This window comes from Bacillus sp. SD127 (assembly GCF_058566445.1).
Map to the genome: position 1 here is coordinate 2238948 of NZ_CP191226.1, position 57671 is coordinate 2296618.

At 46.2% G+C, this 57671-nt stretch carries 23 protein-coding genes and 2 pseudogenes (1 of these 25 only partly in view); 20 read left to right on the forward strand and 5 right to left on the reverse strand.

Going from position 1 to position 57671, the window contains the following annotated elements:
- The 16 genes from fenC to ACQVGS_RS12095 all read left to right on the forward strand — a co-directional run.
- Nucleotides 1–5716: the 3' portion of a fengycin non-ribosomal peptide synthetase FenC gene (gene fenC, locus ACQVGS_RS12020; RefSeq protein WP_491830265.1), read on the forward strand. It extends 1967 nt beyond the left edge of the window; the window shows 5716 of its 7683 coding nt (coding positions 1968–7683); its start codon lies off the left edge, out of view; its stop codon occupies nucleotides 5714–5716.
- Between the two features lie 25 nt (nucleotides 5717–5741).
- Nucleotides 5742–13457 (forward strand): fengycin non-ribosomal peptide synthetase FenD, encoded by a 7716-nt coding sequence (gene fenD, locus ACQVGS_RS12025; RefSeq protein ID WP_263463805.1) that lies wholly within the window; start codon nucleotides 5742–5744, stop codon nucleotides 13455–13457.
- 16 nt (nucleotides 13458–13473) lie between these two features.
- The gene (gene fenE / locus ACQVGS_RS12030) at nucleotides 13474–21138 is read left to right on the forward strand and encodes a fengycin non-ribosomal peptide synthetase FenE (protein ID WP_491830266.1); all 7665 of its coding nucleotides are present in this window, start codon (nucleotides 13474–13476) and stop codon (nucleotides 21136–21138) included.
- 25 nt (nucleotides 21139–21163) lie between these two features.
- Nucleotides 21164–31960 (forward strand): fengycin non-ribosomal peptide synthetase FenA, encoded by a 10797-nt coding sequence (fenA, locus tag ACQVGS_RS12035; RefSeq protein WP_491830267.1) that lies wholly within the window; start codon nucleotides 21164–21166, stop codon nucleotides 31958–31960.
- 28 nt (nucleotides 31961–31988) lie between these two features.
- Nucleotides 31989–35813: a fengycin non-ribosomal peptide synthetase FenB gene (gene fenB, locus ACQVGS_RS12040; protein ID WP_188323782.1), complete on the forward strand. Its 3825-nt coding sequence runs from the start codon at nucleotides 31989–31991 to the stop codon at nucleotides 35811–35813.
- Between the two features lie 123 nt (nucleotides 35814–35936).
- Nucleotides 35937–36329: a DUF1360 domain-containing protein gene (locus ACQVGS_RS12045; RefSeq protein WP_188323781.1), complete on the forward strand. Its 393-nt coding sequence runs from the start codon at nucleotides 35937–35939 to the stop codon at nucleotides 36327–36329.
- Nucleotides 36330–36473: 144 nt separating this feature from the next.
- Complete coding sequence (locus ACQVGS_RS12050) at nucleotides 36474–38009, forward strand: glycoside hydrolase family 10-like protein (RefSeq protein ID WP_106022102.1); 1536 nt, start codon at nucleotides 36474–36476, stop codon at nucleotides 38007–38009.
- 299 nt (nucleotides 38010–38308) lie between these two features.
- The gene (locus tag ACQVGS_RS12055) at nucleotides 38309–38539 is read left to right on the forward strand and encodes a TetR/AcrR family transcriptional regulator (RefSeq protein WP_049809933.1); all 231 of its coding nucleotides are present in this window, start codon (nucleotides 38309–38311) and stop codon (nucleotides 38537–38539) included.
- A gap of 79 nt (nucleotides 38540–38618) precedes the next feature.
- On the forward strand, nucleotides 38619–39761 hold the full coding sequence (locus tag ACQVGS_RS12060) for an acyl-CoA dehydrogenase family protein (protein WP_188323780.1): 1143 nt from the start codon (nucleotides 38619–38621) through the stop codon (nucleotides 39759–39761).
- A gap of 41 nt (nucleotides 39762–39802) precedes the next feature.
- A complete protein-coding gene (locus ACQVGS_RS12065; RefSeq protein WP_188323779.1) occupies nucleotides 39803–41452 on the forward strand; it encodes an AMP-binding protein in 1650 nt (549 codons plus the stop codon).
- A gap of 13 nt (nucleotides 41453–41465) precedes the next feature.
- A complete protein-coding gene (locus tag ACQVGS_RS12070) occupies nucleotides 41466–42800 on the forward strand; it encodes an acetyl-CoA carboxylase biotin carboxylase subunit (protein WP_106022100.1) in 1335 nt (444 codons plus the stop codon).
- Nucleotides 42801–42813: 13 nt separating this feature from the next.
- On the forward strand, nucleotides 42814–43035 hold the full coding sequence (locus ACQVGS_RS12075) for an acetyl-CoA carboxylase biotin carboxyl carrier protein subunit (RefSeq protein ID WP_069486614.1): 222 nt from the start codon (nucleotides 42814–42816) through the stop codon (nucleotides 43033–43035).
- A gap of 15 nt (nucleotides 43036–43050) precedes the next feature.
- Nucleotides 43051–43953, forward strand: a complete 903-nt coding sequence (ldeG, locus tag ACQVGS_RS12080) for a hydroxymethylglutaryl-CoA lyase (protein WP_106022099.1) — start codon at nucleotides 43051–43053, stop codon at nucleotides 43951–43953.
- A gap of 16 nt (nucleotides 43954–43969) precedes the next feature.
- Nucleotides 43970–44752: an enoyl-CoA hydratase gene (locus tag ACQVGS_RS12085; RefSeq protein ID WP_103671513.1), complete on the forward strand. Its 783-nt coding sequence runs from the start codon at nucleotides 43970–43972 to the stop codon at nucleotides 44750–44752.
- A 19-nt stretch (nucleotides 44753–44771) separates the two neighbouring features.
- On the forward strand, nucleotides 44772–46301 hold the full coding sequence (locus ACQVGS_RS12090) for an acyl-CoA carboxylase subunit beta (RefSeq protein WP_127695102.1): 1530 nt from the start codon (nucleotides 44772–44774) through the stop codon (nucleotides 46299–46301).
- Nucleotides 46302–46467: 166 nt separating this feature from the next.
- On the forward strand, nucleotides 46468–47667 hold the full coding sequence (locus ACQVGS_RS12095) for a DHH family phosphoesterase (RefSeq protein WP_106021635.1): 1200 nt from the start codon (nucleotides 46468–46470) through the stop codon (nucleotides 47665–47667).
- A gap of 47 nt (nucleotides 47668–47714) precedes the next feature.
- Here the strand turns inward: ACQVGS_RS12095 and uptA are convergent, their stop codons facing one another.
- The 3 genes and pseudogenes from uptA to ACQVGS_RS12110 all read right to left on the reverse strand — a co-directional run bounded on the left by uptA (nucleotide 47715) and on the right by ACQVGS_RS12110 (nucleotide 49743).
- Nucleotides 47715–48311 carry an undecaprenyl phosphate transporter UptA gene (gene uptA, locus ACQVGS_RS12100; protein ID WP_106021636.1) on the reverse strand — a complete coding sequence of 199 codons (597 nt, stop codon included), beginning with the start codon at nucleotides 48309–48311 and terminating at the stop codon, nucleotides 47715–47717.
- A 73-nt stretch (nucleotides 48312–48384) separates the two neighbouring features.
- Nucleotides 48385–49278: pseudogene (galU, locus tag ACQVGS_RS12105) on the reverse strand (UTP--glucose-1-phosphate uridylyltransferase GalU).
- 6 nt (nucleotides 49279–49284) lie between these two features.
- Nucleotides 49285–49743, reverse strand: a complete 459-nt coding sequence (locus ACQVGS_RS12110; RefSeq protein ID WP_127695106.1) for a GtrA family protein — start codon at nucleotides 49741–49743, stop codon at nucleotides 49285–49287.
- Between the two features lie 222 nt (nucleotides 49744–49965).
- On the opposite strand from ACQVGS_RS12110, the pseudogene ACQVGS_RS12115 reads away from it, so the two are divergent.
- From ACQVGS_RS12115 to ACQVGS_RS12130, 4 genes and pseudogenes are all read left to right on the forward strand, one after another.
- A pseudogene (locus ACQVGS_RS12115) lies at nucleotides 49966–50115 on the forward strand (6-carboxyhexanoate--CoA ligase); the annotation flags it as partial.
- A gap of 525 nt (nucleotides 50116–50640) precedes the next feature.
- On the forward strand, nucleotides 50641–52179 hold the full coding sequence (xynD, locus tag ACQVGS_RS12120; RefSeq protein WP_188323778.1) for an alpha-L-arabinofuranosidase: 1539 nt from the start codon (nucleotides 50641–50643) through the stop codon (nucleotides 52177–52179).
- A 173-nt stretch (nucleotides 52180–52352) separates the two neighbouring features.
- Nucleotides 52353–53624, forward strand: coding sequence for a glucuronoarabinoxylan endo-1,4-beta-xylanase XynC (gene xynC, locus ACQVGS_RS12125; RefSeq protein WP_491830268.1), 1272 nt, complete (start codon nucleotides 52353–52355; stop codon nucleotides 53622–53624).
- A gap of 531 nt (nucleotides 53625–54155) precedes the next feature.
- Nucleotides 54156–55301, forward strand: coding sequence for an alpha/beta hydrolase (locus ACQVGS_RS12130; RefSeq protein ID WP_106021640.1), 1146 nt, complete (start codon nucleotides 54156–54158; stop codon nucleotides 55299–55301).
- A gap of 398 nt (nucleotides 55302–55699) precedes the next feature.
- Here ACQVGS_RS12130 and ACQVGS_RS12135 read toward each other — a convergent pair whose 3' ends face one another.
- Together ACQVGS_RS12135 and ACQVGS_RS12140 are read right to left on the reverse strand one after the other, a co-directional pair.
- Entirely contained in the window at nucleotides 55700–55960 is a 261-nt protein-coding gene (locus tag ACQVGS_RS12135; RefSeq protein WP_103671509.1) for a YnfE family protein, read from the reverse strand.
- A gap of 76 nt (nucleotides 55961–56036) precedes the next feature.
- Complete coding sequence (locus tag ACQVGS_RS12140; protein WP_491830269.1) at nucleotides 56037–57536, reverse strand: cellulase family glycosylhydrolase; 1500 nt, start codon at nucleotides 57534–57536, stop codon at nucleotides 56037–56039.
- Nucleotides 57537–57671 lie beyond the last annotated feature (135 nt).

The window sequence follows — 57671 nt, forward strand, 5'->3', positions numbered from 1 at the left end:
CTGGCAGCTGTTTTGGTGGACGCTTTCAGGTGCTTCGGCCTATCTGCTTCCGTCCGAATGGGAGAAAGATCCGGCATTGATGGTAAAAGCCATTCGAGAGGAAGGCGTTACAATTGCCCATTTTATCCCGGCCATGCTGAACAGCTTTTTGGATCAAGCAGAAATAGAGGCACCGAGAAGCCTGAAGCGCGTATTCGCCGGAGGTGAACCGCTGGCACCCCATACGGCAGCCCGTTTCGCTTCTTTGCTGCCGGAGACATCACTGGTCCACGGCTACGGGCCGACAGAAGCAACCGTTGATGCGGCATTTTACTCGTGTAATCCTGAGCTGGACAAGGATCGCTTGCGCCTTCCGATCGGAAAACCCGTGCCTGGCGCGCGTCTGTATGTGTTAGATCCTCATTTAGCCGTACAGCCTGTCGGCGTAGCGGGAGAATTGTATATCGCCGGAGCCGGCGTCGCCAGAGGCTACTTGAATCGTCCGGAATTAACAGAAGAACGTTTTCTTGATGATCCATTTTATCCGGGTGAACGCATGTACAAAACGGGTGATTTGGCGCGCTGGCTGCCAGACGGACAGGTTGAATTCCTTGGCCGTCTGGATGACCAGGTGAAAATCCGCGGCTACCGGATTGAGCCGGGAGAAATCGAAGCGGCGCTCAGAAGCATAGAAGGCGTGCGGGAAGCGGCTGTAACCGTTCGTACAGAAAGCGGCGAGGCGGAATTATGTGCGTATGCGGAAGGGCTCGGAAGAAATGAAGTGCGCAAGCAGCTTGAGACATTGCTGCCGGGCTATATGATTCCTGCTCATATCATTGAGATGGAACAATGGCCGGTTACCCCGAGCGGAAAGCTCGACCGAAAAGCGCTGCCTGCTCCTGACGGAGCGGCAGATCGGGAAATCTACACAGCGCCGAGAAATCTGACAGAGATGAAGCTTTCCCAGCTGTGGGAGGAAGTGCTGAAAAGCGGCCCTGTCGGCATTCACGACAACTTTTTTGACCGGGGCGGCCATTCCTTAAAAGCCACCGCGCTTGTCTCCCGGATCGCCAAGGAACTCGGCGTCCAAGTGCCGCTGAAGGATGTGTTTGCCCATCCGACGGTAGAAGGTTTGGCTTCTGTCATCAGCGAAGGAACGGAAAGTCCGTATGAAGCCATTAAGCCGGCTGAAAAACGCGAGACCTACCCGGTTTCCTCCGCCCAAAAGCGGATGTATGTGCTCCAGCAGCTGGAGGATGGAGGCACAGGCTACAATATGCCGGCAGTCTTGGAGCTGGAAGGAAAGCTGGATCTTACAAGAATGGATGCCGTATTCAAAAAGCTGATCAAACGCCACGAGTCACTGCGCACGTCCTTTACAACGGACACAGGCGGCGAGCCGGTTCAGCGCATCCATGACGAAGTGCCGTTTACATTCCACACCTCTGTGCTCGGCGGACAAACTGAACAGGAAGCCGCGGCAGCTTTTATCCAGCCGTTTGACCTCAGCCAAGCTCCGCTGTTCCGGGCGGGAATCGTCAAGGTATCAGACGGGCGGCATCTATTACTGGTCGATATGCATCACATTATTTCAGACGGTGTGTCAGTCAATACGCTCATTCGGGAATTCGGGGAGCTGTACGCCAATCAGGAGCTTCCTCCGCTTCACATTCAATATAAAGACTATGCCGTATGGCAGGAGGCCTTTAAAAAAGGAGACACGTACAAGACGCAGGAGGCATACTGGCTGAAGCAGCTCGAAGGCGAGCTGCCCGTACTGGACCTGCCGGCTGATTACGCCCGGCCGCCGGTGCGAAGCTTCGCGGGTGATCAAGTCTCATTTACGCTCGATCAAGAACTCACAGCCGGGCTTCACAAGCTCGCACGCGAGAACGGAAGCACCCTGTACATGGTGCTCCTGGCAGCTTACACAGCGTTATTGGCGCGCTTAAGCGGACAGGAAGACATCATCGTCGGGTCACCAATTGCCGGACGTCCTCACAAAGATCTTGAGTCGATACTTGGAATGTTCGTCAACACCCTGGCGCTTCGGGCACGCCCGGAGGGCGGGAAGCCATTTGCGCAATTTTTGCAGGAAGTGCGTGAGACCGCATTGGAAGCTTACGAACATCAGGATTATCCGTTCGAAGAGCTTGTCGATAAGCTCGGCGTGACAAGGGATATGAGCCGAAATCCAGTGTTTGATGCGATGTTTATTCTTCAAAATATGGACAAACAAGACATTAATCTTGGAGACATAAAAGCACGGCCTGCAAATGTCATTCATCAAATTTCTGTATTTGACATGACGTTGATTGCGGTTGAATCAGATGGAGTCATCAAATGTGACATGGAATTTAGTACCGACGTATTTATGAGAACGACAATTGAACGCTGGACGGCTCATTTTACCGAATTTTTGCGTGCTGCCACGTCAGATCCTAATACAACTCTCTCACAAGTGAATATACTCAGCGAAAAAGAAAAACAAAAGATTTTGATAGAACTCAACAAAACCCACGTTGAATGTTCTCAAACTGATACCGTTTTTCATCGCATGTTTGAAAAGAGGGCTGAAGAGACACCGGAGCATATTGCTGTTATGGACGGTGAAAAACAGATCAGCTATCGCCATCTCAACGAAAAAGCCAATCGTCTGGCGCGCACACTGCAAGAAAAAGGAAAAGAGACGCAGCCAATCGTTGCTGTTTTAGCAGAGCGATCCATTGATGCTATTGTTGGTATTTTAGCCGTTATGAAAGCCGGCGGCGTGTATATTCCGATAGATTCTCATTATCCAAAAGCCCGGATTGAATACCTTCTCAAAGACAGCGGGGCTGAAATTCTTCTTTTACAGAATGAAGTAAAGCATTTGATTGCAGGCTCAGATATAGGTGATATTTCTCGCATCTGTCTTGATGATGAAAGTTTCTATGAAGCAAAAAGATGCAACCTTGCTTCATCTCCTGCCCCGGAGGACTCGGCATACATCATTTATACGTCAGGAACAACCGGTGCGCCTAAAGGCGTTATCGTTACGCACCGCAACTTTGCTCATGCTGTTCTTGCATGGCGCAGCATATATCAGCTCGATCAAATGCCTGTCAGGCTGCTTCAAATGGCGAGTTTTTCCTTTGATGTCTTTTCAGGAGACTTGGCGAGAACATTGGCCAACGGAGGGACTCTAGTCATATGCCCTGATGAAACAAGGCTTGAGCCTGCTGAATTATATGCATTGATGAACCGCCAGCGTATCACGATCATGGAGTCAACACCGGCACTCATTGTCCCATTTATGGAATATGTTTACCGCAACAAGCTCAGTCTTCCTGACTTAGACATCCTTATTCTTGGTTCGGATATGGTGAAAGCCCATGATTTCAAAACATTGGCGGACCGTTTCGGAAACAAAATGCGCTTAATCAATAGTTACGGGGTCACAGAGGCCACGATTGATTCAAGTTACTATGAAATGAATATGGGTGAAGAGTATTCGGGAGACAGCGTACCGATCGGCATCCCGCTTCCCAATGTAAAACTGTATGTACTCAGCCAGACTGACCAAATACAGCCGATCGGTATTGCCGGCGAGCTTTGTATCGGCGGAGCCGGCGTTGCCAAGGGCTATCACGGAAAATTTGAATTAACGGAAAAGAAATTTACAAAAAATCCATTTGTATCCGGAGAAAGACTCTACAGAACAGGGGATCTGGCTTGCTGGCTTCCAAACGGCACTCTCAGGCTTCTTGGCCGGATAGATCATCAAGTAAAAATAAACGGGTACAGGATCGAAACAGAAGAAATTGAAAGTGTGCTTCTCCAAACCGGACTTGTCAATGAAGCGGTTGTAGCGGTTCAAAGTGATACGAATGGACAGGCTCGTTTGGCAGCGTATATTCTGCCTTCAGATGCCGATACAACGGTTCTCCGCGGTGCTTTATCGAAAATGCTGCCGGCATATATGATCCCTGCGCATATCATTCCTTTGGAAACTATGCCGCTGACATTAAACGGGAAGCTGGACAGAAAAGCCTTACCGGTACCAAATGAAGCTTTCTCGCGGCCGTATACTGCACCGGTCAACGAATTGCAGGGAATGACAGCGCAGATTTGGGAGGACGTGCTGAGCGTGTCTCGAGTTGGCATTCACGACTCCTTTTTTGAGCTTGGAGGAGACTCTATTAAAGCACTGCAAGTGTCCGCCCGGCTGGCAGCTGAAGGCTGGAGCATGACTATACAAGATTTATTCCGTTATCCAACAGTTCATGAGCTGAGCAGCCACATCACTCCATTGATATCTCAGGCAGAACAGAGGCCTATCGAAGGTGAAGCGGATCTCACACCGATTCAGAGCAAATTTTTCGATCAGCGTCATGCTTTTCGTGATCATTACAACCAATCGGTCATGCTTTTCAGCGAAAAGGGGTTTCATGCTGACGCGCTTCGCCAAGCGCTGCGCAAATTGACTGAGCATCATGACGCGCTTCGCATGGTGTTTACACAGGATCATACCGGGCGTGTCGTTCAGTACAATCGCGGTATTCAGATTACTGAAAATGAACTGTTCGGATTTCATCTAGCGGATTGGACAAAGGAACAGGCAAAAGGCACACTCTTGGAAGAAAAATTTGCCGCTGAGGAAATCGTGATTCAAAGCAATATGAATGTAAAAGAAGGACCTTTGCTGCAAGCAGGATTGTTTAAAACGACAGAGGGAGACCATTTGCTGATTACGATCCACCATCTCGCTGTAGATGGCGTTTCTTGGAGGATTCTGCTTGAAGATTTAGCTGCAGCCTACCAACAGTCTTTGGAGCAAACAGAGATCAAACTGCCGCCGAAAAGCGATTCTTATTTATCATATGCCAGCGGTCTGGCACAGATAGCCGGGAGCCGGCAATTGTTATCAGAAATAACATATTGGCAAACGATTTTAGATGCCCATAATGTTTTTCTGCCTAAGGACATAGCTGAGTCGGACAGGCATCAAAGCAGTGCTGAAACAGCTGCGTTTGTATTAGCCAGTGACTGGACTAAAAAACTGCTGTTTGAAACGCAGCAAGCCTATGGTACTGATGCCAACGAACTTTTGCTGACTGCTTTAGGAATGGCGCTTTATGAATGGAGCGGACACGAACAAATTGTGATCAGCGCTGAGGGCCATGGAAGAGAAGGACATGTTCCGAATATTGATATTTCACGAACAGTAGGTTGGTTCACTTCTATATATCCTATCCTTCTGGACATGAGTGCACCGCATTCATCTGAAGATCAGCTCGGTTACAGAATCAAAGCGACAAAGGACAGGCTGAGAAGAGTGCCACACAAGGGAACGGGCTACGGCTTATTAGTACAAAAGGGAGCCATACAGCATAAAGAGCCTGAGATCAGCTTCAATTATCTTGGACAATTCAGCGAAGGTGAGGGTTCTGATTTGTTTCAACTGTCTTCTTATCAGCCTCGTTACGAAATAGCGGGGGAGAGAGAAAGAGAGTACGAGCTCGATATTAATGCTTTGATAACAGACGGACGCCTGCAAGTCAAAGCAGTATACACCCGGGTGTTCCGCGAAAACACAATTCAGTGTTTGATGGACAGCTTTCACAGTCATCTTATCGAGATCATTGAGCATTGTACAAAGAAAAAAGAACGAGAAAAAACGCTGAGCGATTTCAGCAACAAAGAACTAACGCCATCCGCATTATCTAGCATCGAAAATCTCGTTAAAGATCTTTAACTTTTGGAAAAGGTGTGTGGAATTGATGACGCAAGCAACGCAGATCCAAGATATTTATCCGTTATCGTACATGCAGGAAGGGATGCTGTTTCATTCACTGCTTGATTTCAGCTCTAAAGCCTATGTGGAACAAACCTCGTTTACCATTACAGGCAGCCTGTGTATCGATTCGTTTCAAAAGAGCTTAAATCTTCTTGTTTCCCGATACGATATTTTCAGAACCATATTCCTTAAGGAGGTTCCAGACCTCACTGGGCCGCAGCAAGTTGTGCTGACAAACCGTGAATTGACCGTACAAAGGGAAGATCTTTCTCACCTGAAACATGATGAGCAGCTTGCTCTGATAGAAGACTTTATGCAGCAGGACCGGGAAAAAGGGTTTCACTTGCAAAAAGATCCGTTAATGCGGCTCACGCTTTTTGATAGAGGAGACAGCACATATACATGTGTCTGGACGCATCACCATATCATCATGGATGGCTGGTGCCTGGGCATCATCCTCAAAGAATTCTTCAGCATGTATAACTCACTTAAAAATAACAGGCCTGTACAGCTCGGCAGCACGGTGCCGTACAGCCGTTATATTGAATGGCTCGGAGAACAAGATAAAGAAGAAACCGCTGCATACTGGAGAGATTACCTGCAGGAGTACGGCAATACCGCTTCTATTCCTAAACTAAAAAGCCGCTCAGCGAATGGGGAATATGAAGCCGCAAATATCCGTTTTTCTTTAGAGCCGGCTATCGTTCAGAAATTGACAGCAGCTGCCCAAAATTGGGGAGTTACATTAAACACTTTATTTATGAGTCTATGGGGTGTTCTTCTCCATCGTTACAACGGTACGGATGACGCGGTCTTCGGCTCTGTTGTTTCCGGACGTCCGTCAGCGATTGACGGGATCGAGTCAATGGTCGGCTTGTTTATTAACACTGTTCCGGTGCGTATTCGATCTGCAGAGAAAATGGCATTTTCTACGCTTGTCAAATCCGTGCAGGAGGATACTTTACGTTCTGAGCAGCATGGTTATTATCCGCTTTATGAGATTCAAAACCGCAGTGCTTTGAAGCAAGGATTGATCGATCATATTCTTGTCTTTGAAAATTATCCTGTACAGCTTCAGCAGGCAGTCAATAGGCAAAGCGAAAATGACGAAAACGCATTGAAGCTAGATGACATTTCTATGTCAGAACAAACCAGCTATGACCTTAATGTTGTCATCGTTCCAGGTGAATCATTTTATATTAAATTCAGCTACAATGCCGCCGTTTATGAACGTGAAGAGGTGCTTCGGATTCAGGGGCACCTCATGCAGGCAATGGATTGTATTTTGTCAAATCCCGATATTGCTGTCGACAGCATCAACATTGTGCCTCCTGAAGAACGTAAGCTCATTCAATCGTTTAACGAAACGGAGCGCCATTATCCAAGCAAAACGCTATCCCAATTGTTTGAGGAACAGGCTCTCAAAACACCTGACGCGGCTGCTTTGAGAATGGGAGATGAGTGCCGGACATATCGGCAATTAGATGAAAGAGCCAATCAGATTGCACACGCCCTGATAGAAAAGGGAGCTGGATCTGGCGGGATTGTCGCTGTGATGATGGAACGGTCAATGGACATGGCTGCTGCCCTGCTTGGAATTTGGAAAGCCGGAGGCGCTTATCTGCCTCTTGATCCAAGTTATCCGAAAGAGCGGCTTTCTTTTCTGCTGCATGACAGTCAAGCAGCTCTCTTACTGACAGAAGAAGAACTTATTTCATCCATCCCGTCAGGCTATAAAGGCAGAATTGTGACATCAGGACATACAACACATTACAGAACGGACTCTCCTGATGCATCGATTGGTGAGCTTGCCTACCTGATCTATACGTCAGGAACGACAGGACGGCCAAAAGGAGTGCTCGTTGACCATCAAGGAATTGCAAATACCTTGCAGTGGAGACGGGAAGAGTACGGCATGAGCGAAGGGGATACAGCACTTCATCTGTTTTCCTATGTTTTCGACGGCTGCGTGACGAGCTTGTTTACTCCGCTTCTGTCCGGCGCATGCGTGCTGCTGACAACAGATAACGAAGCGAAGGACGTGCTCGCCCTTAGACGGAAAATAGCTCAATACAAGGTTAGTCATATGCTTATTGTTCCTTCCTTGTACCGGGTGTTATTAGAAGTGCTGACTGCTGAAGATGCACAAAGTCTTCGTATCGTGACATTTGCGGGCGAGGCAGTGACTCCTGACCTGCTTGAGACTAGCAGAAAGATTTGTCCCTCCGCTGAACTTGCAAATGAATATGGACCGACAGAAAACAGCGTGGCAACAACAATCCTTCGTCATCTAAACGAAGAAGAGAGAATCACGATCGGACACCCGATCGCCAATACAAAAGTATATATTTTACAAGGAGAGCAACTGCAGCCGATAGGCGCGGCGGGTGAACTGTGTATTTCCGGCGCGGGTCTCGCACAAGGGTACTATAAGCGCACAGAGCTAACAGAGAAAGCATTCACAGACCATCCATTCCTCAAAGGGGAACGCTTATATCGAACCGGAGATGCAGGGCGCTTCCTGCCTGATGGCACGATTGAATATATTGGACGTTTTGATGATCAGGTAAAAATCAGGGGATATCGCATTGAATTAAGTGAGATTGAAACTGTTCTTCGGCAAGCATCTGGAGTGAAGGAAGCTGCAGTGCTGGCCCGTGATGTTTCTGATGAGGAAAAGGAACTCGTTGCTTATATCGTTCCGGAAAAAGGAAACGGCCTTCCGAATCTGCACCAGCATCTTGCCGGTACATTGCCGTCCTATATGATTCCCGCAAGCATCATCAAAATCACTCAAATGCCGTTAACATCCAGCGGGAAGCTCGACCGTTCCGCACTTCCGGAACCAGAAAACACTACTAGCTTAACGTACATGCCGCCACAAACCTTAATGGAAACTGAACTGGCACGCATTTGGGAAGAGGTGCTGAACAAAAATCAAATCGGTATACGCGATGATTTCTTTCAATTAGGCGGACAGTCCTTAAAAGCAGCCACACTCGTATCAAGAATACATAAACGGCTGAATATCGAGCTGCCGCTCAGTGACGTTTTTTCTTATCCGACCGTGGAAAGTATGGCAGCCAAACTGATGAGTTTACGTGAGCATGCTTTTACGCAGATTGAACCTGCGGATTTTAGAGATGTTTATCCGCTGTCTTTCTCGCAAAAAAGATTATACGCTCTTTACCAGTTGGCAGATGACAGCACAGGCTACAACATGCCGGCGGTACTGGAACTGCGAGGACATTTGGATCGCGGGAGATTGAGAAAAGTACTCACAGAGCTTGTGAATCGGCATGAATCATTGCGTACGGCATTTGAACTGAACAACGGAGAGCCAGTGCAAAAGATTCATCCGGCGCTGGCAGCTGATCTGAAAGAGCTTGAAATTGAATCAGAGCAAATGCTGCAGTCTGTGATCTCGTCCTTTATCAAACCGTTTGATCTTACCGCGGGACCGCTTTTTAGAGCAAGCTTGATATCTCTCGAAAAAGAAAGAGCCTATTTGTTGCTTGATATGCATCACATCATTGCTGACGGAATCTCTATGAGTACACTCGTCCAAGAATTCACTGATCTTTATTGCGGAAAAGAGCTTCCAGCTTTAAACCTGCATTATAAGGATTTTGCGGTTTGGCAGCAAGAGAAGTTTCCGAAAACGCATTACAGCAAACAGGAGGCCTACTGGCTGAAGCAGCTTGGCGGCAGCCTTCCAGTATTGGATTTGCCACTTGATAAAACGAGGCCGCTTCTGCCTGATTTCAGCGGCGGAACATTTGAAGTAAACATTGATAAAAGAACGGCGGAAGAACTGCACCGCTTGATGTTTGAAACGGGAACGACGATGTATATGCTCCTTCTGTCTGTCTATTCCATCATGCTTTCCAAACTGAGCGGGCAGGAGGATATCGTTGTCGGCTCGCCTGCTGCCGGGAGACCGCACGCTGATCTGGAGCGAGTTATCGGGATGTTTGTCAATACATTAGCTATGCGATGCCAGCCTGAGGGCCGCAAAACGTTCAGCTCTTATTTGCAGGAAATTCGCGAACTTGCTCTGACTGCATACGAGCATCAGGATTATCCTTTTGAAGAGCTCGTCAATAAGCTTGAAACGAAACGGGAGGTAAATCGCAATCCACTGTTTGACGCGATGCTCGTGCTCCAAAACAGCGAAGATTTCCGGTTTGAAGTGCCTGGTTTGTCTATCTCGTCTGTAACCCCGTCACACAATGTATCTAAATTCGATTTGACATTACACGCTGAGGAGCATTCCGATGGCATTCGCTGCCGCTTCGAATACAGTACCGCACTGTTTGAAGAAGAGACCATTGCAAGATGGGCTTCCCATTTTATTGAGCTGGTGAAAGGAATAACGTCTGATATCCATATGAAGCTTTCGGAAATGCAATTGCTTTCTGCTCCAGCGCGCGAATTGCTTCTTGAAACGATGGGTCAGTATGCTGACTATCCAAGAGATGAAAGCATCGTTCGTCTATTTGAAAAACAAGCAGCTGAACATCCCGAACATACTGCAGTGATATGCGATCATATACGGATGACTTATCGTGACCTGAATGAAAAAGCAGAACGGACAGCGGCTATGCTGATGAAACAAGGAGTCCGATCCGGGGATATCATCGGTTTATTGTTTGATCGATCGCCTGATATGGTGATTGGCGTTTTATCTATTCTAAAGGCCGGAGGGGCATACTTGCCGATTGACCCTGAATATCCTCAAGAACGCATCAGCTTTATGCTGAATGACAGCGGGGCAAGAATTCTCCTGACAGAGCACGGACACAACAAGCCGGCGGATTACCATGGGCAAATTTTATACCTGAATGACGCCGAAAACGAATTGATTTCGCCTGATTTGAAAGCGCAAGAAACATTAGCAGACCAGCCAGCTTATGTGATTTATACATCTGGAACCACTGGGCAGCCAAAGGGCGTCGTTGTCGAGCATCGCAATGTGATTAGTCTATTGAAGCATCAGGACCTGCCTTTTGATTTTGGCAGTGAGGACGTTTGGACTTTATTTCATTCATATTGCTTTGATTTCTCAGTATGGGAAATGTTCGGAGCATTGCTGAATGGAAGTACGCTGGTTCTTGTCTCCAGAGAAACAGCCCGCGATCCAAACGCATTCCGCTTATTGTTAAAAAACGAAGGCGTCACAGTACTCAATCAGACTCCAACTGCTTTTTACGGACTCATTCATGAAGAAGAAAACCATACGGACCGATTACATGTGCGATATGTTATTTTCGGCGGAGAAGCTTTACAGCCCGGCATGCTTGTAACCTGGAACGAGAAATACCCTGATACTGATCTGATCAATATGTACGGCATTACTGAAACAACTGTACATGTGACATATAAGAAATTGTCCTCAGCTGATATAGAAAAAAATAAGAGCAATATCGGAAAACCGCTGGCAACTCTTCAGGCTTATGTGATGGATGCTCATATGAATCTTCAGCCTACAGGAGTTCCAGGAGAGCTGTATATTGGCGGAGAAGGGGTAGCCCGGGGATATTTGAACAGAGATGATCTGACCGCGGCCCGATTTGTACCTAATCCTTATCTTCCGGGAGACAGATTATACCGAACCGGAGACCTTGCAAAGCGTCTGGCAAGTGGAGATCTGGAATATATGGGCCGCATTGATGATCAAGTAAAGGTGAGAGGACACCGCATCGAGCTCGGCGAAATCCAGGCGTCTCTGCTTCAGCTTCCAATAATCAAAGAGGCTGCTGTCATCACAAGAGATGATGAACAAGGCCAATCCGCTGTATATGCTTACTTGGTTGCGGAAGATGGACAGGTCGTAAATGAAGCAGATATCAGGGCTGCCCTGAGAGCCGTTCTGCCTGATTTTATGGTGCCTGCCCGCTTGATCCAGATTGACAGCATCCCGCTGACGGTTAACGGCAAGCTCGACCAGAAAGCCCTGCCGGAACCAGATAAGCGCGCTCAAACTGAGAATGATATCAGCCCTAGAAATGAGATTGAAAAGGCGATGGCTGACATTTGGGAGGAACTGCTCGAAGCGGAGGAGATAGGTGTCAGCGCGAATTTCTTTGAGCTTGGAGGGGATTCAATAAAAGCGTTGCAGGTGTGTGCACGGCTGAAGCAGCGAGGCTATGAAACGACAGTGCGTGAGATGTTTGAGCATCAGACGCTTGGTGAACTGTCCGCCCGCGTTCGAAAAGCCGTACGCGTAATTGACCAAACGCCAGTCGAAGGCGAGCTGCCTTGGACACCTGTACAGCAATGGTTTTTTTCACAATCATTGGAAGCCCATCATTTTAATCAATCTGTCATGCTCTACCGGGCTGAACGATTTGATGACATTGCACTCAGAAATGTGCTGAGAAGCTTGGTGACTCATCATGACGCACTGAGAATCATATGCCGTTACAAAGATGGCAAGCCTGTACAGGTTAACAGAGGAGCAGATCTTCCGGATGAGGAGCTATATGCCTTCGATCTGTTTGATATAAGAGATCATCGTTCAAATACAGCCGGAAATGCACAGGGCTTGTCAGCCGAAGCACACAAACAGATTGAAGAAATGGCAAACCAAATTCAGCAAACCATTCGATTGGAGACTGGCCCTTTGCTTCATGCTGGTTTGTTTAAAGCCGATGATGGAGACCATTTGTTTCTGACGATCCATCACTTAGTCATTGATGCCGTTTCATGGCGCATTTTATTTGAGGATTTTTCAATTGCTTACGAACAGGCAGTCTCAGGAAAACCCATCGTACTGCCGGAAAAAACGGATTCATATTTCACTTATGCACAAACATTGGCTGACTATTCAAAAAGCCGTCGTCTGCAGCGTGAAATCGCGTATTGGAATGAGCGGGAGGACCGGCATATTGAGCGTATTCCCAAAGATCATTCGATCACATCGAACTCATTCAAAGATACAGAAGTAATTGATTTCGAGCTGTCTCGTGAAGATACAGAATTGCTGTTAACTGCTGCAAACAATGCATACAACACGGAAACGAATGATATCCTTCTGACTGCTTTAGGTCTAGCTTTGCAGGAATGGACGGGACTTGACCATTTCAAAATCAGTATGGAGGGCCACGGCAGAGAAGATTATCTTGACAATATTGACATAAACAGAACAGTAGGCTGGTTTACTTCAATTTATCCTGTATGGCTTGATATGAGTGATTCTGACCATACGGATGAAGGTGAGCGGCTAGGGCGACACATTAAGCAGACAAAAGACATGCTGCACCGCATACCGCATAAAGGCGCAGGCTATGGAGTGCTGAAATATATCAATAAGATATGGGATTCTGAGTACAGCGACCCGGAAATCAGCTTTAATTACTTAGGCCAGTTTGATCAGGATGTTCAATCAAAAGCTTTTGAGATTTCTGATATTAAGACAGGGAATGAAATCAGCCCGGATTGGGAGCGGCCTTATGTGTTAGATATCAGCGGAGCCGTTTCATCAGGATGCCTGCACATGCACATTATTTATAACCGTCTTCAGTTTAAGAAACAAACCATACAAGCATTAGCCGATCATCTTAAACATGCGCTTGAAAACATGATTCAGCATTGCGCGGGCAAAGAAAACCGCGAATGGAGTGCCGCTGATTTTACTGATGAGGATTTAACGCTGGAGGATTTAAGTGAGATTATGGGGGCCGTCAACAAATTATAGGAGAGGAGATTCATTGATGCCGCAGCAACCCGAAATACAGGATATATATCCCTTGTCTTTTATGCAGGAGGGGATGCTTTTTCATTCGCTGTATGATGAACAGTCGAGAGCTTATTTTGAACAGGCGTCTTTTACAATCAATGGGCAGCTTGACTTAGACCGTTTCCAGAAAAGTATGGACGCTGTTTTTGACAGGTATGAAATCTTTCGAACGACTTTTATCTACAAAAATGTAGCCAAACCTCGTCAGGTGGTGCTTAAAAACCGTCCTTGCCATGTTCATTTTGAAGATATTTCTCATCTTAATGAGAGAGAGAAAGAACATTGTACAGAAGCATTCAAGGAACAAGATAAAAAAAGGGGCTTTGATCTTCAGTCGGATGTACTGATGAGAATATCCGTTTTAAAATGGGCGCCTGAGCGTTACGTGTGCATCTGGAGCCATCACCATATTTTAATGGACGGATGGTGCTTAGGCATCATCATCAAAGACTTTCTCCACATTTATCAAGCGCTGGGAGAAGGGCGGCTTCCATATTTGCAGCCAGTTCAGCCGTACGGAACGTATATTAAATGGCTGATGCAGCAGGATCGTGAAGAGGCAGCTGCATATTGGAAAAAGCGGCTGCAGCATTTCGAGAAAGCTTCTTCTTTGCCAAAAAGAAACCAGCAAGTATCAGAAGGTGAATTACAGCAGGTCACGTTTACCATCTCTGAAAAAGAAACGTCCGATTTGCAGAAAATCGCAGCAGCATCCGGTGCAACGCTTAACACCGTTTTCCAAGCTTTGTGGGGGATTTTGCTGCAAAAATTCAATCGGTGTGACGATGCCGTGTTCGGATCAGTCGTCTCAGGCAGGCCCTCTGGGCTGGAGGATGTAGAAAATATAGTCGGCCTTTTTATCAATACCATTCCCATCCGGGTCCAAAGCAAAGCTCTTTCTTTCTCTGGCCTGGTCAGCCGGATACAAAAGGAAATGACTGAAGCAGAAGCATACAGTTATTTCCCTCTATATGACATTCAAGCACAGAGTGCTCTTAAACAAGAGCTCATTGATCATATTATCGTGTTTGAAAACGTGCCGACCCAGCAAGAAATTGAAGGACTAAACCAGACTGGATCGTTCGGTTTCTCAGTGGAAAACTTTGCGATGGCGGAGGAGACTAATTATGGATGCAGCGTCAAAGTGATTCCAGGCCGCACATTGTTCGTGCGCATCAATTTTCATACAGGTTTATATGAGCCTGGCTTAATGGCTGAGATAAAAGATTATTTACAGCATATGATTTCAGCTGTCATCTCTGATCCTTCTCTTCCTGTTTCAAAGATGACGTTACTAGATAAAGACAAAACACAGAAAATGGTTGCTGAATATAATACGACGGGAGCTGTTTCAGCGTTAGCTCCGACGCTGCACGGGCTGTTTGAACGTCAGGCGGCTTTGACGCCGGATCGGACGGCTTTGCGCTTTTCTGGCGGTTCGCTGACTTACGCGCAGCTTGACATGTACGCCAACAGGCTGGCAGCGCGCCTTACGGCGCATGGTGTTACGAAGGAAAGCATTGTCGGTGTTCTAAGCGAGCGTTCGCCGGACATGCTGACAGCCGTTCTAGCCGTTTTAAAGGCAGGCGGAGCTTATGTGCCTCTTGATCCTGCATATCCAGAGGAACGGCTGAGCTATATGCTGAAAGACAGCGGGGCAGCATTGTTGCTGACGCAGCCGGGATTAAAGGCACCTGATTTTTCCAAGAAGACACTTGAAGTGGATATGACGGTTCTTGCGAATGAAGAATCCGAATATCACTCTCTTCATCAAGCGGACAGCGATTCTCTCGCCTATGTGATCTATACGTCGGGCTCCACTGGACGGCCGAAAGGGGTCGCCGTTGAGCAACGCCAGGCTGTTTCCTTTCTGACCGGCATGCAGATGCAGTTTCCTTTAGAGGAAGACGACATCATTATGATGAAAACGTCTTTTTCCTTTGATGCATCTGTCTGGCAGCTGTTTTGGTGGACGCTTTCAGGTGCTTCGGCCTATCTGCTTCCGTCCGGCTGGGAAAAAGACCCGGCATTGATGGTAAAAGCCATTCGGGAGGAAGGCGTTACAACGGCCCATTTTATTCCGGCCATGCTGAACAGCTTTTTGGATCAAGCGGAAATAGAGGCACCGAGAAGCCTGAAGCGCGTATTCGCCGGAGGTGAACCGCTGGCACCCCATACGGCAGCCCGTTTCGCTTCTTTGCTGCCGGAGACATCGCTGGTTCACGGCTACGGGCCGACAGAAGCAACCGTTGATGCGGCATTTTACGCGTGTGATCCTGAGCTGGACAAGGATCGCTTGCGCCTTCCGATCGGAAAACCCGTGCCTGGCGCGCGTCTGTATGTATTAGATCCTCATTTAGCCGTACAGCCTGTCGGCGTAGCGGGAGAATTGTATATCGCCGGAGCCGGCGTCGCCAGAGGCTACTTGAATCGTCCGGAATTAACAGAAGAACGTTTTCTTGATGATCCATTTTATCCGGGTGAACGCATGTACAAAACGGGTGATTTGGCGCGCTGGCTGCCAGACGGACAGGTTGAATTCCTCGGCCGTCTGGATGACCAGGTGAAAATCCGCGGCTATCGTATTGAGCCGGGAGAAATCGAAGCGGCACTCAGAAGCATTGAAGGCGTGCGGGAAGCGGCTGTAACTGTTCGTACAGAAAGCGGCGAGGCGGAATTATGTGCGTATGCGGAAGGACTCGGCAGAAATGAAGTGCGCAAGCAGCTTGATACTTTGCTTCCGGGCTACATGATCCCTGCTCATATCATTGAGATGGAACAATGGCCGGTTACCCCGAGCGGAAAGCTCGACCGAAAAGCGCTGCCTGCTCCTGACGGAGCGGCAGATCGGGAAACCTACACAGCGCCGACAAACCTGACAGAGATGAAGCTTTCCCAGCTGTGGGAGGAAGTGCTGAAAAGCGGACCTGTCGGCATTCACGACAACTTTTTTGACCGGGGCGGCCATTCCTTAAAAGCCACCGCGCTTGTCTCCCGGATCGCCAAGGAATTCGGCGTCCAAGTGCCGCTGAAGGATGTGTTTGCCCATCCGACGGTAGAAGGTTTGGCTTCTGTCATCAGCGAAGGAACGGAAAGTCCGTATGAAGCCATGAAGCCGGCTGAAAAACGCGAGACCTACCCGGTTTCCTCCGCCCAAAAGCGGATGTATGTGCTCCAGCAGCTGGAGGATGGAGGCACAGGCTACAATATGCCGGCAGTCTTGGAGCTGGAAGGAAAGCTGGATCTTACAAGAATGGATGCCGTATTCAAAAAGCTGATCAAACGCCACGAGTCACTGCGCACGTCCTTTACAACGGACACAGACGGCGAACCGGTTCAGCGCATCCATGACGAAGTGCCGTTTACATTCCACACCTCTGTGCTCGGCGGACAAACTGAACAGGAAGCCGCGGCAGCGTTTATCCAGCCGTTTGACCTCAGCCAAGCTCCGCTGTTTCGAGTGGGGATCGTCAAGGTACCAGACGGGCGGCATCTATTACTGGTCGATATGCATCACATTATTTCAGACGGTGTGTCAGTCAATACGCTCATTCGGGAATTCGGGGAGCTGTACGCCAATCAGGAGCTTCCTCCGCTTCACATTCAATATAAAGACTATGCCGTATGGCAGGAGGCCTTTAAAAAAGGAGACACGTACAAGACGCAGGAGGCGTACTGGCTGAAGCAGCTCGAAGGCGAGCTGCCCGTACTGGACCTGCCGGCTGATTACGCCCGGCCGCCGGTGCGAAGCTTCGCGGGTGATCAAGTCTCATTTACGCTCGATCAAGAACTCACAGCCGGACTTCACAAGCTCGCACGCGAGAACGGAAGCACCCTGTACATGGTGCTCCTGGCAGCTTACACAGCGTTATTGTCGCGCTTAAGCGGACAGGAAGACATCATCGTCGGGTCACCAATTGCCGGACGTCCTCACAAAGATCTTGAGCCGATACTTGGAATGTTCGTCAACACCCTGGCGCTTCGGGCACGCCCGGAGGGCGGGAAGCCATTTGCGCAATTTTTGCAGGAAGTGCGCGAGACCGCATTGGAAGCTTACGAACATCAGGATTATCCGTTCGAAGAGCTTGTCGACAAGCTCGGCATGACGAGGGATATGAGCCGAAATCCGCTGTTTGATGTGATGTTTGTGCTTCAGAATATGGACCAAGAATCCATGCAGCTGAAGGACCTGTGTCTCCGGCCCGCAACAAATGTGGAACATCAAGTATCAAAGTTCGATTTAACCCTGTATGCGTACGAGGGAGCTAATGGATCTATGATGTTTCAAATGGAATATAGCACTGATCTCTATCAGAAAAATACGATTGAAATGTGGCTTCAATATTTAATGAATATGCTACGCGCCATCATCCAAGACAGCGAAGCAGCACTTGGAACAATACATGTATTGGACGAGAATGAAACCCATTTCCTTATCCATGAACTCAACTGCACAAAAAGAGAGTATCCGAGACATGAAACCATCAGCAGGCTGTTTGAGTTACAGGCTGCACAAACGCCTGATGCCATAGCTGTGGCCGGCGATGAACAAACATTAACGTATAAGGAGCTGAACATCCGGGCAAACAGGATTGCTGCTGTTCTTCGGAGAAAAGGAGTCGGACCTGAAACTGTAGTTGCATTATTGACAACACGAACTCCAGAACTTGCAGCAGGAATGCTCGGCATTTTGAAAGCTGGAGGAGCCTATTTGCCTATCGCTAAGGATCTTCCTCCTGACCGAATATCATATATGCTGTCAGACAGCGGTGCAAAAATACTTCTTCAATCTGAAAAAGCAAACAATCAACGATTAGACTTAGAGCTTACATGTGAGCAAATCGTCATCGAAGAGATTCAAGGACAAGGAGAAACGAAGAACTTTGAATCTCAAGCAGGGCCACATTCACTCGCTTATATCATCTATACCTCAGGTTCAACCGGCAAACCGAAGGGTGTCATGATTGAGCAGCGAAGTGTGATCCGTCTTGTCAAAAACAGCAATTACATTGAATTTACACCTGGAGACCGGCTTCTGCTGACTTCTTCACTCGGTTTTGATGTCGTTACATTTGAAATACTCGGGCCGCTGCTAAATGGCGCTGCTTTGCATCTCACAGATAAAGAAACATTTCTGGATTCCCATCAGCTTAAGAGATACATAGAACAAAACGGAATCACCACAATGTGGCTGACTGCATCTCTTTTCAACCATTTAACAGAACAGAATGAGAAAATATTTTCCCGGCTCATAAATCTGATTATTGGCGGAGAAGCTCTGTCAGCCAGTCATGTCAATCGAATCAAGCAAGCATGCCCGGAATTGTCAATCTGGAACGGATATGGGCCGACTGAGAATACAACATTTTCAACTTGTTTTCACATTGAAAAACTGTATGAACATTCCATTCCGATCGGCCGGCCGATTGGTAATTCAACCGCATTTATCTTAAATAAATGGGGGATGCTGCAGCCGATCGGAGCTGTCGGTGAACTGTGTGTCGGCGGAGATGGTGTGGCAAGAGGCTATCTTGGTCGACCAGACCTGACGAAAGAGAAATTTGTGCCAAATCCATTTGCGCCCGGCGAACAAATGTACCGTACCGGTGATCTGGCACGCTGGCTGCCGGACGGCACAATTGAATATGTAGGCCGTGTCGATGATCAGGTAAAAATAAGGGGGTACCGGGTTGAGCTCGGTGAGATTGAATCAGCGCTTCGTCATATAGACGGTGTCAAAGAAGCAGCTGTATTGGCGCGAACAGGACAATTAGGCAGCAAGGAGCTTTACGCCTATATAAGCGTAAAAGAGGGTACAGATGCTGAACAAGTGCGTACTCACCTTTCTCAAATGCTGCCAGGCTATATGATGCCGGCCTATGTGATAGAAATGGATGCTCTCCCGCTCACTGCCAACGGAAAATTGAACCGAAAAGCACTGCCTGAACCAGATATTACATCTAAACAAACGTACGTCCCGCCTCGAAATGACCTTGAAGAACAGCTTGCGATCATATGGCAGGAGGTTCTCGGGACACAGAGGATCGGAATAGAAGATTCGTTTTTTGAACTAGGCGGAGATTCAATTAAGGCTCTTCAAGTATCCGCGCGCCTCGGACGTTATGGGTGGAGCTTGCATGCAAGCGATTTATTCCGCCATCCGAACATAAAAGATTTATCAGCAGTCATCCGGAAGACAGAAAGAGTAATAGACCAAGGATCTGTTCAGGGAGCTGTCCCATGGACACCTATTCAGCATTGGTTCCTCTCTCAGGATATAGAAGATAGACACCATTTTAACCAGTCTGTCATGCTGTTTAGTCCTGATTGTTTGTCGGAAAATGCACTGCGCGCATCATTAAAAAAACTGGCAGAGCATCATGATGCCCTGCGGATGATTTATCGGGATGATAGCGGACAACAGATGCAAATCAACCAAGATATTCATGAATCCAAACTGTACAGCTTAAGGATTTCTGATTTTTCAGATCCGGGAATCGATTGGGAAACGAGCATTAAAGAAGAAGTGGCAAATCTTCAGCAAAGTATCAATCTCCAACAAGGACCATTACTGCATGCCGCTTGGTTTAAAACGCTGTCCGGAGATTATTTATTTCTCACGATTCATCATTTGGTCGTTGATGGGGTATCATGGAGAATTTTACTGGAGGACCTGTCAGCGGCATATCATCAAGCAGCTTCAGGACAGGCTATACAGCTTCCGCCTAAAACAGATTCCTATCAGGAATACGCACGGCGAATTCAAGATTATGCCCAAAGCAGCAAGCTGATTCGCGAGGAAACGTACTGGCGGACGGTTGAAGAGGAAAAAGCAGCGGAACTGCCATACGAAATGCCTTATATGGAGAATATGAACAGCAGTGTAAGGGAAACATTGCGCTTTTCACTCACTGAAGCAGACACCGCGGTCTTGCTGCAAAAGGTAAACCACGCTTATGGCACAGATACACAAGATATTCTATTGACGGCGGCTTCCTTAGCGATTTGTGACTGGACAGGGGGCAGCAAGCTCCGTATGGCAATGGAGGGACACGGGAGAGAACACATTCTGCCGGATTTAGACATCAGCCGGACGGTTGGCTGGTTTACATCCATTTACCCCGTCCTTATTGACTTTGAAAATCAAGCGGATGAGCTTGGAACCGCAGTTAAAACCGTGAAAGATACATTGGGCCGGATACCGAACAAAGGGGTAGGGTACGGCATGTTGAAATATCTTACACATCCCGAACATAAAAGCATGGTGTTTTCAAAAACACCTGAAATCGGCTTTAACTATTTAGGGCAGTTCAACGACAGAGAAAGTCAAGACCGTTTCCGCCCATCCGGTCTTGGGAGCGGTAAGGACATCACTCCTACTTGGAAGCGGGAGCAGCTTATTGAGATGAGTGCGATGGCAGCAGAAAATCAGCTTCATTTTCAGCTCAGCTATCCGCCGGCACGGTTTCACAGGGTTACAATGGAGCGGCTCATCAACATGATTGAATGCTATTTGCGGGATATTATGAAACACTGTGCTGAAAAACAGAACACAGAAAAGACGCTGAGCGATTTCAGCAGCCAATCATTAACGGCAGAGGATTTGGACAGTATATCCAGCTTGGTGGAAGACTTGTAGAAAATCGTGACAGGGAGATATGAACATGACAAAAGCGAATTCAATACAGGATATTTATCCGCTGTCTTATATGCAGGAAGGAATGCTTTTTCATTCCCTCCTGCAAAAAGATTCACGGGCATATGTTGAACAAGCCTCTTTTACAATAGAGGGAGAAGTCAATTTGCAGTTTTTCCAAGAGAGCATCAATGCTTTAGTAGCAAGACATGACATTTTCAGAACGATTTTCATCAGCCAAAATGTCTCTTCACCTCAGCAGGTTGTCCTGAGGGAACGGACTGTCAGTGTACTGGAGGAGGACATTGCTCATTTAGATGAAGCGGGCCAATCTGCGTTTGTCGAACAAATAAAAGAAAAGGACCGCGCCAAAGGGTTTCATCTGCAAAAAGATATGCTCATGCGCATCACACTTATTCGAACCGGAAAGCGGCAATATACTTGTATTTGGACCTTTCATCACATCATGATGGACGGCTGGTGCCTCGGCATTGTACTAAAAGAATTCCTTCAGATTTATGCATCAAAAACAAAAGGGGCTCCATTATCATTGGAGCCCGTTCAGCCATACGGAACTTATATCAATTGGCTGATGGAGCAAGATAAAGAGAAAGCTGTTTCCTATTGGGACAATTATCTTTCCGGCATTAAGCAGCAAACCTTGCTCCCGAAGCAGAAAAAAACAAAGAGCACAAGCAGGCAGGAGCAAATTACATTTTCATTTTCAAAAGAAGACAGCAGCAGGCTGTCAGAGCTTGCCGTAAGAGAAGAAGTCACACTCAGTACAATTTTCCATACCCTATGGGGAATTCTTCTTCAAAAATATAACAATAGTGATGACGCGGTATTCGGTTCTGTCATTTCAGGAAGGCCCTCAGACATTGAAGGAATTGAACAAATGGTCGGGCTTTTCATCAACACGATTCCCATACGGCTGCATGGATCAAAAACGCCATTTTTACAGCTCGTAAAAGACATGCAAAAGGATCGCCTTGCTGCAGAAGCATACAGCTACCATCCTCTATACGAGATACAGTCCCGTTCAGCAGTCAAGCAAGGTTTGATTGATCACATTCTTGTATTCGAAAACTATCCGGTGCAGAAAGAAATAGAAATGCTGAACAGCCAGGAGCCTGATTCAGATCTTTTTCAGATTCATAACTTTACGGTAGCGGATGAAACCAATTACAGCTTTTATCTTATGGTGGCGCCAGCGGAAGAAATCCATATAAAAATGAGCTATGATGCAGCACTGCATGACCGATCCTTTGTGCTTTCTGTTAAGGAGCATCTTTTGAACACTGTTTCCCAAATCTTAGATCATCCGCATCTCTCACCCGAAGACATCGATATCACAACAGACACTGAAAAGCTGCAGCTGATTGGGGAAATCAAAGATCACAAACCAGTTTATGAAACCATCCATGCCATGTTTGAAAAACAGGCAGAAAGGACGCCTGACGCGCGGGCTGTGATTGATCAAGCGCATTCTCTGACCTATAAAGAATTGAACGAATCCGCCAACAGATTGGCACGGCATTTGCGGAAAAAAGGCGTTATGAGGCAGGAACCTGTCGCAATCATGATGGAACGCTCAACTGAGTTCATTACAGGTATTCTCGGTATATTGAAGGCTGGAGGCGCCATTGTTCCAATCGATCCCCATTATCCGTCTGACAGAATAAATTATATTCTAAATGACTGCGGCTGCTCTCATGTCGTTTCACAAGCGCATTTTGCACCTTTGCTTGAGACTGGCCTGAATGTTACCTATATAGAAGATACTCAAATCGAAGACGGCAGCTGCTTACATTCAGTGAATAGTGCGGACGATCTGCTCTATATGATTTACACATCAGGCACAACGGGAAAACCAAAAGGCGTTCAATTTGAACATCGAAATATGGCTAACTTGCTGCAGTTCGAATTCACTCGCTCTGGCATTGACTTTGAAAATGATGTTTTGCAATTTGCAACTCCTGCCTTTGACGTCTGCTATCAAGAAATATTTTCAACATTGCTGGGAGGCGGCACACTTCATATCGTGCCTGAAGCTATAAAAAGAGACGTGCCTCAGCTGTTTGCATTTATAAAAGAGCATCAGATGACTATTGTGTTTCTCCCAACGGCTTTTATCAAAATGATTTTCAGCGAACAGGAATTTGCGAACGCGTTTCCTCATGATGTAAAACACCTGATTACAGCCGGTGAGCAATTAATCGTTTCCAGTCTCCTCAAAGATGTTTTGTGTCAGCGCAGCATGTACTTGCACAATCATTATGGACCTTCAGAAACTCATGTAGTGTCGGCATATACCATACATCCGGGTGACCAAATTCCGGAGTTTCCTCCGATCGGAAAACCGATTGATTGTACTGATCTGTATATTTTAAATCGCCAAAAACAGCTGCAGCCTCGGGGAGTATCAGGAGAACTTTATATTTCCGGTTCAAGTGTGGCCAGAGGTTATATCAATAACGATAAACTGACGCGAGAGAAATTTTTACCCGATCCTTTCAGGCCCGGAGCGGTCATGTACCGAACGGGAGATGTAGCGAGAATTCGTGAAGACGGCAGCTTTGAATATATCGGTCGAGCCGACGATCAAGTGAAAATCAGAGGTTATCGAATCGAGCCGCAAGAAATAGAAATCGCGTTAATGAAGCATCCAGAGGTCAAAGAAGCTGCTATTCTTATCCGGCAAAATCAAGGTGAAGAACATGAGTTATGCGCTTATTATTGCAGTATGCACAGGCTGGATTCCTCGGCTTTGCGACAATATCTGGCAAATGAGCTCCCAGAATATATGATTCCGGCCAAATGGGTCTGGGTTGACAGCATTCCTTTGACGCCGAACGGAAAAGTCGATCAATCAGCTCTTCCAGAACCGGAAGCTTCAATCAGCAGTAATACATACGCTGCTCCGCGGAACCTGTTAGAGGTAAAGCTTTCGCAGCTGTTTGAAGATGTGCTGAAGGAAGCCCCGATCGGCATTCACGACAACTTTTTTGACCGCGGCGGACACTCGTTAAAAGCAACGGTGCTTGTGTCGCGAATCGCCAAGGAATTTCATGTTCAAGTCCCGCTGAAGGACGTATTTGCCCATCCGACAGTGGAAGGATTGGCTCTCATTATTCGACATGCAGAGGAAAATCCCTTTGCATCGGTTGCACAGGCAAAAGAACAACCGACGTACCCAGTATCATCAGCTCAAAAGCGGATGTACGTGCTCCAGCATCTAGATAATGGCGGTGTCGGCTACAACATGCCGGCAGTTTTAGAACTGGAAGGGAAGCTTGATCGCGAAAAACTGGCTGCTGTATTCAAGGAACTGATCAGCCGGCATGAGCCGCTTCGAACGTCCTTTGTGCCGGGAGAAGATGCCGAGCCCGTACAGCGTATTCACAGTGAGGTTCCGTTTACGTTAAGTGAAGAAGCCTCTGCTGCTGGATTTGTCCGTCCATTTGACCTCAGTCAAGCGCCGTTATTCAGAGCTGGCCTTGTGAAACTGGCGAACGAGAAGCATTTGTTGCTGGTGGACATGCATCATATCATTTCCGATGGTGTATCCGTTCAGCTTTTAATCCGCGAATTCACTGAGCGCTATGCAGATCGGGCGCTTAAGCCGTTACGAATCCAATATAAAGATTACGCCGTTTGGCAGCAGGAATTTCAAAAGGGAGACACATACAAAAAGCAGGAGACTTACTGGCTGAGACAGTTTAGCGGTGAGCTGCCGGTGCTCGAGCTCCCAACAGACAAGCGCCGACCGGCAGAACGGAATTTTACAGGCGGCAAAGTTTTATTTCAAATGAATGAAGAAATCACGTCCCGTCTGAAGCAGCTAGCCCGCAAAAATGAGAGCACGCTGTACATGACGCTACTCGCATTGTATTCAGCTTTTTTGTCGCGGTTAAGCGGTCAGGAAGACATCGTGATCGGTTCGCCTATTGCCGGACGCCCGCATGCCGATCTTGAATCGGTCCTTGGCATGTTCGTCAATACATTAGCGCTCCGGACGCACCCAGCCGGCAATAAGACATTTACAAATTTTCTCAAGGAAGTCAAGCAGACTGCACTGGAAGCCTATGAGCATCAGGATTATCCGTTTGAAGAGCTGGTTGATCAACTCGGTGTGCAGCGGGAAATGAGCCGGAATCCGCTGTTTGATACAACACTTGTGCTGCAAAATATGGAAAAGCAAACGCTGAAAATGAATGATTTGCTGCTTAGATGGAACGATTTGCAGCATCCGATATCTAAGTTCGATATTTCCCTGTATGTCACAGAGCATGAGGCTGAGCTGTACTGTCAGTTTGAATACAGTACCGCTTTGTTTGAAAAAGATACCGTTCAAAGATGGGCCGACCTTTTTATGACACTTGTGGAAAACACAGCTTCCAGTCCTGACATGGAATTGGACAATATCCCGATCCTGACAATAGAAGAAGAAAGGTCTTTCATTGACTCGTGCCATCCGCTTGAGGAGACAGGCTATCCGTTGAAACAGACCCTGCACCATGCACTCGAACAGCAAGCGGCAAAAACACCTGACCAACCGGCCGTGATCGTTGAAGACGGAGAGATAACCTACAAGGAATTGAACGAACAGGCTAACCGTGTAGCCTGGGAGCTGATCGACCGCGGAGTAAAAGCCGAAACGACTGTTGCCATTATGGGTAGGCGTTCCCCTGAAATGCTGATCGGGATTTATGCGATTCTAAAAGCAGGCGGCGCTTATCTTCCTATTGACCCGGATTATCCAGAGGAACGGATCCGCTTTTTGCTGAAGGACAGCGATTCTGGCATTCTCCTTATTCAATCTGACAATCTAGACATTCCAGCTTTTGATGGAGAAATCGTTCATCTCAGTCAATTAAACAGCGGGCTGAAACGTCGTCTGTCCAATCCAAATGTTGAAGTCTATCCGGATTCTTTAGCCTATGTGATTTATACATCCGGCTCTACTGGAAGACCTAAGGGTGTACAGGTTGAACATCAATCTGCAGTGAATTTTTTAAATTCCCTTCAGTTCCGCTATCCTTTGAACCAATCGGACGTCATTTTGCATAAAACGTCGTATTCCTTCGATGCTTCGATATGGGAGCTGTTTTGGTGGCCGTATGCTGGCGCCTCTGTTTATCTGCTTCCTCAAGGAGGCGAAAAAGAACCGGACATGATATTGAAGGTCATAGAAGAACAGCAGATTACAGCGATGCATTTTGTGCCTTCTATGCTTCATGCGTTTTTAGAATATCTAAAAAATGGCCCTGTACCGATCAAAACGAACAGGCTGAAGAGGGTGTTTTCTGGAGGCGAACAGCTGGGGGCACATCTTGTCTCTCGGTTCTGTGAATTGCTGCCAGATGTTACATTAACCAATTCCTATGGGCCTACCGAAGCTACTGTAGAAGCGGCATTCTTTGATTGCCCGCTGGATGAAAAACTTGACCGCATTCCCATTGGCAAACCTATTCATCATGTCAGATTGTATATTCTGAACCAGAAGCAGAGGATGCTGCCTGCTGGATGTATCGGAGAATTGTATATCGCCGGAGCCGGCGTCGCCAGAGGCTACTTGAATCGTCCGGAATTAACAGAAGAACGTTTTCTTGATGATCCATTTTATCCGGGAGAGCGCATGTACAAAACGGGTGATCTGGCGCGCTGGCTCCCAGACGGACAGGTTGAATTCCTCGGCCGTCTGGATGACCAGGTGAAAATCCGCGGCTACCGGATTGAGCCGGGAGAAATCGAAGCGGCGCTCAGAAGCATAGAAGGCGTGCGGGAAGCGGCTGTGACTGTTCGTACAGAATTCGGCGAGGCGGAATTATGTGCGTATGCGGAAGGGCTCGGGAGAAATGAAGTGCGCAAGCAGCTTGAGACATTGCTTCCGGGCTATATGATTCCTGCTCATATCATTGAGATGGAACAATGGCCGGTTACCCCGAGCGGAAAGCTCGACCGAAAAGCGCTGCCTGCTCCTGACGGAGCGGCAGATCGGGAAACCTACACAGCGCCGAGAAACCTGACAGAGATGAAGCTTTCCCAGCTGTGGGAGGAAGTGCTGAAAAGCGGACCTGTCGGCATTCACGACAACTTTTTTGACCGGGGCGGCCATTCCTTAAAAGCCACCGCGCTTGTCTCCCGGATCGCCAAGGAACTCGGCGTCCAAGTGCCGCTGAAGGATGTGTTTGCCCATCCGACGGTAGAAGGTTTGGCTTCTGTCATCAGCGAAGGAACGGAAAGTCCGTATGAAGCCATTAAGCCGGCTGAAAAACGCGAGACCTACCCGGTTTCCTCCGCCCAAAAGCGGATGTATGTGCTCCAGCAGCTGGAGGATGGAGGCACAGGCTACAATATGCCGGCAGTCTTGGAGCTGGAAGGAAAGCTGGATCTTACAAGAATGGATGCCGTATTCAAAAAGCTGATCAAACGCCACGAGTCACTGCGGACGTCCTTTACAACGGACACAGGCGGCGAGCCGGTTCAGCGCATCCATGACGAAGTGCCGTTTACATTCCACACCTCTGTGCTCGGCGGACAAACTGAACAGGAAGCCGCGGCAGCGTTTATCCAGCCGTTTGAGCTCAGCCAAGCTCCGCTGTTCCGAGCGGGGATCGTCAAGGTATCAGACGGGCGGCATCTATTACTGGTCGATATGCATCACATTATTTCAGACGGTGTGTCAGTCAATACGCTCATTCGGGAATTCGGGGAGCTGTACGCCAATCAGGAGCTACCTGCGCTTCACATTCAATATAAAGACTATGCCGTATGGCAGGAGGCCTTTAAAAAAGGAGACACGTACAAGACGCAGGAGGCATACTGGCTGAAGCAGCTCGAAGGCGAGCTGCCCGTACTGGACCTGCCGGCTGATCACGCCCGACCGCCGGTGCGAAGCTTCGCAGGTGATCAAGTTTCATTTACGCTCGATCAAGAACTCACAGCCGGGCTTCACAAACTCGCACGCGAGAACGGAAGCACCCTGTACATGGTGCTCCTGGCAGCTTACACAGCGTTATTGTCGCGCTTAAGCGGACAGGAAGACATCATCGTCGGGTCACCAATTGCCGGACGTCCTCACAAAGATCTTGAGCCGATACTTGGAATGTTCGTCAACACGCTGGCGCTTCGGGCACGCCCGGAGGGCGGGAAGCCCTTTGCGCAATTTTTGCAGGAAGTGCGTGAGACCGCATTGGAAGCTTACGAACATCAGGATTATCCGTTCGAAGAGCTTGTCGACAAGCTCAGCGTGACAAGGGATATGAGCCGAAATCCAGTGTTTGATGCCATGTTAGTCGTTCAAAATACAGAGCAACAGACTTTGGAGCTGGCTGACATACAACTCCAGCCGGCCGGCGTTTCTCATCATGTTTCTAAGTTTGATATCACATTGCAGGCTTCTGAGGGTGACGAGCAAATTCATTTGCAATTTGAATATTCGACTGCACTTTTTCAAGAAGCAACGATAAAACAATGGACATATCACCTGACAAATTTGCTGAGTCATATTGTCAAAAATCCGAACACACTTCTTAACAATATCGACATTCTGACTCATGAAGAGCGAAACAAACTGCTGAATGAGTTTAACAGCGGGCAAGAAAATGAACATAAAGTGCAAACAATCGATCAGCTGTTTGAAAAACAAGCAACGCTGACTCCGAATGCTCCTGCACTCGTCAGCAAAGAAAACACGCTCACCTATCAGGAACTGGACGAATGGTCCAATGGCATTGCATGGGCCCTGCGAGACCGCGGGGTTAAGCCGGACACACCAGTCGGAATTATGATGCCTCGTTCATTCAGCATGATTGCAGCCATTCTGGGCGTTTGGAAAGCCGGCGGCTGTTATGTCCCGATTGATCCGGAATACCCGGCGGAACGGAAACGCTATATACTCGACGACAGCCGAACCAAACTGCTCATCACTTTACCTGCTGCGGAGCAAGAAGCACTTGAAGATTTTGAAGGTGAGATATTCGCTATAGAGACCGCGGAGACATACGACGGATCACCGCTTCCGCAAGTGTCACGCCCTCAGCATTTGGCTTATATCATTTATACTTCAGGAACGACAGGCCAGCCAAAAGGCGTGATGGTCGAGCATAAAGGAATAGCCAACACCCTGCAGTGGCGGCGAAATGCTTATGCTTTGAATGAGACAGACACAGTCCTTCAGCTCTTTTCTTTTTCGTTTGACGGCTTTTTAACAAGTATGTTCACACCGCTTTTGTCAGGTGCAAAGACAGTGCTGCCTGATGAAAACGAAGCGAAAGATATTTTGTCCATTAAGCATGATCTATCTCATCATCGGATTACACATATGATTATCGTCCCTGTTTTATATCGGGCACTTTTGGACGTCATACAGCCGGAAGATGCGAAGACGCTTAGAGTAGTCACGCTTGCAGGAGAAGCAGCTGACCGGGAATTGATAGACCGCAGCATGGAAATATGCCCGAATACAGAGCTAGCAAATGAATATGGGCCGACAGAAAACAGTGTGGCAACCACAGCCATGAGACATATGGAACGGCAGAAAAACGTATGCATCGGCCGGCCGATCGACAATACTGAAGTGCTGATTTTAAACGGGGATCAGCTTCAGCCAATCGGCGTTGCCGGCGAGCTTTGTATAGCAGGAACAGGGCTTGCGAGAGGGTACGTCAATCTTCCGGAACTGACAGCAAAAACATTCGTTCAGCACCCATTCCAGCCCGAAAAACAGATGTATCGAACAGGTGACGCAGCCAGATGGATGGCAGACGGTACAATCGAATACTTAGGACGAATGGACGATCAAGTCAAAATCAGAGGCCACCGTGTAGAAACGAAAGAAATTGAATCAGTTATCCGCCGTATAAACGGAGTAAAAGAGGCTGTTGTCCTTGCTCGCGAAACAGCGCCTGCTCAAACCGAATTGTGTGCTTACATTGTGGCAGAGCAAGACTTTAATACAGAAATGTTGCGTGCCGAATTAAAAAAACAGCTGCCTTTGTATATGATGCCGGCGTTTATTCAAACGCTGGACTCGCTTCCTTTGTCACCAAATGGCAAGCTGGATCGCCGGGCACTTCCAGAACCGGCATTCAATCAAGTACGTACATTTCATGCACCGAACAGCGAGATGGAACAAAAACTGGCAGATATATGGGGTGAAGTGCTCGGTGCAGAGAAAATCGGAATTGATGATTCGTTCTTTGAGCTCGGAGGAGATTCCATTAAAGCGTTACAGGTGTCAGCACGGCTTCATCGAATCGGGAAACAAATGTCGGTTAAAGATTTATTCAGTCATCCGACAATTAAAGAACTGGCAGCATATATCCGTGATTCCAATACTAGTGCCAGCCAAGCTCCGGTTGAGGGAGAAGTACAGTGGTCACCTGTTCAAAAATGGTTCCTTTCTCAAGATATAAAAGAGAAACACCATTTTAATCAATCTGTTATGCTGCATCGGAGTACCTCCGTTCAAGAAGACGCGCTGCGCAAAACGTTAAAAGCCATCACAATCCACCACGATGCGCTGCGAATGGTGTTCACACAGTCTGAGCAAGGCAAATGGGTTCAATATAATCGGCCGGTCAGTCATTCAGACGACGCGCTGTACAGCCTACAGATCATCAATCTTAAAGGTTCAGAAGTCAATGAATATGAATCTCTGATTAAACATCATGTACGTGACATTCAGCAGAACATAGATTTGGAAAAAGGGCCGCTATTGCAGGCCGGACTTTTCCGTACAGATGATGGAGACTTTTTGTTCCTAACGGCTCATCACTTCATCGTTGACGGCGTCTCATGGCGTGTCCTGCTGGAGGATTTGGCAACCGGATACCGTCAGGCTGTAAACGGAGAAGACATTGATTTGCCGCCTAAAACAAGCTCTTTCAAAGCATATACGGAAAAACTCGCTGACTATGCTGAAAGCCGTCAGCTTATGAAACAGCTCGCATATTGGCGCGAAGCTGAAGAGTATCAAACAGAAGCACTGCCGTTTGATCAAATGAACGCTCAAACTTTAAATGAGAGAAAACGGGATACAGTTTCATTCTCTCTAAATACAAAAGAGACGGATGCGCTTTTAAAAAGCGTCAACAGTATATATAACACAGATACGCAAGATATGCTGCTGGCTTCCGTGATTCTAGCTTTGCGGGATTGGACAAAACAATCCGCCGTCAAATTGTCATTAGAAAGCCACGGACGCGAGGATGTGTTAGACGGCATAGATGTCAGCCGCACGGTTGGATGGTTTACCGCCATTTATCCATTATTCGTCAAACTAGATTCAGACTTGTCCGACAAGGATCAAGAAGAATACTTGGTTCATGTGTTAAAAACAACAAAAGATACACTGAGACGCGTTCCGGACAAAGGATTCGGCTACGGTGTACTCAAATATTTGACCCCGCCTGAGAAAACTGACCTTGATTTCACCGGCACGGCGGACATCAGCTTCAACTATCTGGGTCAATTTGAAAACAGCCGTACAACTGAAGCGCCTGATGAAAACACCTTCTCGTTTTCTCCGCTCGGGACCGGAGAAGATATCAGCACTTCTTGGAACCGTGAGCAAACGCTTGACATCAGTGCGATGGCAGCAGAAGGAAAAATGACAGTCAACATGACGTACGAAACATCCCGTTTCCAGCATAAAACAATCGCACAGCTTTGTGAGAATTGCCATCACTACTTACTGAAGCTGATTGATCACTGTCTGAACAAAACAGAAACAGAAAAAACCATCAGCGATTTTGATGATCATGAACTGACCGAGGACGCGCTCCAAGAAATCGCTGATATGCTCAGTTTTCACTAATGAAACCGTATAGAAAGGTGCAGGCGATATGGTTAAAACCAAAAAAATCAAGAACATTTATCCTCTGAGTCATATGCAGGAGGGAATGCTGTTTCATTCCTTCCTCCATAAAGAGGAGGGAGCTTATGTTGAGCAGTCGCTCTTTACGATAAAAGGAAGCCTTAGCTATGAGATGTTTCAGCGCAGTATTCAAGCCATCATCGACCGCCATGATATTTTCAGAACTGTATTTCTGCCGCACGTCCCCAATCTGTCGGGACCTCGGCAGGTCGTAATGACAGAACGGAAATTCCATTTGCACACTGAGGACATTTCCAGCCTGCAGATGAATGAGCAGAATGATTATATTGAACAGTTTAAAGAGAAAGATAAGAAAAAAGGGTTTGATTTGCAAAAAGACATGCTGATGCGGATTTCTCTGCTCAAAACAGCAGAAAATGAGCATGTCTGTGTCTGGAGCCACCATCACATCTTAATGGACGGCTGGTGTCTCGGAATCATTCTGCAGGAATTTATGCAAATCTATCAATCTATCCATACAGGAAATCACCTTGCTTTGGAGCCTGTTCGCCCCTACAGCACCTATATTTCTTGGCTGACAAAACAAGACAAAGAAACGGCAGCAGACTACTGGCGTGCTTATCTGAAAAACTACAGCACCCCCTCACAGCTGCCTCAAGTGACGGACAGAGAAGCAAAAGAAGGGTATTACCGTGAAGAATTAATTTTCACTCTGAATCAAAAGCTGACGGACAAGCTGAAAGAGACCGCCAAACAAACAGGCGTCACGCTTGCCACCTTTATTCAAACGGTCTGGGGTGTTATGCTCCAGCGCTACAACCGAACGGACGATGTCGTTTTTGGCGCAGTCGTTTCAGGCAGACCATCTGAAATTCCGGGTGTTGAGTCAATGATCGGATTGTTTATCAATACAGTTCCGGTTCGTGTTAAAACAGGCAAAGAAGAAACGTTTGCAGAACTGCTCATCCGCTGTCAACAAGATATGCTGGACGCTGAGCCGTTTACCTGCCATCCTTTATTCGATATTCAGGCAAACACCGCCTTAAAACAGGAACTGATTGACCACATTATTGTCTTTGAAAATTATCCGTTACAGCAAAAAATGGCTGACTCAGCTGATCAGATTGATTCACCTCTGCAAATAGACAATGTAAAAGTGTCTGAACAGTCAGGATACAATTTCAACCTTGTCGTTGCTCCCGGTGATGAACTCGTCATCAAGTTCAGCTATAATGCGCACGTGTATGATGCTGCCTGGATGACCTGTATCCAAAGACAGCTGACACAAGCGTTACAAGCTGCTGCAGATCACCCTGACATTCCCGTTGCAGACTTTTCCTTTCTTGATCCGAAAGAAAAAGAGCAGATTTTAACACAATGTAACGACACTTCGACGGCGTATCCGAAAAACAAATCAGTGATAGATATATTCCGCGAACAGGCAGTAAAAACACCGGATCAAACAGCTCTGGTTTACGGAAATAGGTCCATTTCGTATCGTGAACTCGATCAAAAATCGGATGCACTGGCCAGAACATTGTATGAAAACGGGCTGCGCCGGAACGGAACAGCCGGTATTTTGTCTGGTCATTCTCCTGATTTCATCATTAGTGTACTGGCTGTTTTAAAAGCAGGGGGGACATACCTTCCTCTTGACGCGGAGCTTCCGCCTGAACGGATCAGCTATATGCTCGACGAAACAAAAGCCGCTATGCTGATTGTTCAAAAAGGACTGGAGCCAAACACAGCGTTTGCTGGAACCTTTATTTCTGCAGATGCAGAGGCGATGATTGAAGAACATACGAAACCTTTGGAAGTCGTCACTGGCCCGGATGATCTCGCGTACATCATGTATACTTCCGGTTCGACAGGCCGGCCTAAAGGCGTCATGATTACCAATCGCAATGTCGTGTCCCTTGTTTGCAACAGCAATTACACATCAGCTTCTGTAAATGACCGGTTTATCCTAACAGGGTCCATCAGCTTTGACGCCGTCACCTTTGAAATGTTTGGAGCGCTTTTAAAAGGAGCAACTCTGCATATCATTGATAAATCAACAATGCTGACACCAGATCGTTTTGGCGCGTATTTAATTGAAAACAACATCACTGTGCTGTTTTTGACAACCGCTCTTTTTAATCAGCTGGCACAAGCTCAAGCTGATATGTTTCATAGGCTTCATACGCTATATGTCGGGGGCGAAGCGCTGTCGCCTGAGCTTATAAACGCTGTCAGGCGCGCGTGTCCGAAGCTTTCGCTTTATAATATCTATGGACCGACAGAAAACACGACGTTCTCAACCTTTTTTGAGATTAAAAGAGACTATGCCACTCCTATCCCGATCGGGAAACCGATCAGCAATTGTACCGCTTTCATCTTAGATGCAAAAGGATGTCTCTTGCCAATAGGCGTTCCCGGAGAGCTATGTGTCGGCGGTGACGGAGTGGCAAAAGGCTATTTAAACAGAGATGATGTAACAGCTGCCGTTTTTTCTCCTGATCCTTTCATACCTGGAGAAAGAATATACCGTACCGGTGATTTGGCGCGGTGGCTGCCTGATGGGAACCTAGAATATATCAGCCGGATTGACAGACAGATTAAAATTCGCGGAAAACGGATTGAGCCAGCTGAAATTGAAGCGCGGCTGTTAGAAATCGAAGGGGTCCGTGAAGCGGCAGTTACTTTGCTGGAAACAGATGGAGAGGCGCAGCTATACACGCATTATGTTAGTGATGAAAGCAGAAACGAAAAGGAAATTCGCGCTGCATTGGCACGAGTGCTTCCTGACTACATGATTCCGCAGCGCTGGGTTCGAGTTGACCGTATGCCGCTTACCGGAAACGGAAAAATCAATCGCAGCGCACTCCCTGTTCCAGAAAACGAGTCTGAAAATCGTCAGGACCTCACACCGCCCAGAAACTGGGTCGAACAGGAATTGGCGCAAATTTGGAAAAGCGTACTCGGCGTTAAAACGATCGGAATACATGATGATTTCTTCGGTCTTGGCGGACATTCACTAAAAGCGCTTCAAGTGATACACATGCTTAAACATCATCAGCATATTGATATACCGATTGATGTCTTATTCGAAAATCCGACGATCGCCCAGCTTGCGGAAAAGCTTTATTCTAATCAGCTGTCAGCGGCCGGTGAACAGCATGTGATCCAACTGAACCAGCAAGGCGGAAAAAACCTGTTCTGCTTCCCGCCGATTTCAGGCTTCGGGATTTATTTTAAAGACCTGGCATTGCAGCTGAATCACAAAGCAGCCGTGTATGGCTTTCATTTTATTGAGGAAGACAGCCGCATTGAACAATACGTCAGCCGCATTACCGAAATACAGCCAGAAGGGCCGTACGTTCTATTAGGCTACTCCGCGGGCGGAAACTTGGCTTTTGAGGTCGTACAGGCTATGGAGCAGAAAGGACTAGAAGTCAGTGACTTCATTATCGTAGACGCCTACAAAAAGGATCAGTCTATAACAGCAGATACCGAAAACGACGACTCAGCCGCATACCTGCCAGAAGCAGTCAGAGAAACAGTGATACAGAAAAAAAGGTGCTATCAGGAATATTGGGCTCAGTTAATAAATGAAGGCCGTATCAAGTCAAACATTCATTTCATTGAAGCTGGCATTCAAACCGAAACGAGCGGGGCTATGGTATTACAGAAATGGCAAGACGCCGCTGAGGAAGGCTATGCCGAATACACCGGGTACGGCGCGCACAAAGACATGCTGGAAGGTGAATTTGCTGAAAAGAATGCAAATATTATCCTCGATATTTTAGACAAGATCAATTCAGATCAAAAAGTGCTGCCAAATAAGCATTAAACAAATACTTGCCGGACAGAAGCGTATCTCTGTCCGGTTTTCTTTTTGCAAGAGAGTCGCGCATAAGAATGGATGCAAAAAAGCGGGGAATGATAACATCATCCTTTTTCTTGGAGGCTTGTCATGGAACATCTTTCTTGGCTTACTTTTTTTATGCTGATACTGGCGAGTTACAGGCTGACACACTTAATTGTATTCGACAAAATTACTGAATTCATCCGAAAACCTTTTATGAAAAAGAAAAGAACCGTTGATGCAAACGGGCATGTGAATGAAAAAAACGTGCCGGCCTCAAACTTTGGCTATATGTTAAATTGCTACTGGTGCGCGGGCGTTTGGTGTGCCATCCTGATCGGGCTTGGCTATCTTTTTTTACCTGATATCGCTGTTCCGGTGATTTTCATATTATCGATCGCAGGCGCACAGGCCATTCTTGAATCAGCTGTCGGCGTAGGCGTAAAACTCGTAGACGTGTTAAAAAGTGTCCAAATTCTCATAAATGATAAAAAGCCCTAAAGCAGGGTAAAGAGGCTTCGGGACTTTTTTACGTTCAGCCGGTTATAAATCCGGTTTCTTCAATCCGATTAAGCACCCTTTTACAGCCCGGGAATACCGTAATAACGAATAGTGAAAGCGATGTAATGGGGGAGAAGAAACAGAATGAAGGGTTGTCAAAAGCCGATTGTACGTATTCTTGTCAGCTTGCTCATCGGAACGTTAATCATATCCGTTCCTTATCTGGCCAAAGCACAAACGGACAGGGAACTGAGAGCCGTATGGATTGCATCCGTACTAAACCTTGATTGGCCGTCAAAAAAAGGCTTATCGATTGAAGCGCAAAAACAGGAGTATCTCAGCCTGCTGGATGACGTTCAGTCAATGGGAATGAATGCCGTCATCGTTCAAATTAAGCCGACGGCCGATGCCTTTTATCCGTCCGCTTACGGGCCTTGGTCTGAATATTTGACTGGTGTTCAAGGAAAAGACCCAGGTTATGATCCGCTCGCTTTTATGATTGAAGAAGCCCATAAACGAAATCTTGAATTTCACGCTTGGGTTAATCCTTACCGCATTACGATGAACCATACAGATCTCAATAAATTGTCTGATGATCACCCGGCAAGAAAGCATCCGGACTGGGTCGTGGCTTACGGTAAGCAGCTTTATTATAATCCCGGCATCCCTGAAGCGAGGGATTTTATCATCAAAGGCATTGAAGAAGTCGTAAAGCATTATGACGTTGATGCCGTTCATATGGATGATTATTTTTACCCTTATAAAATAGCCGGACAGGAATTTCCTGATACCGTACAGTATGAACAATACGGGAAAGACACGTTTCCCGATATTGATGACTGGCGAAGAGATAATGTAAACCAGCTTGTCAGCCAAATCAATCAAACAATCAAAGCTGAAAAACCATATGTCAAATTCGGCATCAGTCCATTCGGTGTATGGAGAAACGCAGAAGACGACCCAACCGGATCGAATACCAAAGCAGGTGTCAGAAATTATGACGACCTTTATGCAGATACGAGACACTGGATCCAGCAAGGCGACATCGACTATATTGCCCCGCAAATTTACTGGAGCATCGGCTTCAACGCAGCCGCTTATGACGTGCTGGCTGATTGGTGGAGCAACGAGGTCAAAAACAGACCCGTTCATTTATACATCGGGCAGGCAGCCTATAAAATCAATAACAATTTTGACCCGCCATGGTCCGATCCTGAAGAATACGCCAGACAAATCAACCTCAACCGTCAGCTGGAGCTGGTGAAAGGAAGCATGCATTTCAGCCTCAAAGACCTCAATAAAAATCCGCTCGGCATCAAAGACAGACTCATCACCGACCTGTACAGCAAGCCTGCATTGGTACCCGAAATGCCTTGGCTCGACAGCAAAGCGCCGAAAAAACCGAAACTGACCAAAGTAACCGCAGACGATAACGGAAACCTCCTGCACATACAAGACCACCCATCAAATCGAAAAACAAAGGAAACAGCCTATTATGCGATATACAGGGCTGAAGGAAAACAGGAGCAAACATTGCTGGCCACAGCAAGAAAAACAAACGACAAGCAAACCTTCCTGGATGACACGGCAGAACCAAATAAAACATATACGTATTATGTCACGTCCGCAGACCGGCTTCATAACGAAAGCAAGGCCTCGAAAAGAAAAATAAATCAATAGCCCGCAGAGACGGCTGTTACTAGCCGTCTTTTTCAACAAATTGCGTTTTTATGAATGAGACAAGAAACGTATTGCCGGTGCTGAATTACCTGTATTGGAAACTGAGCATTTCATATTAAAAAAGATCGAAGAGGAACACTTGCAAAATGTATTTTCAATCTATGAACATGACGAAGTATTTGAAAACTGCGGCATCATTCCTAAACATAACATAAAGACAGTACATAAAATGATTAGCCATTTTGATCGAGATTATCAGAAAAAAGCGGGGGATTTATGAGAAGTATCAAGGGACTACAATGACGTTAAAATCAGTTGCCGAACAAGCAAATGTCACGCAAGGAACCGTTTATTATCATTTTCGCACAAAAGAGAACCTGATGCTGGAGGTGGTTCGTCATGTGTGCGACAGTTCATGGGCAAACGTAAAGAACAATCAGCGTCCGCCAACCGAAAAGCTAAAATCAGCAAAAGCCCGAACGAAGGAAAATGCTTATTATCACCGGTTAATTTTAACGCTGACGTTTTAATTTTCAGACTTCTTTTGTCAGGGAATGATTCCTGAATTCACTTAATAGGATGTTACAAAGATGTGAAGGAGGAAACCAAGTGAATTTTGAGCTGACAAAAGAACAGCAAATGGTTCGTGAAATGGTAAAGGATTTTGCAAAGAGAGAAATTGCTCCTCACGCAGAACATGTAGATCAAACGGGTGAATTCCCGATACAAACGTTTCAAAAAATGGGTGATCTCGGACTGATGGGCATCCCCTTTCCTGAGGAATATGGAGGATCAGGCGGAGATACGATTTCCTATGCCTTAGCTGTTGAAGAAATCGGCAAAGCATGCGGCAGTACAGGATTAAGCTATGCAGCTGCAGTTTCACTCGGTGCAAGCCCTCTATATTACTTCGGGACAGAAGAACAAAAACGGGCGCATTTGATTCCTCTGGCTTCCGGTAAAGCACTCGGATCATTCGGCCTGACAGAACCAAATGCCGGCTCTGATGCAGGAGGCACGCAAACGAAAGCGGTGATAGATGGTGATGAATATGTGATTAACGGCGAAAAATGCTGGATCACAAATGCCAGCTATGCACGTACGGTGATTGTGACGGCAGTGACAGGCAAAAATGAGAGCGGAAATAATATCATCTCCGCATTAATTGTTCCGACAGACACACCCGGCCTTACCATAACGAGCCCGTACGATAAAATGGGCGTGCGCGGATCAAATACAGCGGAAATTTTGCTTGAGGATGTCCGTGTACCCGCAAGTTACCTGCTCGGCGACCCTTCAAAAGGATTTAAACAGTTTCTTCATACCCTGGATGGCGGACGCATTTCTATTGCCGCTCTTGCAGTCGGCATTGCCCAAGCGGCACTTGAAGCCTCCTTAGCCTATGCGAAAGAACGAAAGCAGTTCGGACAGCCGATCTCTTCCTTTCAGGCCATTCAGTTTAAACTTGCCGACATGGCGATGGAAATCGATCTTGCCCGGCAAATGGTATTAAAAGCTGCCTGGCTGAAAGATCATAAGCGCCCGTTTACGAAAGAAGCGGCTTATGCCAAGCTGTTTGCCTCTGAAATGGCAACAAGGGCATGCAACCAAGCGATTCAAATCCATGGCGGTTCCGGCTACATGAGAGAATATGCGGTTGAACGGATGCTGCGGGATGCAAAATTGATGGAAATTGGAGAAGGCACATCAGAAATTCAGCGTATCGTGATCGCCAGACAGCTTCTAAAATAAAATGTAAACGCTTTCTGATCTCGTGAAAGGAGGACCGACACATGTCTGAACTCATCCATTGCACAATCGGCAGGCTGCTGGAACAAACGGCAGCAGCCTATCCTGATCAAGAAGCGGTTGTCTATCCTGACCGGAATCTCCGCTATACGTACGCGCAATTCAACAGGCTGTGCCGCCAAACCGCTAAAGGGCTCATGGGGATGGGAATTAGAAAGGGAGACCACGTGGCCATATGGGCCTCGAATATACCGGAATGGCTTGCTGCTCAATTCGCCACCGCAAAAATCGGGGCTGTGCTCGTTACCGTAAATACAAATTACCAATCCCAAGAGCTTGATTACTTGCTGAGACAATCAGATGCGGATGCACTTATCGTCATGGATTCATATCGCGGCACTTCTTATACAGAGATCCTGAACAGCTTAATTCCCGAGCTGAAGGAAGCAGAGCCCGGGCAGCTGCAATCAGAACGCTATCCGTGTTTAAAAACATTGATTTATATCGGTGAAAAACGTTTACCTGGTATGTATCATTGGGACGATACAGAGATGTTGGCACAAACAGTGTCAGATGCCGAGCTGGAAGCAAGAATGAGCAGCCTTGAAAAAGATGATGTCATTAACATGCAATACACGTCAGGAACGACAGGATTTCCTAAAGGAGTGATGCTGACTCATTTTAATGTCATCAACAACGCCGCAAATATCGCTGAATGTATGAAATTAACCTCATCTGACCGCATGTGCATTCCGGTTCCGTTTTTCCATTGCTTCGGCTGCGTGCTTGGCGTTTTGGCATGTGTGTCCGTCGGAGCAGCCATGGTACCTGTTGTAGAATTTGAACCTGCTACAGTCCTTACAACGGTTGAAAACGAGACATGCACAGCACTGCACGGTGTACCGACGATGTTTATCGCGGAGCTTCATCTTCAAGATTTTGATTCTTATGATCTGTCATCGTTGCGAACAGGCATCATGGCAGGATCATCCTGTCCAAGTGAGGTGATGAAAGCTGTCATTGAAAAAATGGGCATGACAGACATCACAATCGCCTACGGACAAACGGAAGCTTCGCCGGTGATCACACAAACAAGAGCTAATGATTCCTTCCAAAGAAGAGTGGAAACAACCGGCCGAGCCTTGCCTGAGGTCGAAGTAAAAATTGTGGAGCCCGGCACGTTTAATGAGGTTCAAAGAGGCGTACAGGGAGAGCTTTGCACCCGCGGCTATCATGTGATGAAGGGCTATTATAAAGACGAAGAAGCTACGCAAAAGGCAATCAACCCAGAAGGATGGCTCTTTACCGGTGATCTCGCTGTGATGGATGAAGACGGATACTGCCGCGTCAACGGGAGATTAAAAGACATGCTCATCAGAGGCGGTGAAAACGTTTATCCGAGAGAAATAGAAGAATTTTTATACCGCCATCCTAATATTTTAGATGTACAGGTAGTTGGTGTGCCTGACGAAAAATACGGGGAGGAGGCAGCTGCCTGGATTAAGCTGAAAGAGGGAAAAACAGCTTCACCCGAAGAGCTGAAAGCCTATTGCAAAGGGAAAATCGCCCGCCACAAAATTCCGCGGTATTTCATCTTTACAGACGAGTATCCTATGACGGCCTCAGGCAAAATTCAAAAATACAAGCTGCGTGAAAAAACGATTCAGCTGTTTCACTTACCATCAAGTCAATGAGGGGTGATTTCATTTGTTTACAAAAGTGCTGATTGCCAATCGCGGAGAAATCGCAATGAGAATCATACGTACGTGCAGCCGCCTTGGGATCAAAACGGCAGCGGTATATTCTGAAGCAGACAGAGATGCGCTTCATACAAAGGCAGCAACAGAGGCTTATTATATCGGAGAATCGAGAGTCAGTGAGAGCTATTTAAATATTGAGAGAATCATAGAAGCGGCGAAAAAGGCAAATGCCGACGCCATCCATCCGGGATATGGATTATTGTCTGAAAACAGCCGTTTCGCGCAACGCTGCAAAGAAGAAAACATTGTATTTATCGGTCCTTCACCCGCTGTGATTGCCAAAATGGGAAGTAAAATTGAAGCACGAAAGGCGATGGAGGAGGCAGGTGTTCCTGTAGTGCCGGGTGTTTCCGAATCTCTTGGAGATATTCAGGCAGCCTGCCTCGCCGCGAGTGAAATCGGCTACCCCGTTATGCTGAAAGCTTCAGCAGGGGGAGGAGGCATCGGAATGCAGCTCGTTCCAAACGAAGAAGCATTGATAAAGGCGTATGAAGGAAACAAAAAGCGAGCAGCAGATTTTTTCGGAGACGGGTCCATGTATATAGAAAAGGTGATTGAACACGCCCGCCACATCGAAATTCAGATTCTTGCCGATCACCACGGGCATGCAGTGCATCTGTTTGAACGTGATTGTTCTGTCCAGAGGCGCCACCAAAAGGTCATTGAAGAAGCCCCATCTCCATTTGTTGATGATGAGCTGAGAATGAAGATAGGAGAAACGGCAGTGAAAGCAGCCAAAGCGATTGGCTATGCCAATGCGGGAACGATCGAATTTTTAGTCGATGAAAATAAAAACTTTTATTTTCTGGAAATGAATACGAGATTGCAGGTAGAACATCCCGTGACTGAAGAAATTACAGGTTTAGATTTAGTTGAGCAGCAATTAAGGGTTGCGGAGGGACAGACTCTCAGATTCGCTCAGCAGGACATAAAACGAAACGGGCATGCCATAGAGGTCAGAATATATGCGGAAGATCCGAAAACCTTCTATCCGTCACCGGGAACAATCACCGCTTTTTCTCTCCCGGAACAATATGGAGTCCGACACGAATGTGCAGTAACAACAGGGAGCGCAGTTACGCCTTTTTACGATCCGATGATCGCCAAAATGATCGTCAAAGGCCAAAACAGAGAGGAAGCGATTGAGAGGCTAAAGGAGGCGCTCCGTGACTATCGGATAGAAGGGATCAAAACGAATATTCCGCTTCTCTTACAGGCTGCTTCATCAGAAGCATTCAAAAAAGGAGACGTCACAACTGATTTTTTGAAAAACAACTTATAAGGAGGCAGCTGTCATGACGATACACATTCAGATGGCAGGGAACCTGTGGAAGGTGCATGTCAAAGCCGGAGACCACATTGAAAAAGGCCAGGAAGTCGCCATTTTAGAATCAATGAAAATGGAAATCCCGATTGTTGCAGAGAGAAGCGGAACAGTCAAAGAAGTGAAAAAAAAGGAAGGTGATTTCGTGAATGAAGGTGATGTGCTGCTCGAACTGAACGATCCAACTCAATAATCGGGGAGGCTTACCATGTCCTATCCTAAAAAAGTCATGTTAAGAGAAGTCGGCCCGCGGGACGGCTTGCAAAACGAACCGGTGTGGCTTGCAACAGAAGACAAAATCGCTTGGATCAACCAGCTTTCCCAGACAGGACTCCCCTATATCGAAATAACATCCTTCGTTCATCCAAAATGGATTCCCGCGCTTCGAGATGCTCTAGATGTGGCAAAAGGCATCAGCCAGGTAAAAGGCATCACGTACGCAGCACTTGTCCCTAATCAAATGGGACTGGAGAATGCGCTGGAAGGGGGTATTGACGAAGCTTCTGTCTTTATGTCCGCAAGCGAAACACACAACGTAAAAAACATCAACAAATCCACTGCTGACACTCTCCAAGTTCTCAAACAAGTAACAGACGACGCAAAAAAAGCAAATCTTACAGTAAGAGCCTATCTCTCCACAGTTTTCGGCTGTCCGTATGAAAAACATGTACCGATCGAACAAGTGATTCGCCTGGCAGAATCTTTATTTGAATTCGGAATTTCTGAACTATCGCTTGGAGATACGATCGGCGCGGCAAATCCTGTACAGGTTGAAATCGTACTTGAAGCGCTTTTGAAACGATTCCCGGCAAGCCAGCTCGCACTCCACTTTCATGATACAAGGGGAACGGCTCTCGCCAACATTCTCACCGCTCTGCAAATGGGCATCACCACATTTGACGGCTCAACGGGCGGGCTTGGCGGCTGCCCATATGCTCCAGGTTCATCGGGAAATGCTGCGACAGAAGATATCGTGTACATGCTTGATCAAATGGGAATCGAAACAAACGTAAAGCTCGCCAAGTTACTTCCAGCAGCCAAATGGATCGAGGAGAAAATCGGGAAACATCTTCCGAGCCGAAATTTACAGGTGTATAAATCATCTTTATAAAAGAAAGGAAATACCAATGGGAGAATCTATTCTTTTCACTGCAAAAACAGAACACATTGCTGTTATCACCCTTAACAGGCCCCATGCGGCAAATGCCCTTTCGGCAGAAATGCTTAGAGACCTGCAATCCATTCTCCAAGAAATCGAATTCAACACGAAAATCCGCTGCGTCATCCTGACAGGCGCCGGTGAAAAAGCGTTCTGTGCGGGAGCAGACTTGAAAGAAAGAATAAAAATGAAACAAGATCAGGTTCTCAAAAGTGTATCCTTCATTCACAGAACCGCTGCTTTACTCGAAGCCTTGCCGCAGCCGGTGATAGCAGCCATAAACGGAAGTGCTTTAGGAGGCGGGCTTGAATTGGCATTGGCATGCGACATCCGAATAGCAGCCGAGAACGCTACGTTAGGCCTTCCGGAAACGGCTTTAGCTATTATCCCAGGCGCAGGAGGGACACAAAGACTTCCACGTCTGATCGGCAGAGGAAAAGCAAAAGAACTCATTTATACAGGCAGACGCATAACCGCACATGAAGCCAAAGAGATAAACCTTGTAGAGCATGTTACGGCTTCTTGTGAGCTTATGGCGAAAGCAGGGGAACTGGCAGAAGCCATTTCAGCTAACGGACCAATTGCCGTCCGCCAGGCTAAATTCGCGATCAATAAAGGATTGGAAACAAACCTTGCAACGGGATTATCAATTGAACAAAAAGCATATGAACACACGATCCCGACAAAGGACAGGACAGAGGGACTTCAAGCCTTTCAAGAAAAAAGACGTGCCGTATACACGGGAGAATAAAGATCGGAGGGAATACCTTATGGATTATGAAAAAGAACGAACAGAACGGGCGGAAAGGATACAAAAAGGCGGAGCGGAGAAGTATCATCGCAGCAACCAAGAAAAAGGCAAGCTCTTTGTTAGAGAGCGGCTTGCCCTTTTATTTGATGATGACATCGAGCTTGAGGACGCTTTTTTTGCAGAATGTATGTCAGACGGGCTTCCCGCCGACGGAGTCGTAACCGCCATCGGTAAAATCGGCGGCCAAACTGTCTGCGCCATGGCAAATGATTCTACAGTGAAAGCAGGCTCCTGGGGAGCAAAAACAGTTGAAAAAATCATCAGAATACAAGAAACAGCAGAAAAATTAAACTGTCCGCTCATTTATTTAGTCGATTCGGCAGGCGCCAGAATCACCGACCAGATCAATGTATTTCCGGGCAGAAGAGGCGCAGGGAGAATTTTTTACAATCAGGTCAAATTGTCAGGGCGCATTCCCCAAATCTGCCTTCTATTCGGCCCGTCCGCAGCTGGGGGTGCTTATATTCCTGCCTTCTGCGATATTGTCGTCATGGTAGACGGTAACGCGTCCATGTATTTAGGCTCGCCGCGGATGGCGGAAATGGTGATCGGCGAAAAGGTGTCACTTGAAGAGATGGGAGGCGCCCGCATGCATTGTTCAGTTTCTGGCTGCGGAGATATTCTCGCTGAAACTGAACAAGAAGCCATTCACTTGGCACGCTCATATTTATCTTACTTTCCGGCAAATTATAAAGAAAAAGCGCCTGTACAAGAAAAACGGCCGCCAAAGCTCTTTGACATACCGCTTTCTGACGTTATTCCGCAAAACCAAAATGCACCTTTTAATATGTTTGAGCTGATCGATCGTGTAATAGATGAAGGCTCTTTTTTTGAAATCAAAGCTTTATTCGCACCGGAAATCATTACAGGTCTTGCGAGGATTCACGGACAGCCTGTCGGAATTATCGCGAATCAGCCAAAAGTAAAAGGCGGTGTCTTATTCCACGATTCAGCGGACAAAGCCGCTAAATTTATCACATTATGCGACGCCTTTCATATTCCTTTGCTGTTCTTAGCGGACATTCCCGGCTTTATGATCGGCACAAAGGTAGAACAGGCCGGAATTATCCGCCATGGAGCCAAAATGATTTCAGCGATGTCAGAAGCAACCGTCCCCAAGCTTTCTGTAATTGTGAGAAAAGCCTATGGAGCGGGATTATATGCTATGGCCGGACCGGCTTTCGAACCGGATTGCTGCATAGCGCTTCCAACCGCACAAATCGCCGTAATGGGCCCTGAAGCAGCCGTAAACGCTGTCTATGCCAAAAAAATCTCCGAGCTGCCGAAAGAAGAGAAGGCTCAATTTATCAGCAGCAAACGCGAGGAGTACAAAGAGGACATCAATATATACCGCTTGGCTTCAGAGATGATCATTGACGCGGTAATCCCAGCCAATTCATTGCGCGAGGAATTGCACAAACGGCTTATGGCGTACATGACAAAGGAAGTGACATTCACCAATCGAAAACATCCGGTCTATCCAGTTTAAAAGGAAGTACCAGGAGCGTGATAAGCGCTCTTTTTATTGTTTTAGATAATTTTATTATGTAAACTAATCAACTGTGCATAAAACCCTCTGTTTTTTACAATAGTAAATAAAGGCTGCCGCACACCTATAGCGGCAATCTCCAGTATGATAAAAAGGGGCCTTTATTATGTACCATTTATATTCACATAACGACTTGGACGGAGTAGGGTGCGGGATCGTTGCGAAATTGGCTTTCGGGAAAGAAGTTGAGGTCCGTTATAACTCTGTCAACGGCTTAAATGCTCAAGTCCAATACTTCTTAGAAAAAGCAAAAGAGAGCAGCAGACACGATGCCTTATTTATCACGGATCTTGCTGTCAATGAAGAAAATGAAAAGAGGCTGAACGAGTATGTCCATGCGGGCGGAAAAGTGAAACTGATTGACCACCATAAAACAGCCCTTCATTTGAATGAGCATGAGTGGGGATTTGTCCAGGTGGAATACGATGACGGACGTCTTGCATCGGCCACATCTCTTTTATACGACTATCTTGTCCAAAATGATCTGATGAAGCCGACAAACGCCTTAGATCAATTTACAGAGCTCATCCGCCAATACGACACTTGGGAATGGGAGCAGTACGATCAAAAACAGGCAAAGCGGCTCAATGACCTTTTCTTTTTGCTTTCAATCGATGAATTTGAACAAAAAATGATTCAACGGCTTTCTGCCCATGACGAATTCTTCTTTGATGAATTTGAAGTGAAACTGCTTGATTTAGAAGAAGAGAAAATCGAGCGCTACCTTCGCAGGAAAAAAAGAGAAATGGTGCAAACCTTTGTTCACGAACACTGTGTAGGTATCGTTCACGCAGAATCGTACCATTCTGAACTCGGAAACAGACTCGGAAAAGACAATCCGCATCTTGATTACATTGCCATTTTAAGCATGGGATCAAAACGAGCCAGCTTGCGCACCATTCATGATTACATTGATGTTTCAGAAGTAGCAGGCCGGTACGGAGGCGGGGGGCATGCGAAGGCTTCAGGCTGTTCCATAACGGACGAAGTATACGATTTGTTTGTAGCTGAAGCATTCCGAATGGAACCGGTCCGCCCAGATGCATTCCGTAATTTCTATAATCTGAAAGGGTCGGCAAACGGCTCATTATACGAAAATCGCGAACAAATGAGATTCTTCCTGTTTCCTTCGGACAACGCATGGAACATTCAAATTAACGGGGAGACACAGGATGAAACCTTCTCGGCTTTTGAGGAAGCAGAATGGTTTATTAAAAGGAATTACGCGGCATCTCTTGTACGGGATGAAGTGTTTGTCGCATTTTTAGCGGAACATATGAAGCTTTCAAATCATCATCGAAAATAACAAAAAAATATGCATAGGGGAGAGTCCTCCCTATGCATATCCATTAGCTATCGTTTAAAAATGGCTGTGCGTTTTTTTATGACAAAATAAAGTGCAATGACCACTATAGCCAGTATCATAATCGGTGTTGTATAAGTGCCCGCAATGTTCTCAACGTCATCCCACTGGCTTCCGAGCTGAATGCCTAAATAAACAAACAGGATAGACCACGGAATGATAGCAAGTACAGTCAGTACCACAAATTTGAGAAACGGCATTTTGGCAATGCCTGCGGGAATTGATATCGCATGTCTGACAACCGGTATAAAACGTGCCGAGAAGACAACCCCCGTACCGTACTTTTGAAACCAGTTTTCTGACATGTCAATGTGATGCTTTTTAATCAATAAGTACTTCCCGTATTTGTCCAAAAACGGCCTTCCGCCATAGCGTCCGATCCAATAAATAAAGATCTGGGCAATGGTGCCCCCGATAACCCCCGCAATGATGGCGCCGATAAATCCAATCGTGCCTTCCGATACCATATAGCCGCCATAGGCCAATACAATTTCACTCGGTATGATTTCGATCATCAAACCAATTGCAATGCCCGCATATCCCATATTCGTCAGCCAAGTTAAAATTTCGCTTATCAAACTGCTCACATTCTTCACAACCTGTCCTTATCTTTTTCACTATTATATGACTGATTGACGAGCAAGATGGTTACAAATTTTTTTATCGCAGCACTTCTTTTGTTTCCCGTTTGAGCACTTCTTCTAAATAAGCTAAAAGCTGAGATCTCATTTCAGGACGCATTAAGCCGATTTCGGTGCTTGCTTTAAAACAGCCCAATTTATCGCCAATGTCATATCGTTTTCCTTCCAGAAGCCGCGCATGAATAGGCTGGGTACGGCAAACCTCACGAAGTGCATCTGTTAATTGAATCTCATTGCCTGCGCCTCTCCCGATCGACTTCAAAACAGGGAATATAGAAGGATTCAGTACATATCCTCCCATTACTGCAGTTTCGGAAGGAGCTTCTTCCGGAGACGGTTTTTCAACTAAATCGTTCACTTCATACACATGGCCTTGAGAGCCTGATGTCTGAATAATGCCATATTTGCTGACATCCTCAGGGAGAACAGACTGTACGCCGACAACCTCTGTGTCATAATCGGCGTATACATCCATTAATTGCCGAAGAGCCGGCTTTTCAGACACCATAATATCATCGCCTAATAGAACGGCAAAAGACTCATCTCCGATAAAATGCTCCGCACACAGCACCGCATGACCTAAGCCGAGCGGTACTTTCTGGCGGATATAATGAATATTGGCCAAATCGGCAATCTGCTGTATTTCCTTTAGCGTCTCCGTCTTGCCTTTTTACCGCAGATTGAATTCCAATTCCGCCGACCGGTCAAAATGATCTTCAATCGAGCGTTTGTTTCTCCCTGTAATAATCAGTATATCCTCAATTCCTGACTCTACGGCCTCTTCTACAATGTATTAAATTGCTGGTTTGTCGACGATCGGGAGCATTTCTTTCGGCTGCGCCTTTGTCGCCGGCAGAAATCTCGTTCCTAAACCCGCTGCGGGAATGACCGCTTTTCTCACTTTTTTTCTCATTCATCTTCACTCCTGATCCTGTATGTTTTTCAGCGAATCTCCAAATACCCAGATTCGGTTTCCGATAAAATTCATCATCATTCCGCCGATTGTGGCGGCGAGCTTACTCACCAAAAGCGAACAGCCGCCTTTTTGAAACAAATAAAGCAGCAAAAAGGTGATCCCCGACGCGGCAATATTAATCATGAGAAAGCGCACGATCTCTTTTCCGTCAGCCTTACGTTTTACACGAAACGTCCAATTCCGGTTCCACACATAGCTGTTGATGATACCTGCCGAATAGGAGCAGATCTGTGCTAGCAGATAAGGGACATGACAAGCGGTGAGAAGAAAGAAGACACCAAAATCTATCAGCGTATTGCCGACGCCCACGGTGCAAAAACGGCCTAATGTTTTTATTTTTTCTCTCAACATAACGGCACCCAGTTTTGACCTCCCTTCATAAAAAATGCAGATGGCTGTCACATTTGTTGATATGGATTACTTTAGAGGACAGTGTTGAATAAACAATTACTAAAATATGAACAAAACATGAAAAAATAATGAGGCCTTGCAGATTCATTAAGTTAATAGTTTGATCGTGCAGGTTGACATATTTTACGAGGAACACTAATATCCTGCACAAGTGTTGACCTTTAATGAGTTTAGTTAACATTCATTCTCAAGGTTAGAAAGGAGGGGAATATGATGCAGGAAGAAACATATTATAGCGTCAGAATGAGAGCTTTCCAGGACGCCCCCTATGAACAAGGCGGAGAACGGGTCATCACTTACAGCGGTTTACAGGAAGGGGTGAATGGCTTATTACATAAAGGCTTCTCGCACTCGAGAGGGACAGCGACAAAGCAAAAGGCATCACAGGTCAGGCCGTAGTTATGGACGGCGGGTATACCGCAATAGTTCTTGTACTCTAAAAAAAACAGCCGCTCTGAACGGCTGTTTTTTTGCGCCTGAAAACCTTTTAAGACTGATTTTCCCACCTTATATATTCAATGAATAAATGTATCCAGTTTCTTTGTAAAACCGAACAATAATTCCTCCGAAAGTATTCTATACACATTTATTATAATCATGCTAGGATGTTAGATAAAGGGATATTTTGTATAATATTGCATCTCTATTCAATGTGATCGGAGGGAACTCTTGAAAAATCCTGCCTTTTTATTTCCTGCCAGAAGCATGCATCGGCAAGCTGTGGTACGTGTCATCAGGATGGCGGAGGAAAAGGGGGGCTAAATATACCTTATTTGAATGTCAGTGCGCTTTTTCACCGTTCGATGATACGATCAGCATCCGATTTATGTGTCCTTCATGACCTGTGTGATCACCCCCCATTTTTAGAAAAAAGGAGGATGTTAAGTCATGAGTAAAAAGTGTAGCGTATGTTTATGGGTTCTTGCTTTATTATTGAGTTGCTTATTTGGGGAGTCTGCGTATGCAGCCAGTACTACAATTGCAAAACATGCAGGGAATTCAAACCCCCTTATAGACCATCATTTGGGAGCAGATCCGTTTGCGCTGACCTATAACGGAAGAGTCTACATCTATATGTCAAGTGATGACTATGAATATAATAGCAACGGAACGATTAAGGATAACTCATTTGCCAATTTGAATAGAGTATTCGTCATCTCTTCAGCGGATATGGTGAACTGGACAGACCACGGAGCCATTCCGGTAGCAGGTGCCAACGGGGCTAATGGCGGCCGGGGGATTGCGAAATGGGCAGGTGCGTCCTGGGCCCCGTCAGTCGCAGTTAAAAAGATAAATGGTAAGGATAAATTCTTCCTTTATTTCGCAAACAGCGGCGGAGGTATCGGGGTTCTCACCGCAGACAGCCCGATTGGCCCATGGACCGACCCAATCGGAAAAGCGCTCGTAACGCCAAGTACGCCAGGAATGTCCGGTGTTGTATGGCTTTTTGATCCGGCAGTATTTGTAGATGATGACGGCACCGGTTACCTGTATGCCGGGGGAGGCGTTCCTGGCGGTTCAAATCCAACGCAGGGACAATGGGCCAATCCTAAAACAGCAAGAGTCATGAAATTGGGGCCTGATATGACCAGTGTTGTTGGAAGTGCAGCTACAATTGATGCGCCTTTTATGTTTGAAGATTCGGGAATGCATAAGCATAACGGAAAATATTACTATTCCTATTGCATCAATTTCGGGGGCACGCACCCGGCCGATAAACCCCCAGGTGAGATCGGCTATATGACCAGCTCAAGTCCCATGGGTCCCTTTACATATAGAGGGCACTTCCTGAAAAATCCGGGAGCATTTTTCGGAGGTGGCGGAAACAACCACCATGCTGTTTTCAATTTAAAAAATGAGTGGTATGTGGTGTACCATACCCAAACTGTCAGTTCCGCTCTGTTCGGGGCCGGCAAAGGATACCGTTCTCCCCATATTAATAAGCTGGTGCATAATGCAGATGGATCCATTCAAGAGGTTGCGGCAAATTATGCAGGCGTAACACAGCTTTCCAATTTGAATCCATTTAACCGGGTAGAAGCTGAAACGTTTGCCTGGAATGGACGCATATTGACCGAGAAATCTTCAGCAACCGGCGGGCCGGTAAATAATCAAAATGTAACAAGCATTCATAACGGAGACTGGATTGCTGTAGGAAATGCAGACTTCGGGGCGGGCGGTGCCAGAACGTTTAAAGCAAATGTAGCATCCACTATAGGCGGGAAAATAGAAGTGCGTCTAGACAGTGCAAACGGTAAGCTTGCAGGAACCCTGAATGTACTTTCCACAGGCGGAGCGCAAACCTGGAGAGAAATAGAAACTGCGGTAAGCGGTGCAACCGGTGTACACAAAGTTTTCTTTGTATTTACCGGAACAGGTACAGGAAACTTGTTTAATTTTGATTACTGGCAGTTTACGCAAAGATAGCACCGTAATGGCTCCGCTTAAGAAACGAGAAGGGTGCAGAACTGACCAACGCCGGAGCAGCCCCCATTATGGATATAAGGAAAAGTTTGATATACAACCTTTTGTTTGCAATATAAAAGAAGACAGATCAGATTCTTCTAATACCGTAAAAGACATATGAAGGAGAGGAAAAAATGATTTCAAGCGTAAAAAAACCAATTTGTGTATTATTGGTATGTTTCACTATGCTGTCAGTCATGTTAGCCGGGCCAGGTGCTACTGAAGTTTTAGCAGCAAGTGATGTAACAATTAATTTATCTGCAGAAAAACAAGTGATCCGCGGTTTTGGAGGCATGAACCACCCGGCTTGGATTGGAGATTTGACAGCAGCTCAAAGAGAAACCGCTTTTGGCAATGGACAGAATCAGTTAGGTTTTTCAATCTTAAGAATTCATGTGGATGAAAATAGAAATAATTGGTATAGAGAAGTGGAGACTGCAAAGAATGCGATCAAACATGGAGCAATCGTTTTTGCTTCTCCCTGGAATCCTCCAAGCGATATGGTTGAGACCTTCAATCGTAATGGTGACACATCAGCTAAACGGCTAAGATACGATAAGTACGCCGCATACGCGCAGCATCTTAACGACTTTGTTACCTACATGAAGAATAATGGCGTGAATCTTTATGCGATTTCTGTTCAAAACGAGCCTGATTATGCACACGAATGGACGTGGTGGACTCCGCAAGAAATACTTCGTTTCATGAGAGAAAATGCCGGCTCCATTAATGCACGTGTCATTGCACCAGAATCTTTTCAGTACTTTAAAAATATATCGGACCCCATTTTGAACGATCCACAGGCGCTTAGGAATATGGATATTCTCGGAACTCATCTGTACGGTACTCAGATCAGTCAGTTTCCTTATCCTCTATTCAAACAAAAAGGAGCAGGGAAAGAGCTATGGATGACGGAAGTATACTATCCAAACAGTGACAACAATTCAGCGGATCGCTGGCCCGAGGCATTAGGCGTTTCAGAGCATATTCACCATTCAATGGTGGAGGGAGATTTTCAAGCTTATGTTTGGTGGTACATCCGCAGATCTTACGGTCCTATGAAAGAGGACGGTACGATCAGCAAACGCGGTTACAATATGGCTCATTTCTCGAAGTTTGTGCGTCCCGGCTATGTAAGGGTAGATGCAACGAAAAATCCTAATGCGAACGTTTACGTGTCAGCCTATAAAGGTGATAACAAGGTCGTTATTGTTGCCATTAACAAAAGTAACACAGGGGTCAACCAAAACTTTGTGTTGCAGAATGGATCTGCTTCTCAGGTATCTAGGTGGATAACAAGCGGAAGCAGCAATCTTCAACCTGGAACGAATCTCAATGTAACAGGCAATCATTTTTGGGCCCATCTTCCAGCTCAAAGCGTGACAACATTTGTCGCAAATCGTTAAGGGCACCTCAGGCAAGCGGGCCCGCGGACATGTTTTGCCAAAAATCCATATTGCAAAACCAGGGAAGAGGAAGAAACTAGAGGAAGAAATTATATATTTAATTTGATGGGTTTTTTCGAATTTTTGGTAATACAATTCTGTTTCTGAAAATGACAGAGTTGTATTACCCTTTATTATTTGGGAAAGTAAAAGTGGATCCATTCTGAACGACCGATGCACTATCACTGAGATATTATGAATATTTATAGAAGGGTATTGTAGAACCTTGTCAAAATTTTATAGAAAAATCTTGTTAAAAGAGGTGTACACATGTATTCGCTCATTAACATGAAAAGAAGCAGCAAGTTTGGAAATAATTATTGGGAATTATATAGTCCTTAACTAAAAAGGAATGTTCGCTTGTTCAGTGAACTAGAATACGATTTTTGGGTTCTTGTTGAAACAGACCCTAAAACAGTTTTGAAAAGCGCTTATAGCGCAATGTATGTATTTCACATTCGCCACTTTTATTAATGAAGGGGGAACAAGAAAGTGAAAACTTATGACGCATTTCCAGAACCAATTGGCGGCTATACTGTCGGTCGAACCCAGATGGATGTTGAGTACACGGCATCAGATCACTCAAAAAGAGAACTGACGGCGTTTGTGTATTATCCATCTGACAGCAGCGAAGGGAAGACTACATCAACGTACATGTTTCCTGAAGTCTACGAGATGTTTAATGAGCAGCCACTTGTCACTGCGTATCTTAAAGGGAAGGATGTTTTCTCTATAGATATCAAGACCCAGTGTTACGACGACATTGCTCTCTCCGGGAAGGAAAAGCGCTATCCGGTGTTATTCTATGTTTGCGGCGGTGGCGGTTCTCCAGAATGGGGTACAGTGATCTGTACAGACTTGGCAAGCATGGGATATGTTGTGGTAAGCATCGGCCATCAGAATAGCACAATGTATAAGCGTAAAGATGGGCGCCTGTTTAATGTATCAAAGGATTTTTCGGATGTCATTATGGCGTTTTCTGAAGATACGGAGATGCTGGCGTTGGCTGGTAAGATGGAGATGCGGCCTGACGATGAAACTGCCATTGAGATGTGCCATAACTTGCTTACACTGCCGATACTTGCCAAGTTAACAGAGTATAGTGAATTACAGGCAGAAGATGTAAGGTATGTAGCCGATTATCTTTACAAACTGGACTCTGGAGAGCTGAATTCCATCTTTAAGGGCAGATTGTTGCTTGACATCGGCATGGGCATAGTCGGACATTCTTATGGAGGGCCTACGACGGCGATTGTTTGCCGGGACGACGACCGGTTCGCCTGCGGGATTGGCTTGGATAGCGGTGCGTTCGGCCTTCTCGACAGCGACCTTAAGAAACCCTTTTTGCTACTGTTTTGTGAACCTAACTATAACATGAATGCGATAATTGGCGATAACAATAGCATGGAAACCTATTATTTCTCTGTTGATCGTGTTGCGCATTTAGATTACTGCGACATCGTGTTTACCAGTGTTAATGAGGAACTCAGAGGCGAACGGGATGCTATAGAGATGCGAAATCTTGTTACAGACTATACGAAGAACTTTTTTGATCATTACATACTGCAGAAGGCTGCAAGTGTGGAGAGTCTGGCATACGATGGCGTGGACTTGATCAAGAAGACCAGCAACAAGTGACATAACCGAATTGGGCATTGGAAGCGGCAAAACAATTAAAAAAATCAACTGACGAAATAGATTATTATTACAAGCTCAAGGGTGCAATGATTTGTCAAATTTCATTGCACCTAAACAATTATTGTTTTCGCGAGCTACTTTAAAGTTTTTTTCTTATACAGATAATAATCCTGGCATAAGAGAGGCTGAACAACAATGGTGTGGATTTACGACTTATTTTAGTTAACATAATATATATTCTAGGAAGTAATTAATTTCAAAAAAATTCTGTCTCAATAACAAAGTATACTTAAGTTAGTGAGACGGAATAAGAAAATTACTTGCAGGTTGGCCAATTTCGATTGCTTTTCATTTCAAGTGTCAAATGCCTGAGCTTCAGGAAGTCTTATTAAGAAACTTTAAAATGGCGAAGTCAACCCATAATATACGGCTTCCAGCTCTTCCAATGTCATATCACCGTATGCGCATTTGATCACCGAATCAGCAAACTCATCATAATCATAATCGCTGGTAAAGCCTTGCTGCAGAAGTTTTTCGTAGGCTTCAATCTGTTCTTTTTGGTTTTGGATATCTTTTTCCTTTCCTGGATAGTCCGGTTCGTTAACCAAGTCGCTGTTTTGTTTGAACAGCAACATATACTGTTTCAATGTTTCGTCCACAGCTTGTACCTCCTTGTTCTGCCGCTTGTTAGATAATGAAAACGGACACCAATTGTGATGTCCGTCAAAACAGTCACTATTTGGGTTCTGTTCCCCAAATCAGTTTTCCGTTATTATATAATGTGATTTTTTTTGTATCTTTAAACGTATTTGACTGGAAAAAAGAATAATCCCCGGCTTGTGAATAATTGCTCCAGTCCTCATTGTGAAGACGAATTTGAATTTCTCCGGTGCTTGCTCCCGGTGACAGCGTCCCGTTTCTAAACCCAAGTTCCAGATAGGCATCTGCACCTTTTACAGGTTTATGTAATGTCACAAACTTGTGCGTCACATTGCTGCATCCGATCTTCGCGTAATCACAGTCGAAGTTTTGGCCTTTGTTTTTCGTGTTATACCAGTAGCGGACAGTTACATTTTTTAAGTTAACGGTGGTCTTGCTGTTGTTTTTCACATTGATCTGAGGACGGATTTGGTTGCTGTTCACACTTCCATCCCCTGTTCTGTATTGCACAGAGATGCTGTTTTCCTGTGCGGGTTTCTCTTGCTTTGGCGTCTCAGATCTGTCTTCACTCGAATTTTGGGAGCCGCGGATGTTTTCTCTTACAAATGTCCCTGAAGCGGATAAATCTGATAACGGCCAGCCGCCTGTTTTAGATGCCCCCGGCTTTAAAGCTGAGGATGATTCCTGCTTATCAGAAAGGTTCCAGTTTACCCAGCTGATTTTCTTGCTGTCGAGATAATTCAGCCATTCCCTCGACTGGTCAAGGTATACCCCTCCATTTCCGGAAGCGTCACTCGTCCCCCATTCCGTTACAAAAATCGGAGCTCCTTTGCTGAGCGCATAGTCCGCTTTATCCCTTAAAAACTGGCCGTGTGTACCGGCATAAAAATGAAGCGCGTACATGACGTTTGCATCCTTAAGCTGATCATCCGCAGCATCGTTGACATCCTGGCTCCAAGTGCCTGTTCCGGTAATAATGATGTTATCCGGGTCATTTTTACGGATAACGGAAATCACTTCTTCCGCATACGGTTTGATATCGCGCTTCCAATTTACATCACCGTTCGGTTCATTAGCAATTTCATATATAACGTTTGGTGAGCTTCCGTAAAGGCTTGACATTTCCTTAAAGAATTCTTTTGCCTTCTCTTTATTTTGATTTGGATTGCCGTCATTTAAAATATGCCAGTCAATGATGACATATATTCCGAGCTCTTTTGCCGCTTCAACAGCTTCTTTGACTTTATTTTTCACAGACGGATTCTCTATATAACCGCCGTCAGCCGTGTACATTGCCGCCCGGAAGACGGTAATTCCCCAATCGTCTCTTAGCCATTTTAAAGTGTCTTTATTGACATAATCGCCGAACCACTGCAAACCGTGTGAGCTGATCCCCTTCAGCTGCACCGGTTTTCCGTTTTGATTGACTAGCTGAGTACCTTTGATACTAAGCTGCCCATTAAGGGCTACAGGCGTTTTCGCCCCTGCTGCAGAGGCTTCTGGTGCCGCGAAACCGCTAATTGTTAATACTGTCATTAATAAACAAGCGATAAAGATAGAGACTGAACGTTTCATATAGCATTCTCTCCTCCTCCAAATAATCATGTAAAATGTCTGCCTATTAGCTGCCGCTCTCCCTCCCTTTCTTTTTTTAAACACGGACTCATTGTAAAAATCTTTCTCATGATTGTCTATCAACCTAATTTCTTG

Bases quoted from the DNA above. Each gene is read 5' to 3' on its own strand.
- fenD (WP_263463805.1), top strand. From the start codon at position 5,742: ATGACGCAAGCAACGCAGATCCAAGATATTTATCCGTTATCGTACATG.
- fenE (WP_491830266.1), top strand. From the start codon at position 13,474: ATGCCGCAGCAACCCGAAATACAGGATATATATCCCTTGTCTTTTATG.
- fenA (WP_491830267.1), top strand. From the start codon at position 21,164: ATGACAAAAGCGAATTCAATACAGGATATTTATCCGCTGTCTTATATG.
- fenB (WP_188323782.1), top strand. From the start codon at position 31,989: ATGGTTAAAACCAAAAAAATCAAGAACATTTATCCTCTGAGTCATATG.
- ACQVGS_RS12045 (WP_188323781.1), top strand. From the start codon at position 35,937: ATGGAACATCTTTCTTGGCTTACTTTTTTTATGCTGATACTGGCGAGT.
- ACQVGS_RS12050 (WP_106022102.1), top strand. From the start codon at position 36,474: ATGAAGGGTTGTCAAAAGCCGATTGTACGTATTCTTGTCAGCTTGCTC.
- ACQVGS_RS12055 (WP_049809933.1), top strand. From the start codon at position 38,309: ATGACGTTAAAATCAGTTGCCGAACAAGCAAATGTCACGCAAGGAACC.
- ACQVGS_RS12065 (WP_188323779.1), top strand. From the start codon at position 39,803: ATGTCTGAACTCATCCATTGCACAATCGGCAGGCTGCTGGAACAAACG.
- ACQVGS_RS12075 (WP_069486614.1), top strand. From the start codon at position 42,814: ATGACGATACACATTCAGATGGCAGGGAACCTGTGGAAGGTGCATGTC.
- ldeG (WP_106022099.1), top strand. From the start codon at position 43,051: ATGTCCTATCCTAAAAAAGTCATGTTAAGAGAAGTCGGCCCGCGGGAC.
- ACQVGS_RS12085 (WP_103671513.1), top strand. From the start codon at position 43,970: ATGGGAGAATCTATTCTTTTCACTGCAAAAACAGAACACATTGCTGTT.
- ACQVGS_RS12090 (WP_127695102.1), top strand. From the start codon at position 44,772: ATGGATTATGAAAAAGAACGAACAGAACGGGCGGAAAGGATACAAAAA.
- ACQVGS_RS12095 (WP_106021635.1), top strand. From the start codon at position 46,468: ATGTACCATTTATATTCACATAACGACTTGGACGGAGTAGGGTGCGGG.
- xynD (WP_188323778.1), top strand. From the start codon at position 50,641: ATGAGTAAAAAGTGTAGCGTATGTTTATGGGTTCTTGCTTTATTATTG.
- xynC (WP_491830268.1), top strand. From the start codon at position 52,353: ATGATTTCAAGCGTAAAAAAACCAATTTGTGTATTATTGGTATGTTTC.
- ACQVGS_RS12140 (WP_491830269.1), bottom strand. From the start codon at position 57,536: ATGAAACGTTCAGTCTCTATCTTTATCGCTTGTTTATTAATGACAGTA.